Genomic DNA, 57,671 nt, shown 5'->3' on the forward strand with positions numbered 1-57,671 from the left:
TGCTGCAACCAGTGTGAAAGTAGGTTATCGTCAGGCTTGTTATTTGGTGAAACAGCCCCCGGCTGTTTCTCCTTGAGAAAAACCCGATCAGCAATGGTCGGGTTTTTTTTCGTCTGGTGGTTTTGTTTGGCGCTGTGGTGGTGCTGGTGGTGGCTGTCGGCTTACGCGCGTAGCGCTAAGCCGACCTACACCGACCTGCGGTCAGAGCGTCCATAGCGCCAACGCAAAAGTCATCGCCAACGTGCGAGGCGGGGGGGATGCGCCCCAGTGGGGCACATCCCGATCACGAAGTGACTGACCCCGGCTGTTCAGCCACTGCCTATGTCACAGGCGAAAAAAAAGCAGCGCTACGCGCTGCCTTCCTGTCTTTGCATCCCTTTTATTGACCGGCCACCACCGGCGTGGTGCCGCTCCTGGCGACCCACTCGATCAGCGCATCGACGGCGGCGCGGCCATTGCCATTGCCCACCAGGTCGCTATTGATCATGGCGACCACCACGCATAACTGGTTGTTGGCGTCAGGCACATAGCCGGCGATGGCCACCACATTCTTTAATGTGCCCGTCTTGATGCGCGCGCGCGCGGCGGCCGGGCTGTTCAGCAGGCGCTTGCGCATGGTGCCGTCCAGTGCGACGATGGGCAGGCTGGACTGGAACTCCGGCGCCCACGGACTTTGCTGCATCGCTTGCAGCACGCCTGCCAATTGTGCTGGCGCAATGCGCCCCGTGCGCGACAAGCCGGAACCGTTGTCAATCAGCATGCCCTGGGTGTCGATATGGTGCCGCTGGAACCATTCCTGGATGACCAGTCGCGCCCGATTGGCCGTATCTTCCGGCACCGCCATGGCAACGGGACGGCTGCCCAGCCAGCCATCGCTCTGCAAGCTGCCCAGGCTCAGGAACAAGGTGCGGGCCAGGGTGTTGTCGGAGGTCTTGTTGATATCGCGCAGCACTTCCGGCAAGGCACGCGCCACATGGTCGGCCAGCATGCGCGTGCCGACCGGCTCGGCCGTCGGCGGCAAGCCCGTAAACGGTGCTTCGCGCACCGTCCCTGTGATCGTGCCACCCAGGCGTTTCCAGGTGGCACGGAACAGCCGGTCTGCATAGTCGTTGCGGTCGAGCACGTTGATGCTGGTGGCCTTGCTGCAATTTTGTGGGAAGGTACCGTGCAGTATCACCTGCAGCTTGCCGCTCGCATCGCGCCGGTATTCCGGCGGGCGCCAGCCGTCTTCCCATTTGGCACAGCTGCCCTTAACCAGTTTCATGTCGCTGGTGATGCTGACGTTCTCCAGCGGCGGCTGCATCAGGATGCTCAATTGCCGGTCCGTCGAGTTCATGTTGATATCGAGCAAATTGGTGTTCAGCAACAAGGCATCGGGGATGACGTTGTAGCGGAACTCGGCCGACTCATCGAAGGGCGGCGTACCGATATCGGGCCGGGCTGGCTGGAACAACTGGCGGTCGAGGATCAGGTCGCCTTTGATTTTCACGATGCCCTGGTTACGCAGGGTTTGCAGCATGTGTGCCAGCACGTCCGCGTTGAAATCCGTGTCGGCGCCGCCGCGCAGGATCAGGTCGCCTTTCAGTACGCCATTGATGACGTCGGCGCTGGTGCGCAACTCCGTGCGGCCGCGAAAGATGGGACCCAGTTGCTCCAGGCCCACGGCCGTCGTCACCAGCTTCATGGTGGAAGCGGGCTGCATGCTGCGCTCGGCGCCGTGCGACAGCACGGTGGCGTTGCCACGCAAGACGATGGCGCCCATGGCGTCTTCGGGAATATTCGCGCTGCGCAGCAGCAGGCTGACGGATTCGGGCAATTGCGCGTGGGCAGTCGACAGGCCAAGACCCGCCAACAGCGCAGCCATCAGAACAGGACGTAACATGGTGCTCCTTAGTGGAAAAAGACGTAGGCGACAAAGACGGCCGTGACCACGCCAGCGAAATCGGCGATCAGGCCGGCCGTGATGGCATAGCGCGTCTTGCGGATGCCGACGGAACCGAAGTACAGGGCCACGATATAGAAAGTGGTGTCGGCCGAGCCCTGGAAGACGCAGGCCAGCCGGCCGACGAACGAGTCGACGCCGTAGGTGTTCATGGCGTCGATCATCATGGCTTTCGAGCCGGAGCCGCTGAGCGGCTTCATCATGGCCGTCGGCAAGGCCGGCACGAAGTCCGTATTGATGCCCAGGTTGGCAAAGAACCAGTTCATGCCGCTCATCAGGAAATTGAATACGCCCGCATTGCGGATCACGCTGATGGCCACAAGCATGCCGACCAGGTAGGGAATCACGGTAATCGAGGTCTGGATACCGCCTTTCGCCCCTTCGATGAAGGCGTCATACACGTTCACCTTCTTGCGCAGGGCGCCGATGATGAAGATGGCAATGACGCTGATCAACACCAGATTGCTGACCACCTTGGACACCAGCTCGATTTCCTGTTTCGTCAGATATTGCGTGAAATACCAGATCATGGCAACGATGGCGCTCGTCATGCCGCCCATCCAGCTCAGGACGACGCGGTTGAGCAGGTTGATGCGTTGCTTGATGGATACCGTGATGATGCCGACCACAGTGGCCACATAGGTGGCGATCATGCAGGGGATAAAGATGTCGGACGGGTCGGCTGCGCCGAGGATGGAGCGCTGCGCCATGATGGCCAACGGAATCAGGGTCAGGCCCGAGGTGTGCAGCACCAAAAACATGATTTGCGCATTCGTCGCCTCTTCCTTGTTCGGGTTCAAGGTTTGCAGGCTTTCCATGGCCTTCAAGCCGAACGGCGTGGCCGCATTGTCCAGGCCCAGCAGATTGGCCGAGAAATTCATCACCATGTGGCCCGTGGCCGGGTGGTCTTTCGGAATTTCCGGGAAAATGCGCGAAAAGAAGGGCGCGATGACTTTCGCCAGCCAGCCGACGATGCCCGCCTTTTCACCGATGTTCATGATGCCCAGCCACAAGGTCATCACGCCCGCCAGCGGCAGGGCGATATCCATCACGCCCATGCGCGCCGTTTCGAATGTGCCGTCGATGATGCGCTTGAAGATATCGGTATCGCCGAGAAACAGCCACTGCAGCACTGCGGCCAGGAAGCCAACGAGGAAAAAGCCGGACCAGATGTAATTAAGTGCCATATGCGATCAGTTCTGTGTATCGGGAGTGAAAAATGTCTGCAAACAAAGTATAGGGGCAGCCCGATACGAGTTGATGAAAGAATGCAGCAATCGCATGCCAAAAAGTTATAAGCTGGCAGCCTGTTTTCATTGGCGCCCCGTCGCTTGCCCGCGTAGTGTGGGGGATGCCTGTCGCTTATCGCTGTTCGTTACCCTTGTCTGCACTGGATCACTGATGATGTTTTTCCGCAAAACCGCCTGCGCCGCCGGCCTGGCCCTGTTGACGCTGTTCGCTGTACCGGCCCACGCCGCCACCGATGCCCGCGCGAACAAGACCTTGCACTTGTTTTTGAGCACCAGCGAGACGGGCCTGGACCCGGCCGTGGCGTCGGACCTGGCCAGCCTGAATTTGATGGAAAACATTTTTGACCCCTTGCTGCGCTACGACTACCTGGCGCGTCCCGTGCAGCTGCAGGGCAATACAGCGCGCGGCATGCCGACCGTGGAAGATGGCGGACGCACGTATATCTTTCACTTGCAGCCCGGCATTCTCTTCACCCCCGATCCCGCTTTCAAGGGCCAGCCGCGCGAAGTGACGGCGCAGGATTATGTGTACAGCCTGACGCGGTTGTATGACCCCAGCCTGAAGTCGCCGTGGCTGTTCTTGCTGGAAGACAAGCTGGTGGGCGATGCGGCCCTGAAAACCAAATTCAGCTACAACACGCCGATCGCCGGCTTGCAGGCGCTGGACAAATACACCTTGCGCATCCGCCTGAACGGCGTCGACCCGAATTTCCTGTTTTACCTGGCCATGCCGGCGACAGCTGTGGTGGCGCGCGAAGTGGCCGAAGCGTACCCGGCGGCAGGGCAGATCGGTAATCACCCCGTGGGCACGGGGCCGTTCCTCGTCAAGGAATGGAAGCGCAGCGACAAGATCGTGCTGCAGGCCAATCCGACTTTCCGTCCCACCGTGTTCCATACCGAGGCCAAGGCGCTGGCCGCCTTGCCGCTTGACGCGCGCGCCATCGCCAGCGCGCTGGAAGGCAAGCAATTACCGCTGGTCGAGCGCATCGAAGTGCGCATCGTCGAGGAGTATCAATCGCGCATGCTGGGTTTTCTGAAAGGCGAATTCGATTACCTGGAGCAAGTGCCGGAATCGATGACGGACATGGTGCTGGAAAACGGCACCCTGAAACCGGCGCTGGCCGCCAAGGGCTTGCAACTGACGCGCTTTCCCGTGCTGCAAACGTATTACATGTGGATGAATATGGACGACCCCGTGCTGGGCGGTACGAGCAAGGACAAGCTGGCCCTGCGGCGCGCCATCGCGCTCAGCTACAACAGCCGCGAAGACATCGCGTTATTAAAAAAAGGCCTGGCCTTGCCGGCGCAATCGCCGCTGCCGCCGAATGTGCTTGGTTACGACAAGCACTACCGCAGCCCTGTCGGCTACGACCCGGCGCTGGCGCGCGCCTTGCTGGACCGCTTCGGCTACAAGGTGGGCGTCGATGGTTTCCGCACCCAGCCCGACGGTACGCCCTTGTTGCTCACCATGCACACGGAGCCGAGCACGGTGGGACGCCTGCGCGACGAACTGTGGCGCCGCAACCTGAACGCCATCGGCCTGCGCGTGGCATTTAAAAGCGACAAGAAGACGGAGATCATCAAGGCGTCACGCCTGGGCAAGGTGCAGATGTTCGAGACCAACTGGATCGCCGACTTCCCCGATGGCGATAACTTTATGCAATTGTTGTATGGCGGCAACGTTGGCCGCGCCAACTATGCCCGCTTCAACTTGCCCGATTACAATAAACGCTATGAGGAGGCGCGCCTGCTATCCGATACGCCGCGCCGACGCAGTCTGTACTTCGACCTGTTTCAGCTGATCCACGCTTACACGCCGTGGGTGTTGCTGACGCATCCCATCTCTGCCGACCTGCAGCAACCGTGGCTAAAAAACTACAGGCGCCACCCCGTGGAATTCACGTCCTGGCGCTATCTGGACGTCGATCCCACCAAGGGCCGCCCCGCAGGCAAGTGACCACGTCGCAGAAAAGGGCATTCATTCCAAAAAGTTATGGTTAGGAAAGCATTTTTCATTGGCTGGCTGCGGATGCATCGCGCTACTCTGAAAATGAAAACAAATAAAGTCATGCGCAAATGTCATAAAAAAATGTACTGCGAGACAGACGTTGCGACATATCTAACAGCCTGACTTGAGAACTCAAGTTTCGATTGCCCAACAAGGAGAAGACCTGTGAAATTGAAGAAGCTAGCGCAGTTGGTGGCATTGATGGGGGTAGTGGGGCCGGTGATGGCACAGGAAGCGGCGGCGCCAGCGATGCAACGGGTCGAAGTGACGGGCAGCAGCATCAAGCGCGTGGCCAAGGAAGGCGCGCTGCCGGTGCAAGTCATCAGCTTTGAGCAGATGGAAAAGCAGGGCATCACGACGGCTGAGCAACTGGTGCGCACCCTGTCGGCGAATGGCACGGGTGCCGAGAACATGACTTCGGGCAATAACGTGTTTGGCGCCGATGCGGACCGCCTGGCTGGCGGCGCCTCGTTCGCCTCGCTGCGCGGGCTGGGACCGGGCGCGACCCTGGTGCTGCTGAACGGCCGCCGCGTCGCCACGCATGGCGCCAGTGGCCGCGCGGTCGACTTGAACTCCATTCCGCTCGGTGCAATCTCGCGCGTGGAAATCCTCAAGGATGGCGCGTCGGCCATCTACGGCACGGACGCCATCGGCGGCGTGATCAATTTCATTCTGAAAACCAATTACAGCGGCGTGGAAGCGTCCGTTTCCACCAACGACACGCAAGCGGGCGGCGGCGCCACGCGCCGCGCTTCCATCCTGGCCGGCACGGGCTCGCTGGAAGAGGACGGCTACAACCTCATGGCCAGCCTGACCGTCGACAAGGCGCAGCGCCTGAACGGCAGCGACCGCTCCTTCGTCAACGGCTACCAGCCGGGCCGGGGGCTGTCGCCGGACACCACGGGAACGCCGTTTGCCAACCAGATGGCGGGGGCCGGCACGGCATTGGGCACCGCGTTCCAGCTGCCTGGCGACCCGAATCAATACCTGCAAGCCAATCCCCTGAGCTTCCAGGGCAAGTGCGACAGCGTCGCAGGCATGTCGCAATACCAGACGGCACTGTGGAAAGACGTGACGTCGCCGTTGCGCACCAAGTATTCGTGCGCCTACGACTATGGCGCCGACTATGTGCTGCAATTCCCTGTTGAGCGGGCCAATTTCCTGTCGCGCGGCACCTTCAAGCTGGCGCCCGACCATCGCATGTTTGTCGAGGTGCTCGGTTCGCGCACCAAGGCCACGGCGATTTTGACGCCGATGCAGGTGCAGACGAGCATTGCCAACAAGGCCGTCTACCCCGTGGGCGGTGCGTATTACCAGGATTTGTCGGCCTACATCCCGTCGTTCGACAAGACCAAGCCGATTGCCTACAAATGGCGCGCGAATGACGTGGGCAACCGCACGCAGGAAAACACCACCGACAATGCGCGCGTACTGCTGGGTTTTGAAGGCAACTTCGGCAAGTGGGATTACAAAACCGGCGTTTCCTACGCACAGAGCACCACCAAGACCAAGCTGACCGATGGCTATTCCTACACGGACAAGTTGTACGCGGCCCTGGGGACAGGGATCATCAATCCGTGGGTGGGCGCGGGCCAGAGCCAGACGGAAGCGGCCAGGCAATTGATTGAGTCGACCAAGTTCCGTGGCGCCTTCCAGCATGGCAAGACGACACTGACGCAGATAGACGGTTCCGTTTCGGGCGAACTGTTCCAGCTGCCGGCTGGCGCTGTGGCGATGGCGGCCGGTTTTGATTTGCGCCGCGAGGGCTACAGTTTCGGACAGGATGTCGATGCCAACCTGATTCTGTTGGCACCAGGAAATGCCGCATTGAAGGATGTCAGCCGCAACGTCAAGGCCGTGTATGCCGAGTTGCTGGTGCCGATCATGAAAGACCTGGAAATGCAGCTGGCCGTGCGTCGTGATGATTACAGCCAGGTGGGTGCCACCACGAATCCGAAGATTGCCTTGCGTTACCAGCCTGCCGACTTCATCCTGTTCCGCGCCTCGGCCAGCAAGGGCTTCCTGGCACCGAGTTTCGACCAGCTTTATTCAGGTGTATTGACGCAGGAATTGCCGAATGGTGTGAAAGATCCGGAAGGCTGTATCAAGCATCCCGGCGTGAAGGAATATTGCAGCATCGATCGTCTCAGCTACACGACGGGCGGCAACCTGAATCTGAAGCCGGAGACGTCGAAGCAGGGCAGCGTCGGCATCGTCATCGAACCGGTGAAGGGTTATTCCGCCTCGTTCGATTACTGGGCCATCAATACCCAGGACCAGCTCCTGAAACGCACGCCGCAAGTCGTGCTGGCCAATTACCAGGCGCTGAACCAGTATATTTTCCGCAAATCTGATGGCGTCATCGATTACGTACAGGCGGGCTGGTTCAATGCGGGCGGCAGCCGCGTGCGCGGCCTGGACGTGAGCTTGCGCGGCGAAGGCAAGGTCAATGACGCGAAATGGACGGCGACCCTGGACGGCACGTATATGGACAGCTTCAAGTTTGCCGAATACAAGGGGCAAGAATACAAGGAGCTGGTGGGCAATTTCTATACGCGTGATTTGTATTTGCGTTGGAAACACAATGCCAGCTTCGGCGTCTCGCGCGGCGACTGGAGTGGCTTGCTGATCCAGAGTTTTGCTTCCGGCTACAAGGACCAGGTACCGAATGACGGCAAGGGCACGCCGCCGCCGGGCTTCAAGACCGATGTGTCCAGCTACACCACGTATAACTTGTCGGGCACGTACACGGGCTTCAAGAATACCACCTTGACCCTGGGCATCCAGAACCTGTTCGACCGCGATCCACCGTTCACCGCGCACAACGTGGATGAAGTGGTGGGTGCCGGCTGGGATCCGCGCGTGGCCGACCCGCGTGGCCGCGCCTTCACTTTCCAGCTGAAGTACAAGTTCCTGTAAGGCAGCGCTGCCGGCGGCGATCCTGTCGGCATGCTAACCTCGTGCGGCGGCGCCTGGCGTCGCCGTTTTTTATTTCAGGAAAGGGCCGCATGTCCAGTCAGACCAATCTCAGCCGGCGCCGCTTTGGCGGCTTGCTGGCCGCGACCTTAGGGGCGGCAGGCACACCGGCGTGGGCGGCGGCCGCACAAGGGAAGGGCAAACGCATGCAACAGCCACACGCATTGATCAAACCGGCGCGCTTGCGCGACGGCGACCTGGTCGCCATCATCGCACCGGGCGGTTTTACGGATGAGGACGCCATCGCCAAGGCCCAGCGCAATATCGAATCGCTGGGTTTGCGCGCCAGCATGGGCACCAACATCCGCGCCGTGCACGGTAACTATGCGGGCACGGTGCAGCAGCGTCTCGACGACCTGCACGCGGCGTTCCGCGACCCGGACGTCAAGGCGATCTGGGCCATCCGTGGCGGCTCCGGCTGCATTTCGCTGCTGGCGCTGCTCGACTATGCCTTGATCCGCGCCAACCCGAAAGTGCTGATCGGCTATTCCGACATCACGGCCCTGCACTTGGCCATCGCCAGTCAGACGGGCCTGGTGACCTTCCACGGTCCCGTGGCTTCGTCCACGTTTTCCGACTACACGGTGACGCAGCTGCGCAATGTGCTGATGACGCCGCAAGACAGTTACACGATCCCCATGGCACTGGAGAATCACCGCCGCGCGCAGACGCAGCCGAATTTCGCCATTCGCACCGTGCATGGCGGCCAGGCGACGGGACGCTTGACGGGCGGCAACCTGTGCATGGTCAGCGCGCTGGCCGGCACGCCGTATGCGGCTGATTTCCGCGAACACATCCTTTTCCTCGAAGAAATCAATGAAGTGCCGTATCGCATCGACAGGATGTTATGCCAGCTCGACCTGTCCGTGGGGTTCAACAAGGCTGCGGCCTTGATGCTGGGCATTTTCGAGCATTGCGAGGCGGCCGAGGGCGACACTGCGCTGAGCCTCGATGCAACCCTGGACCAGCATTTGCAGCCTTTACGCGTGCCGGCCGTCAGCGGCTATTCGTTTGGCCACATCCGCCACCAGTTCACGCTACCGATGGGCATTTTGGCGACCCTGGATGCGGACCGGCAAACCTTGACCTTGCTGGAGCCGGCCGTCTGCTAGCGCACGGTGCAGCAGGGCGATTGTCAGTATGCTAGTGTGATAAGGCGTGGCACGAGGCCGCGCCGACTTCTTCACCGCACCCGACATGATCAACCGCCACGCCAGTACCTATATCCTCAGCCATCCGCTGGCCTTCGTGCTGCAGGTGCTGAAGGGATTTCGCGCCAACCAGGGCTTGCTGCTGGCGGGTGCCGTCGCGTACTACTCGCTGCTGTCCATCGTGCCCCTGCTGATGCTGGTGGTGGTGGCCCTGTCGCACGTGATCGCGCAGGATGAATTGTTGCAAACCATAGGCCATTACCTGGAATGGCTGGTGCCGGGACAATCGAAGGCCATCGTGGGCGAGATCGCGCATTTTCTCGACAACCGGGGCGTGATCGGCTGGCTGCTGCTGCTGACCATGCTGTTTTTCAGCTCGCTGGCGTTTACCGTGCTGGAAAACGCCATGAGCGTGATTTTCATTCACCGCGTCGCCATCCGCCGCCGCCATTTCCTCATTTCCGCCGTGCTGCCGTATTGCTACATCCTGTGCCTGGGCGTGGGCATCCTGCTCATTACCCTGGTGGCGGGCGGCCTGCAGGTGATGGGCGAGGAAAGCGTGCGCTTCTTGCGCCACGACTGGGGGCTGGAAGGCGTGTCCGGCGTGCTGCTGTATCTGTTGGGGCTGGGCGGCGAAATCCTCGTGCTCAGCTCGATTTACCTGGTCATGCCCGTGGGGCGCTTGTCGATCACGCATGCGCTGATCGGCGGCGTGACGGCGGCCCTGTTGTGGGAAATCGCCCGCCACGTGCTGGTCTGGTATTTTTCCACCTTGTCGCAGGTCAACGTCGTGTATGGCTCGATGACGACGGCCATCGTCGTCATGTTCAGCCTGGAAATCGGCGCCACCCTGCTGCTGCTGGGCGCGCAAGTGATTTCCGAATATGAAAGAGTGGCCCGTGGCGGCGAAGAGGACAAGCCGCTGGCGCTAAGGACTTGATTTAAAAAAGGTTGTTGCGTTGCACAAAAGGCTGTGCTATACTCCGTTCAGTGATTGAGATTTGGCAGCAAATCATCTCACCATCCAGTTTCAGCGCGGCGACCGACAGGTGTAATGTCGATGGCGTGACAGAGCGAAGAGTGGATTTTGTAATTCCGGATACGATGGTCGATTTACACCTTGGAGTCACCATGCAGATAGCATGGGAGTCCGAAAATCAGGAGGCACTTTGCAGATAGCACTGGCGTCCATGACACGATTAAAGCATTGGTAATACATTGGAACGAAGCCCGCGCTAGCGGGCTTTTTTTTCGTCTGGTGGGCGCGTTTATAAACCTACTGCGCAGCCCGCTATCGAATCGGCGTTACTCGCCGTACCGAAGTACGGCTGCGTTACTCAATCCGATATCGGGCTTGCTCGCTACGGTTTCTAAAAGCGCCGAGACTTCGACTGCTTTTATAACGCTCTGGCGATGAGTATCTTCTGAATATCGCTGGTGCCCTCATAAATCTGGCACACGCGTACGTCGCGGTAGATGCGTTCGACGGGGAAGTCGGATACATAACCGTAGCCGCCGTGCACCTGGATGGCGTCCGAGCATACTTTTTCCGCCATTTCCGACGCAAACAGCTTGGCCATGGCCGCTTCCTTCAGGCAGGGCAGGCCCGCATCTTTCATCGACGCCGCGTGGCGGATCAGCTGGCGCGCCGCTTCGATTTGCGTGGCCATGTCGGCCAGGCGGAATTGCACGGCCTGGTGTTCATAAATGGGTTTGCCGAAACTTTCGCGTTCGCGCGCGTACTGCAGGGCCGCTTCATACGCGGCGCGCGCCATGCCCACGGCTTGTGAAGCGATGCCGATGCGTCCGCCTTCCAGGCCGGACAGGGCGATCTTGTAGCCTTGTCCTTCTTCGCCTATTAAATTTTCCGCCGGGATGCGGCAATTGTCGAACAGGATTTGCGCCGTGTCCGACGAATGCTGGCCCATCTTCTGTTCCAGTCCCGCCACGATGTAGCCAGGTGTGTTCGTCGGCACCCAGAAGGCGCTGATGCCGCGCTTGCCGGCCGCCTTGTCGGTGACGGCCATGACGATGGCGACGTCTGCATACTTGCCGCTGGTAATGAACTGTTTCGTGCCGTTGATGACGTAATCATTGCCGTCGCGCGTGGCCGTGGTGCGCAGGGCCGAGGCGTCGCTGCCCGTGTGCGGTTCCGTCAGGCAAAATGCCCCCAGCATGGCGCCTTGTGCCAGCGGTCGCAGCCATTGCTCCTTTTGCGCATCGTTGGCGTACATCATGGCGATGCTGCACACGGGGCAATTATTCACGGAAATGATGGTCGACGTGCCGCCATCACCGGCAGCGATTTCTTCCAGCACCAAGGCCAGCGACACGTAGTCGAGGCCAGCGCCACCGAGCGCTTCCGGCACGGCCACGCCAAAGGCGCCCAGCGCGGCCAGTTCCTGCAATTCTTCCTTGGGGAAATGATGTTCCTTGTCCCAGCGGGCCGCATTGGGCGCCAGGCGCTCGCGCGAAAAACTGCGCAACGCTTCCTGGATCATCGATTGTTCTTCATTGAGTATCATGGACGTCGTCTCGTATATTTTTATCGTGGATGCGGGAATTACCAGGCGATGGGCTTGCCATCGTAATTGCGGAACACGGCCTTGTCCGTGGCCGGCAGGCTGGCCAGCGTGGCGCGGATGCCGGCTGCGCTTTCTTCCGGGGAAATATCCGCGCCGGCGCCGCCCATGTCCGTGCGCACCCAGCCCGGGTGGAAGGCCACGCAGCTGACGCCTTGCGGGCCATGCACGAGGGCCGTGTCGATCAGCACGGAATTCAAGGCGGCCTTGCTGGCGCGGTACAGCGAACCGCTGGGGTTGCCCCGCTCGCTCAGGGAGCCCATGTGCGAGGACAGCACTGCCAGCTTGCCTTTTGCAGACGCCACCAGTGGCGCCAGCATCGGCAGCAGCCGCATGGCCGCCAGCACGTTCGTGTGCATGACGGCATCGAAATCTTCTTGCGTGGGGGAGCCATCATGACGGGGGCCATACACGCCCGCGTTGAGGATGGCCACGTCGAGCTTTTCATCGTCGAGCTTCCAGCCCAGGGCGGCACAGCCTTCCACATCCGTCACGTCGAGCTGATGCGCTTCCGCACCCAGTTGCCTGAGGGCATCGCAAGCGTCCGGCGTGCGCGCCGTGGCGATGACACGCCAGCCAGCGTGGCGGTATTGACGGACGATTGCGTGGCCGATGCCGCGCGAGGCGCCGATGATCAATGCGGTAGGCATGTTTTTCTCCCTGAGTAATCAATGAAAAGGCGCGCAGCAAACGTGTTCACGCCGCGCGCGCCTGTCGTCAACAGAGCAGCTTATACCAGTTCGATCGCCATCGCCGTCGCTTCGCCGCCGCCGATGCACAGGGCCGCCACGCCGCGCTTGCCGCCGGTTTTCTTCAAGGCGCCCAGCAGGGTGACGATGATGCGCGCGCCCGAGGCGCCGATCGGGTGGCCCAGCGCACACGCGCCGCCGTGGATGTTGATCTTGCTGTGTGGAATGTCGAGGTCGTGCATGGCGGCCATCGGCACGGCGGCGAATGCTTCATTGATCTCGAACAAGTCCACCTTGCTGCTGCTCCAGCCCGTTTTCGCGTACAGCTTCTTGATGGCGCCGATAGGAGCCGTGGTGAACTCGTTCGGCGCCTGCGCGTGCGTGGCGTGGCCGTGGATTGTTGCGATGACGGTGCAGCCGAGCTTTTTCGCCGTCGATTCGCGCATCAGCACCAGGGCGGCCGCGCCATCGTTGATCGACGAAGATGAGGCGGCCGTGATGGTGCCGTCCTTCTTGAACGCCGCTTTCAAGGTGGGGATTTTTTCCAGGCGGGCCTTTTGCGGGCCTTCATCGATGCTGACGATGGTGTCGCCGCCGCGGCCGGAAACGGTCACGGGCACGATTTCCCATTCGAAACTGCCATCCTTGGTGGCCGCTTGCGCGCGTTTCACCGATTCGATGGCAAACGCATCCTGCGCTTCGCGCGTGAAGCCGTACTGGCTGGCGCACTCTTCGGCAAACGTGCCCATTGAGCGGGCATTGCCCTTCTCATCGCGGCTGTAGGCGTCTTCCAGGCCATCCATCATCATGTGGTCATAGATCATGCCGTGGCCGATGCGGTAGCCGCCACGCGCCTTCGGCACCAGGTAGGGGGCGTTGGTCATCGATTCCATGCCGCCCGCCACCACCACGTCGGCGCTGCCGGCGAGCAAGGTGTCATGCGCGAACATGGTCGTCTGCATGGCCGAGCCGCACATTTTTGACAGGGTCACGGCGCCCGTGGAATCGGGTAAGCCAGCCTTGCGCAAGGCTTGGCGCGCGGGCGCCTGGCCCTGGCCGGCCATCAGGCAATTTCCGAAAAACACGTGTTCAACGGCATCCGGCGCCACGCCGGAGCGTTCGACGGCGGCGCGGATGGCCACGGCGCCCAGATCGCTGGCGGTGACGTTGGCAAAATCGCCCTGGAAGGCGCCCATGGGGGTGCGCGCGGCACCGACGATTACGACTGGATCATGCATGTTGGATCTCCGGTTGGGGGTGGGAAGGTACTTGCTTACAAAAACGCAGGTGCTGCGGATACGGGAAGACGTCCTCGATATGGCCGTCTTCGATGCGCTGCTTGCGCGCCTGCCAGTATTGCGCCGTCAGCAGGTCGGCATGGTGCTGCATGAAATACTTGCGGATGCGTGGATTGCCGAGCAGGAAGGTACCGAATTGTTCGGGAAACACATCGTGCTTGCCGATGGGATACCACGGTTCGGCCGACATTTCTTCCTCCTCCGTGCGCGCCTGGGGAATGACGCGGAACTGGCAATCGGTGATGTACTCGATTTCATCGTAATCGTAAAAAACGACACGCTGATGACGGGTCACGCCAAAATTTTTATACAGCATGTCGCCCGGAAAAATATTCGCCGCCACCAATTCCTTGATGGCGTTGCCGTACTCGATGATGGCGTGTTCCACCAGGTCGTCGCGGCCTTCCTTCTCGGCATTGCTCAGCCACATGTTCAGCGGCACCATGCGCCGCTCGATGTACAGATGGCGGATGATGATCTGCTCCTGGTCTTCTTCGATCAGCGAGGGGGCGAACTGCTTCAGCTCGGCCAGCAGTTCCGCGGCAAAACGGTCGCGCGGAAAGGCCACGTTGGAATACTCGAGCGTGTCGGCCATGCGGCCCACGCGGTCGTGGTGTTTCACCAGCAAATACTTTTGCTGGACTTGCGCGCGGGTGGTTTCCTTGGGAGGAGGAAAGAAATCCTTGATCACCTTGAAGACATACGGAAACGACGGCAGGGCAAACACCAGCATCACCAGGCCGCGGATGCCGGGCGCGCTTTCAAAGTGGTCCGACGAGTGTTTTAAATGCTGCAGGTAGTCGCGGTAAAACAGCGTCTTGCCCTGTTTTTGCAGGCCCAGTATCGTATAAATTTCGCTGCGCGGTTTGCGCGGCAGCAAGCTGCGTAGGAACTGCACATAGGCCGACGGCACTTCCATATCGACCAGAAAATAGGCACGCGTAAATGAAAACAGCACGGCGATCTGCTGCTGCTCGAACAGCACCGTGTCGAGCACCAGCTTGCCGTGGCGGTTGTGCAGGATCGGCACGACAAACGGATATTCGCGGTTGCCGTTGATGCCCTTGCCGACCAGGTAGGCGCCCTTGTTGCGGTAGAACAAACTGGTCAAGACCTGGAGCTGGTGGTTCGGCTCGATCCGGTCGCTGCCGAACAGCTGCTGCAGACGTGCTTCCACCTGGGCCACGTCACGCTCCAGGTCGGCAAATGTGCAGTCCAGCTGGAAGTTGCCCAGCATGCGCGTCAGGGTATGGCGCAAGCCATCCTTGCCCGGGTAGTACACGCGGTAGGTGGGCACCGGGTCTTGTGTCTCGATGTATTCCGTGGAAACGACGGGACGCACGAAAATATAGTCGTTATTGAAATAAGTGCGGTGCAGGATGTTGCAGCAGACGGAATTGAAGAAGGTTTCCGCCAGTTCCGGCTGCTTGTGTTCCGTCAGCATGCCGATGTAGTGCAGCTTGAGTTCGCGCCACACTTCGTCGCTCAACTCCGACTCTTCGTACTCATCTTCGAGCATTTGCACGCATTCCTGCACGCGCTTGTCATAAAAGTCGATGCGTTCGCGGGCTGCCGTCTGTGCCGCGCTCCAGGCGCCTTGCTCGAAATACCGCTTGGCGTGCTGGCTCGTTTCACGGAACAGACGGTAATGCTTGTCAAAGCCATCGCGGATGGTGCGCGCGATATCGAATGCAATCTGGGAAGAAAGCAATTTGGGGAAGGCAATTTGCGTCATAGTTGTGCTCGCATGAATGGCTCATCACCCAGTCGATAACCGCGCGCCCGTGCTTACTTGGTTTCCGCAAACAATTCGCGGCCGATCAGCATGCGGCGGATTTCGCTGGTCCCGGCGCCGATTTCGTACAGCTTGGCATCGCGCCACAGGCGGCCGGCCGGATACTCATTGATATAGCCGTTGCCGCCCAGGGCCTGGATCGCTTCGCCCGCCATCCAGGTCGCCTTCTCCGCACTATACAGAATGGCACCGGCCGCATCCTTGCGCAACTGGCGCACGGCTTCCGGCGTGGTGGCGCGGTCGCAAGCCTGGCCCACGGCATACACATAGGCCTTGCACGCCATCATGGTCGAATACATATCGGCCAGTTTGCCTTGCATCAATTGGAATTCGCCGATGGCCTGGCCGAATTGCTTGCGGTCATGTACGTAAGGCACGACCAGATCCATGCAGGCCTGCATGATGCCCAGCGGACCGCCGGACAGCACGGTGCGCTCGAAGTCGAGGCCCGACATCAGCACGTTGACGCCCTTGCCCAGGCCGCCCAGCACGTTTTCGGCCGGCACTTCGCAATCCTGGAATACCAGTTCGCCCGTGTGCGAGCCACGCATGCCCAGCTTGTCGAGCTTTTGCGCGATGGAAAAGCCCTTGAAATTCTTTTCGATCAGGAACGCCGTCATGCCGCGCGCGCCCGCTTCCAGGTCGTTTTTCGCGTACACCACCAGCACGTCCGCGTCGGGACCGTTGGTGATCCACATCTTGGTGCCGTTCAAGACCCAGCGGTCGCCCTTGAAGTCGGCGCGCAGCTTCATGCTGACGACGTCCGAGCCCGCGTTCGGCTCCGACATGGCCAGCGCACCGATATGCTCGCCCGTGATCAGTTTCGGCAGGTACTTCGCCTTTTGCTCGGCCGTGCCGTTGCGCTTGATCTGGTTCACGCACAGGTTCGAGTGGGCACCATAGGACAGGCCGACGGACGCCGAGGCGCGCGAGATTTCTTCCATGGCGATGATGTGCGCCAGATAGCCCATGCCGGCGCCGCCGTATTCTTCGCTGACGGTGATGCCGAGCAAGCCCATGTCGCCCATCTTGCGCCACAGATCCATGGGGAACTGGTCGGTGCGGTCGATTTCGGCCGCGCGCGGCGCGATTTCGGCGGCGGCAAATTGTTGGATCGCTTCGCGCAGCGAGGCGATGTCGTCGCCGTGGTCAAAGGTCAAGCCTGGGAGATGGAGCATGTCGTCCTCGTCGTTATAAGTGTGGCGGTCATGGGTGCCGGGTCAGTGAAGCTATGATACTCAGTTGTGACGTTTACGTAAACGTAAAGTGAAGCGCGGCCAGACGGCGCCCGGCAGCCGTGTCCTAGATGGCGTGCGCCTTGGCATCGTTCAAGTCCGCCAGCATGCGCGCGCACGCGTCCTCATGCGCGCTGATTTCCGCCAGCGCCATTTCGATATCGATGCGCTGCTGCTCCAGCGTCTGCCGGTGCTGCGCCAGCACACCCAGGAAACGGTCCATTTGCGCGCGCGTGTCCTTCGGCGACTCGTACATGTCGACCAGGCTCTTGATCTCCGACAACGCCAGGCCCAGGCGCTTGCCGCGCAGGGTCAGTTTGAGGCGGGTGCGGTCGCGTGGCGTGTAGACGCGGCTGCGTCCGCCTGCGCCTTCGCGCTTCGGACTGAGCAAGCCCTGGTCTTCATAGAAACGGATGGCGCGTGCCGTGATGTCGAATTCCCGCGCCAGTTCGGTAATGGTATAGGTCGTCATTGCTGCGGGCGGTGTCGGTTGCATGGGTGATCGGTCGATAGATGGGTGCTGCGGGGCAGGCGGGTGGCAAAGTGCCGTTTACGTCAACGTCAATACTATTGTAGCGTGCCCTGCTCGTGCTGCAACAAAGAAAAAAACGTGTGCGGAGAGGGAAATTTGGTGAATAAGACAACAGTTACTGAAAATAAATTGATTCTTCTTGCGCAAACGCGCTTAAGATCGAGAGTTGGTGGCCAAGATGACACCAAATAGAGCTTTCCTGGCATAACGGCGACATTCTTTTCGCTGCGATGGCAGTAAAATTTTTGGGGCAGTAGGCAGGATCAAAAAACAACGTTTCACTATGAGCACGTTGTGCCAGTTGTTTCCATATTGAAAACAAAATGGCCCTTCTGAAAACTTTGTCTACAAGAAATTGTATGACATGGGCATTGCGTGTATCGGTAGAGGAGGGCATTATCCGATACCGTACGTTGTAATGCCAAACCGAGGCTTTGAATCGTGCTGCAGTGCGAAAATCAAGGCCAGCCGCGAATTTGAACCGAAGCCACACAGAATCACAAGAGAAAATTTGGACCGCTTTTGCACCTGAAAAGCCTGGCCGGAGTGTTAATTGTTAATTTATACTCTTTTCAAATGTAACAATCTGTATGGTCATTCAAGAAACTGACTTTCATGTTACAACATGAAATAGTACACCTATGAATTCTTCTAACGAACGCGAAAGCTTCAGCCAACGACTTCAGTTGGCTCTCAAAAACGCCCATTACTCTCCAGACAGCCCGACCAGACTGGCCCGGGAATTCAACATCCGTTTCGACGGACGCCCGATTACCGTGCATGCAGCTAGGAAATGGTTAGTAGGTGAAGCAATTCCCACGCAAGAGAAATTGCGCATGATTGCCCAATGGTTGGGTGTTCCGGCGGAATGGTTGCGTTTTGGCGGCCCGGAAAGCGCCACGCCGAATGGCGAAGCGGGCAGCGCTTTATCGCGTTTTGAGTCTGCCGATGTGAAATTAATTGCCGATTTGCAAAGATTGGATGAACATCATCGTCAAATCGCGCGTGAATTTATTCGCATGCTGGTCAGAGTCAACTACCAAAAGTAAGCATTCAGGCCCTCCCCGGCCGGCGCCGTCGGCTTTTTGCTGACGGTGCTCTCCCTGTCCTTTTATTTGCGCAGCGTCATACTGGAGACATGATTTTGCCGCACAATAAGACTTCGCATGTTGCGCTGCAGCGGAATTATTTGACAATAATCCCGTACGCAGCGGCGCAGCGCGCCAATACCAGCGCATAATCACAGCAGAAGCAGCCAGTTCATCCACTACGGAGCCGAGCATTTGAGCCGTCTTATGAAAAGTAACTACAGCAATACCGCGCAGCTGAAGGACTTGATGACCGTGCCCCCCATGACTGCCGCGCAACATGCGGAAGTGATGCGCAAACGGATCGCCCACCGCAGGATGGTTGAAGAAGCCAGGGATTTGAAGCAGGCCAGTGCCCATCAGTTCGACAAGAGGTGAGTGGTGGATGTCTGAGCTAAGCTGCTGCGCGTCGCGCTTCTCAGCCACAAATCGCTGCCGTTCGCTACGCTTTTGTCAGGCATCGTGACGCCAACTACATCGTGACGTCAACTACTGGATAGGGTGTCGCCAGTGGACTTAAGACCATTCCACCGCGGCGCCAGGCTGTGCTCGATGCCGAGCAGGTCGATGACGCGCGCCACCGTATGGTCGACCATTTCCGCGATGCTCTGCGGGTGGTGATAAAAACTCGGTAATGGCGGGAAGATGATGCCGCCCATTTCGGTCACGGCCGTCATATTGCGCAGGTGCGCCAGGTTGAACGGCGTTTCGCGCACCATCAGAATCAGGCGCCGGCGCTCCTTGAGCACCACATCGGCGGCCCGCGTAATCAAGTTATCCGACAAGCCATGCGCCACGGCCGCCAGCGTCTTCATCGAGCACGGCGCGACGACCATGCCATCCGATTGAAACGAGCCGCTGGCGATCGACGCGCCGATATCGCGCAGCTTGTGCACCACGTGCGCCTGCGCTTCGATTTCCTTGCGCGCCACGCCCGTTTCCTGGTGCAGGGTCAGTACGGCCGCATCCGACAAGACCAGATGCGTTTCGACGCCAGGGATGGCGACCAGCAATTGCAGCAGCCGCAAGCCATACACGGCGCCTGTGGCGCCCGTGATGGCGATGACGATCCTGCGCGGCCGCGCAAGCTGGCTATCAGGCATCGATCAGGGTTTTCAGTTCGCCCGATTCAAACATTTCATTCATGATATCGGAACCACCGATGAATTCGCCTTTCACATACAACTGCGGAATGGTCGGCCAGTTCGAATAATCCTTGATGCCCTGGCGCACTTCCGGGTCATCCAGCACGTTGACGGTAGCGATGTTTTCCACGCCGCAGGCCTTCAGGATCTGGATGGCGCGGCCGGAAAAGCCGCACTGCGGGAATTGGGCGGTGCCTTTCATGAACAGCACGACCGGCGTGCTCGTCACGGTTTCTTTGATCCAGGTTTGTACGTCGCTCATAGCTGCCTCTGATGGGTAAATAAATAGATGCCGTCATTTTATAAGAAAACGACGGCACGGGTATGCGCTCAAGTCATAAATCGGGCAAGTCAGCCACGCCGGCAAGCCGGCATGGCGCTTAACCGCGCAGCTTGGCGAAGGCGGCGGCCATGCTGCCGGCCGGCTCGGGCGCGTTGCGCGATTGCGACTGGTGCTGCGCCATGCTGCGGCGGTCGTTGCGGTCGCCCTTTTGCTCGGGCTTGCTGCCCGCCTGCGGCGCGCTGTCCGTCAGGCGCATGGTCAGCGCGATGCGTTTGCGCTTTTCATCGACTTCCAGCACTTTCACGCGCACCACTTGTCCCGCTTTGACCACCGTGTGCGGGTCTTTCACAAACGTGCTCGACAGGGCCGAGATGTGCACCAGGCCATCCTGGTGCACGCCGATGTCGACGAAGGCGCCAAAGGCGGCCACGTTGGTGACCACGCCCTCGAGAATCATGTCTGGGCGCAAGTCGCGGATTTCTTCCACGCCTTCCTTGAAGGTGGCCGTGGTGAATTCGGGGCGCGGGTCGCGGCCCGGCTTTTCCAGTTCCTTCAAAATATCGGTAATGGTTGGCACGCCAAACGTTTCATCGGCATACTTTGCCGGGCTGAGGGTTTTCAGCAGCGCCGTTTCGCCGATGACGGCCTGGATATCCTTCTTGATGTCCGCCAAAATCTTTTCCACCAGCGGGTACGATTCCGGGTGGACGGCCGAAGCGTCCAGGGGATTCTCGCCGCCCATCACGCGCAAGAAGCCGGCCGCCTGTTCGAACGTTTTATCGCCCAGGCGCGGCACGGCTTTCAGGGCCGCGCGCGAGGTGAATGCGCCCTTCATGTCGCGGTAGCTGACGATGCTTTGCGCCACGCTGGCCGACAGGCCGGACACGCGCGCCAGCAGCGGCGCCGACGCCGTGTTCACGTCCACGCCGACGGCATTCACGCAATCTTCCACCACGGCGTCGAGCGAGCGTGCCAGCTGGCTTTGGCTGACGTCGTGCTGGTACTGGCCCACGCCGATCGATTTCGGGTCAATTTTCACCAGTTCTGCCAGCGGGTCTTGCAGGCGGCGCGCGATCGACACGGCGCCGCGCAGGGACACATCCATGTCCGGCAATTCCTTGGAGGCGAATTCGGAGGCTGAATACACCGACGCGCCCGCTTCCGAGACGACGATCTTCGTCATCTTCGCTTCCGGGTGCTGCTTGATCAGGTCCTGCGCCAGTTTATCGGTCTCGCGCGAAGCGGTGCCGTTGCCGATCGAGATCAGCGACACATTGTGCTTGGCGGCAAGGCGGCCCAGCGTGTGCAAGGAGCCATCCCAGTCATTTTTCGGCTGGTGCGGGTAGATCACGGCCGTGTCGACGACTTTACCGGTCGCATCGACCACGGCGACCTTGACGCCCGTGCGCAGGCCGGGATCGAGGCCCATGGTGGCGCGCTGGCCGGCCGGCGCGGCCAGCAGCAGCGCTTTCAAATTGGTGGCGAAGACGTTGATCGCATCGAGTTCCGAGCGTTCGCGCAGCGCGCCCATCAGTTCCGTTTCCAGGTGCATGAAGCTTTTCACGCGCCAGGTCCAGCGCGCGGTATCGGCCAGCCACTTGTCGGCCGGGCGGCCTTGTTGCTTGATGCCGAAGCGGACGGCGATGCGGCCTTCGCACGGGTTGTGCGGCGCATCCCATTTCGGTTTTTCCGCTTCCGTGTCCAGGCGCAGGGTGACGTCGAGGATGCCTTCGCGGCGGCCGCGCAGCAGCGCCAGCGCGCGGTGCGATGGCACAGTCGAAATGGTTTCCGAGTAGTCGAAATAATCGGCGAATTTTTCGCCTTCGTCCTGCTTGCCTTCCACTACTTTCGATTCGACGATGCCGTGTTCCTGCACGTATTCGCGCAAGGTTTGCAGCAAGGTTGCGTCTTCGGCGAAGCGTTCCATCAGAATCTGGCGCGCGCCGTCGAGGGCCGCCTTGGTGTCCGCCACGCCAGGATTATTCCCGTCGGCACTGGTAAACGCGTCGCGCAGGAACTTGCCCGCTTCCATTTCCGGCGTCAGTTCGGGATTGTCCAGCAAACAGTCGGCCAGCGGCATCAAGCCCGCTTCGATGGCGATCTGCGCCTTCGTGCGGCGCTTCTGCTTGTAGGGCAGATACAAATCTTCCAGGCGCGTCTTGTCTTCCGCGTGCATGACGGCGTCGAGCAGCTCGGGCGTCATCTTGTTCTGTTCCGTGATCGAGGCCACGATGGCGGCACGCCGCTCTTCCAGTTCACGCAGGTAGCGCAAGCGCTCTTCGAGCAGGCGCAGCTGGATATCGTCGAGGCCGCCGGTCGCTTCCTTGCGGTAACGGGCGATGAAGGGCACGGTGGCGCCTTCGTCGAGCAGTTCGATGGCGGCGGCAACCTGCACCGGTTTGGCGGCAAGTTCAAGGGCAAGGCGTTGTTCGATAGTGGGCAGCATGGTTGTTTCCAGAGCGATCAAGCTTGGAATGATACGCAATCGGCGCGATTGCGCAATCTTGACAGCGCAAATGGACTGTGCGTTGACAACAGCGTCAGCGGGCCGGCAGCAGCGGGCTGGCGGGCGGCGCCGGCGTTGGCCTCTGCGGCGTGACGGATTTGCCGAAGGCATTGCCCATGCGGTGTTCGAGGGCGGCGCGGTTGTACAGGCCCAGCTGGTTCGACGGACGCTGCACGGTCGCTTCCGCGCCGGACAGGCCAGGCGGCGGCCGGTTCACGGTGTTGCTGTTGGGTAATAATTTTTCACTCAAGCAAGACATCGATTGCGCGCGCTTGCCGTTCACTTCCACCTCCACGCAGCCCTTCTCCGGCGCGGCGGCTTTCACGACGACGGTGTGTTCGTCCGCCTGCGCGGCCAGGGTGGCACAGGCCAACAGCAATAGCGATAACAGGCGTGCCATGGCGGCTCCCGGAGCGGTGGAATAGGCGCTCAGCATAGCAAGGTCATGTGTCGCAGCGATGACACTGGCCTGCATGCAGACTGACGCATGTCATACAGTTGTCATTTTATGAAGCTACCATCCTGCCATTCTGCTTGAAATATTGCAGTCAAGACACTTCATGAGCAGGCTCTCGTTGATTTCCCTGGACAATGACACGAATCCACCGCCGCACCGCAACAGGTAACGTCCTGGCCCTGTCCGCCTGCTTGCTGATGACATTCATGACATTCGCGCGACCGGCTGCCAGTGCGTCCGGTAATGACGCCGGCACGCAGGCCACCGTGCGCTTCGACTTGCCCGCCCAGCCGCTCGATGCGGCGCTGGTGGCGTTTGGCGAAGTGACCGGGTATTCCGTCCTGGTCAGTAGCACCCTGGCTGCGGGCAGAGTGGCCGCGCCCGTGCGCGGCGACTACACGCCGGCCGAGGCGCTGCGGCGCTTGCTCGCCGGCACGCAGCTGGGTGCGCGCTTCAGCGGCAGCAATGCCTTCACCCTGCTGGCGCTGGCCGACGCCCCCGTGGCGCTAGCGCCCACGTCGGCCGAGGCGGCACCCGCCACGCCGCCGTTGCAAGGCTATGCGGCCATCCTGCAGCGCTCGCTCACGCGCGCCCTGTGCCGCTTGCATCCGGACGCCTTCGGCCGCTACCGCCTGGCCTTCCAGCTGTGGCTCGATGAACGGGGCAAGGTACGCGCCGTGCACGTACTGGAAGGGAGCGGCGTGGCGCAGCGCGACCGCGCCGTGCTGCAGCGCCTGCGCAGCCTGCTGATGGATGGCGCGCCGCCGGCGGGCTTGCCGCAGCCGCTGACGATCCTGTTGACGCCGCGGCCCGATCCGGACGCCGATTGCGCGCCGTATCTGCATCTGGCCGGGGTGCCCTGAGCATGTCGGAATTACTCAAAACCACCTTGCGCAAGCTGTTCCTGGAACGCTACGGACAGTTTCGCCGCCACCTGCAGCGCCGCCTGGGCTCGGAAGACCTGGCCAATGACGCGCTGCATGAAACGTATCTGCGGGTGGAACGGATGAACGCGCCCGAGGCGATCAGCTATCCGTCCGCGTATCTGATGCGCATCGCCATCAACATTGCGGAAGATCAACGCCGCGATAATGCGCGTCTGCTCAGCCTGCCCGATATCGACGATTTGTACGAGATGGCCGATGAATTGGCCGACCCGGCCCGCACCTTCAGCGCGCGCGCCGAACTGGAAGAATTGGAGCGGGCCTTGCAGGAGTTGCCGAAACGCCGGCGCGCTATCGTCATCGCCGCCCGCGTCGACCAGTTGCCGCACCGCGACATCGCCGAGCGCTTCGGCATTTCCGCCCGCACAGTAGAGAAAGAATTGCGCGCCGGCCTGGAACATTGTTGTGAGCGCATGGGACGCGATTTCATTCAGCGCTTCGGTCCCGGCGCAGGAAAAACGTCTAAACATCATGATTGAACAAGCGGAAGACGACATGAGTGTCATCCAGAAGGAAGCGCAGGCGTGGGTCGTGCGCCTGGCCTCGGGCCAGGTCAGCGAGCGCGATGCGCAAGTGTTTCGCCACTGGTGCGCGCGCAGCCGCAAGCATGCGACGGCGTTTGCCGAGGCGCGCGCCGTGTGGGGTGCGATGGCGCCGGCCGCGCGCGCCGTCAAGCGGGCGCAGCGGCCCGTGAACACGGCGCGGCGCGCCTGGCTGGGCGGTGCCGTGGCCGCCTCGCTGGGCTTGCTGGTGCTGCGCCCGCCCACGGACCTGTGGCCGGCCGTGGCGGGGCTCGTTGCCGACTACGCCACGGGCACGGGCGAGCAGCGCGCAGTGGCGCTCGACGGCGGCGTGCTGGTACAGATGAATACGCAGACGCGCCTCGATGCGTCGCCCGTGCAGGACGGCGCCGCGTCGCTGGTGCTGCTGGCGGGCGAGGCGGAATTTCAGGCCGGCTTGCGCGGCGCGGCGCGTGTGCGCGTGCAGGCGGGCGACGGCACCGTGTCGGCCGGCAGCGCGCGCTTCAATATCCGTTTATTTGGCCAGGAAGTGTGCGTGACGTGCCTGGCGGGCCGCCTGCGCGTGGCGCAGGCCGGCAACGATGCGGAGCTGGCGGCTGGCCAGCAGCTGCGCTACCGGCCCGAGCATTTCGGCATCGCGCGTGCGGTGGCCAGGGGCGACGTCAGCGCGTGGCGCCAGCGCTTGCTGGTGTTCAAGCAAAGCACCTTGGCCGAGGTGGTGGACGAAGTGAACCGCTACCGTCCCGGCAAGCTGATCCTCAATGGTGACGCCTTGAAACATACGCGCGTGCAAGCCAGCTTTTCGCTCGACCACCTCGACGACGTGATCGCCCTGATCCAGGATGCGTATGGCGCGCGCGTGACGCGGCTGCCGGGCGGCATCGTGCTGTTCGGCTGAGCTCCGCCAAGGCGGCGCGCCAAGGCGGGGCGCCAATTATGACATTTTCATGACCTTTTGCAGTCCCGGACCTTGTTCCCTGTCAATGCTGCTGGAAGCCGCGAATCAGTGCCTGCCGCCCGCCCCGTGCGTGCCGCGTGCCCTTTCGCGATATCGGTCAGCAACGGAACATGAAAAGGGAATGTCGCCATGCAGCGAAGCAAGTCGGTCACGAAACACGCATCCTCCTCCGCCATGGCGGGCAACCGGACTGGGCGCCCGGTGCGATTGAAACCGCTGGCGCTGGCCATCGCCATGCTGTTGCAGGCGGGGGGCGCCCAGGCGCAGCAGCCGTTCAGCGGCGCCTGGTTCGCCGGCAAGGGTGCGCAGCAGGGCACGGCTGCCGCCACGGGACGCTTGCCGAATGGCCAGCTGGCAACCTCGCTGAACAATCCTTTGCTGCAGCAGCAGAAGGCCGAAGGCAAGCTGCAGCAATCGCTGAACAACCTCTTGCTGGCCGCGCGCGGCATCGCCGCCGAGCAGGCGGTGCAGGCGGCCGCGCGCCAGGCGGCACTGGCCGCCGGCGGTGCACCCGATGGCCTGGTCAAGCGCGGCTTGCAGGTCGACAGCAACAGCCTGACGGCGGGCTGGCTCAACGCCCAGGCGCCCGTGCAGACCCAGGCCGACGGCAAGTCCGTCGTGAAGGTCGTGCAGACGGACGACAAGGCGATCTTGAACTGGGAAAGCTTTAACGTCGGCAAGAACACCTCCCTGCAGTTCGAGCAGAAATCGCACTGGTCCGTGTTGAACCGCGTGAACGATCCGCTGGCACGCCCCAGCCAGATCCAGGGCCAGATCAAGGCCGACGGCACGGTGATGATCGTCAACCGCAACGGCATCGTGTTTACGGGCAGCAGCCAGATCGATACGCGCAACCTGGCAGCGGCCGCCATGGGCATGAGCGACAGCCAGTTCAAGAGCGGCTTGTATGGCAAGGCACAGGGTGCGGGCGCCGTGCCGACCTTCGCAAATGATTTGCTGCTGGGCCAGAATACCTACACGCATGGCAAGGCCGAGGCCGATGTCGTCGTCGCCGCCGGCGCGCGCATCGACACGCGCAAGCCGCAGACGGTGACGGAAGGCGGCGGCTATGTGCTGCTGGCCGGCCGCAGCGTCGAGAATGCGGGCGCCATCACCACGCCGAATGGCCAGACGACTCTGGCCGCTGGCGACGCCATCGTCGTGCGCCCGGGCCAGGGCACGGACAAAAACCAGTTTTCTAGCACGCGCGGCAATGAAGTCGAGATGCTGCGCACGGCCGGCAGCAGCGCCGGTGCCGTCGTCAACAACGGCGTGATCCAGGCGGCGACTGGCGACATCACGCTCAGCGGCAATAGCGTGCGCCAGGATGGCGTGCTGTTGTCGAGCACGACCGTCAATGGCCGCGGCAGCATCCACCTGGCGGCGGCAGGCGAGAACGCCGGCGTCACCCTGGCGCGCGGCAGCGTCAGCGCTGTCGTTATTGATGACAACGGCGCCACGGCGCTGGACGTACAGCGCGATACCTTGCTGAAAGACACGGGCAAAGGCACGGACACGCCGCAGGACCGGCGCGACCAGTCGCTGGTGCGCATCGTTTCGGCCGGCAACGTGGAGTTCGAAGGCGATTCGCTGACCCTGGCCACGGGCGGCCAGGTGCTGGTCGACGCGGCCCGCCGCAGCCACGTGGCGCGCGACGCCGCCATCGACGTCTCCGGCGCCGTCGGCGTGAAGGTCGACATGAGCAGCAACAATGTGCTGATCAACGTGCAGGGCAACGAGCAGCGCGACGCGCCCGGCAGCCGCGACGCGAAATACCTGAACAACAGCGACGTGTGGGTCGACCGCCGCGACCTGGTGCTGGTGCCGGCCGGCACCAATGGCTACGCCACGGACCGCTGGTACACGGCCGGCGGCTTGCTGGAAGTAAGCGGCTACCTCAATACCAGCGGCCACGGCATCGGTGTATGGGCGGCCCAGGGCGGCACCGTCGGCTTTGGCGGCGGCGAAGTGGTGACGCAGGCCGGTTCGCGCATCAACATCGCCGGCGGCTCGCTGGACGTGCAGACGGGCATGGTCAAGCAGACGTGGCTGAAGGGTGCCGATGGCGCGATGGTCAAGCTCAGCACTGCCCCCGGCGACAATCTGTACACGGGCTTGTACCGCGGCTATGAAAGCACGCATGCGCGCTGGGGCGCGAACACGACGGAAACGCACGCGAATGCCTTGATCGGTCCCCGCGAACGCCTGGAAAACGGCTACACGGTGGGCCGCGATGCGGGCCGCCTGATCGTTTCCACGGGCGCGGCCGTGCTGGAAGGCGATATCGATACGTCCGTGTTCCAGGGCGAGCGCCAGCAGCGCAAGCGCGATGACGGCGTCGATAGCTACAAGCAGGCGCAGACGTCGGCGGCGCGCGCCGGTCAACTGATCGTCGGCAAAATCACGCCCGTCTTCGATACCAGGACGGGCCAGCTGCGCGACAGCCCGCAAGCCGTGCTGGAGAACGTGCAAATCGGCAAGGTGGCGCCCATCGCCGATGGCCAGCTGCTGAGCGATGCCTTGCCGGCCGCGCGCAGCAAAGCCTTGCAGCTCGATGCGGACTGGCTCAATGGCCTGGAACTGGGCGCCCTGAATATCTACGCCTACGACAAGCTCGACGTCAACGCGGATGTACGCGTGGCCGATGGCGGCGACATCGCCCTGCACGCCACCGATGTGGCCATCAAGGCGAACCTGAGCGCGCGCAGCGGCAACATCGCCGCCGGCAATATGGTGTCGCGCTATCTGGCGGACACGGGCGCCGTGTGGCTGGATGGACCCGTGTCGCCGGAAGGAAGTCCCACGGTCCCGGCCGGCGTGCGCGTGGCGCCCGGCGTGCGCCTCGATGCGCGCGGCGTGTGGAACAACCTGGAACTCGATCCGGGCGCTGGCGCCAGCCTGCCGTACGTGAATGGCGGCAAGGTCACACTTAAAAGTTCGGGCGGCATCGAACTGGCCGGCGGCAGCGTCATCGACGTTTCGTCCGGCGCCGCCCTGATGAGCAATGGCAGCCTGCAAGGCGGGCGCGGCGGCGACATCACCCTGGCGGTCGACTTGCCGCGCGAAAAAACGCCGACGGGCGCCTTGCTCAAGCTCGACGGCGAGTTGCGCGGCCACGGCGTGAAGGGCGGCGGGCGCCTGACGATCGACAGCGGCACGGCCGTCAGCATCGGCGGCAAGCTGCAGGGTGGCGACGTGCTGCCAGGGGGCAGCAGTGCCCCCGTCGGCCTGCGCCTGAACGATGATTTTTTGATCGCCAAGGGCGAGAAGATTCCCTTCGATTTCGCGCTCACACTCAGCCTGATCAAGCCGGGACAGACCTTGAGCCAAGTTGTGACGGCGGACGTGTCGTCGCAGAAACCGCTCGTCGTGGCGGCCAGCGTGGTGGTGCCGCCGGGCGCGAGCTTCTTCATCAACGGCACGACATATCTCCAGGGCGGTTCCATCGTTCCAGCCGGCAGCGTGGTAACGGCCATCAATGGCCTCACCACGGGTTTCGTGGTCTCGGCGGCGGCTTTTCCGAATGGCTTGCCCATCTTGCCGATAACGACGCAGTATGCGGCTGGCAGCATCGCCGCCGCCGACGTGCACGCGCCGCGTGGCGTGTTGCTGCCGACCGGCACCATGCTGGGGCGCGACGTTGCCGTGCAGCCCATGCTGGCGCTGGACGCCAATCTGTTCCAGAGCGGCTTTGCCGACTATGCCGTCACGGGCCGTGACGGCGTCGTGGTGGTCAAGGATGCGCATATCGACGTGAGGATGCCCGTGCTGCGCTTCAAGCCCGCCACCGGCCACACGGTGGCGGGCGGCGCCGATCCGGATGCCGCGCTGGAAGTGTGGACGCCGCAGCTGTACCAGGAGGACGCGCGCAAGGGCCAACTGACGCAGCGCGCCGGCGCCGACCTGACACTGACGGCCGGTAGCCCGTACGTGAAGGGCGCCCTGGCGGTGGCGCAAGGCGCCGTCGTCACGGTCGATCCGGGCCGCCAGATCAGCCTGACGAGCAATGGCCAGGTCAGCATCGATGGCCGCCTCGACGCCTGGGGCGGCAAGATCGCCGTGCTACCCGGCACCCTTGGCACGGGCAGCGATGCGGATGTGCCGAACGGCAAGGGACAAGCCACGTCGATCTGGATCGGCGAACACGCCGTGCTCGACGTGGCCGGCCGCGCCACCGTCGCTACCGACATGCGGGGCGGGCGCTATGGCCGCGCCGATAAGGGCGGCAGCATCGAAATCGGCGCCCGCTACAAGGCCGACGCCGCCAGCGTCGATGCGGCCGATGCCTTTGTCGTGGTGCGCCCGGGCGCACTGCTCGACGCCAGCGGCGCGCAAGCCACGCTGGACTTGCCGAAGCAGGGCGCCGTCAACGTGGCCGGCAGCGGCGGTTTGATTTCGCTCAGTTCCTACAACGGCATCTTTGCCGACGGTACCCTGCGTGCGGCGGCCGGTGGCGCCGGTGCGGCCGGCGGCACCCTGGCAATGGCGCTGGACACGCCCAATTACGGCCAGGTCGACCGCCAGACGCTGCAAGGCGCCACCGTCGACAATGTGGTGCGGGTGCCGCGCGAATTCGTGCTGGCGCAAGTGCAGGGCGACAGCGTCTTGCCGGCCGACCTGCGCGCGGGCCAGCAGGATGACGCCTTGCGCTACGGCCGTGCACGCCTGGGTGCCGACCGCGTGCAGGTAGGCGGCTTCGATAACCTGGCCATGCATGTGAACGGCATGCTCAGCGTGGCTGGCGATGTCAAGCTGGCGCTGGGCCAGAGCCTGCGCCTGAGCGCCAGTTCGCTGGGGTTGGCGCAGCAGCCGCTGCCGGATACTGACGGCCAGGACAAAGCGAGCAGCCTTGCCAGCCAGGTTCATCTGGCGGCGCCGTATGTGCGCCTGGGTACGGCCATGCGCGGACAGAAAGACAATTACATCGTACCCAATGCCGTGAATGGCTCGAAAAACTCTGGCAAGGGGCACGGCATGCTGGGCGTGCCGCTGGTGGCCGACGGCTCCCTGCTGCAGATCGATGCGGGCATGCTCGATCTCGCGGGCGAGGTTAACGTGGGCACGCGCGGCGAGATCGTGCAGAGCAGCGGCAAGCCGCTGGCCGTCGAGCGCGATGCTTTCGAACAGCTAACCCTGAATAGCCGCGGCGACTTGCGCATGTCGAACAACGCCGCCCTGTATCAGCCGGGCAATGCCACCCTGGCCGCCGCGCAGATTTATCCTGCCACGGGCGACAGCGGCATGGTCACGGTAGGCCAGAGCAGCCGGGTCGACGAGTTCGGCAATGTCCGCATCACGCTCGATCCCTTGCGTACCTTGAATATCGAGCGCAGCGGCGACGGCGCCACGCCGAACCAGCCGTTTTCCGTGTTTGGCAGCCTGAGCCTGGTTGCGCCCACCATCAACCAACACGGCGTGCTGCGCGCGCCGCTGGGCAAGATCACCTTGGGCGCCGAAGGCCATGAAGCCTACACGGGCCATGTCAATCTGCTGCCAGGCAGCCTGACGTCGGTCAGCGCGAAAGGCTTGACGATGCCGTATGGCGGCACGCTCGATGGCCTCAGTTACCTGTACGACGGCAACGACGTCGTGTTCAAGGGCGTGGGCAACGGCCCCGAGATCGCCTTGACGGGCGCCGCCATCGACGTGCAAGCCGGCGCCGTGCTCGACCTGTCGGGCGGCGGCACCTTGACGGGCGCGGCCTTCCTTGCCGGGCGTGGCGGCTCCACCGATGCGCGTCTCAATCCGCTGGTGCAGATGAAGCCGAATGGCGGCTTCACCCTGCCGGGCCTGAATACCAACCCCGTGTACGCCATCCTTCCCGGCGTGCAGCCGGACGTGGCGCCACTGATGGCCGACCAAGGCGCGGGCAAGCCCGCCGTGGGGCGTCAGATCACCATAGCTGCGGGCGTGCCCGGCCTGGCGGCCGGCACCTATACCCTGCTGCCATCGAACTTTGCCTTGTTGCCGGGCGCCTTCCGCGTGGAATTGAATGGCCTGGCCGGTGCCGTCGAGGCGGGCGGCACGGTGGCCATGCGCAATGGTTCGTATGCCACGGCGGCGCAGACGGGCATCGCCGGCACGGCGATCCGCGACGCCGTGCCCGGCCAGGCCATCCTGACGCCGGCCGACGTGCTGCGCAGCTATTCGCAATACAATGAAACGGGCTATGCCGCCTTTGCCGTGGCGCAGGCCACGCGCGACGGCGTGCCGCGCGCCATGCTGGAACGCGACGCCAAGGCCGTGCGGGTGCAACTGATCGCCCCGTCACTGCACAGCGTCGAGGAGAACCATACGCCATTGATGATGGATGGCAGCGCCCTGTACGCGCCGGCCGAGGGTGGCTTTGGCGGTTCCCTGCTGCTGGGCACGGGGCGCCATGCGTCGACCCGCTACGAGGTGCTGGCCGACGGCACGGCGCCGCTGGCGGACTTCGATGGCGTCTCCGTGCACGCTTCGCAGATCAACGCCTTTGGCGCCCAGCGCGTGGGCATCGGCGGCTTGCCGCGCGTCAGCTACAACGATTTCCTTACGGGCAGCAACCAGCGCGCCAATATCGCCGCCATCAACGAATCGGCGGGCGGCATTGTGCTGCGCGACGGTGCCGTGCTGAAGGCGGCCGAGGTGTTCCTGGTGACCACGAAAACCAACGACGGCATCTTCCTAGAGCAAGGATCGGGCATCAATACGCTGGGCCGCGGCAAGGCGGCCTGGGATTCGCGCGATGGCTATGTGTACCAGCCGATGGGCAGCGTGCTGGCCGTCTCGAACGGCTGGCTGGACATGCTGCCGGCCGTGCGCACGCCGTCCGATTCGGATGGTCCCGGCATCATCGACATCGGCGCGTGCGCGAAGACGATAGTCGCCTGCGGTGGCACGACCTCGCTGTATTCGGAAGGCACCATCGCCGCCGTGACGGAGCGCGCCTTCACCCTGCGCGACAACGTGCGCTACGGCACGCGCAACCTGGTACTGGCGATGGGGGCTATCAATATCGGCAGCGAAGCTGCGCTGGCGGACGCCAGTGCCCGCGGCGCCCTGCCGGACGGCCTGGCGCTGAACCAGGGCGTGCTCGACCGCCTGCTGCGCGGCGACACCAGTACGGGTGCACCGGCGCTGGAAAGCCTGGGCTTGACGGCGCGCAACTCCTTCAACTTCTATGATGCGGCGCAACTGTCGACCATCGATGCGGCCACGGGCAAGTCGTCGCTGTCGCGTCTGGTGCTCAATACGCCCGCCATCTACGGTTATGGCAGCACGGACGCGCTGGCGCGCATCCACACGGACACCCTCGTGTGGCAGGGTGCGACGAATGCGCCCGGCGCCGTCGTCGCGGCTGGCCCCGGCACGGGCAGCGGCCGCCTGCAGGTCGATGCCAAGCGCATCGAGTTCGGTTTCACGCCGGACAGCCGTCCCGACACCATCCACACCCTGGACCGTTTGATACTGGGCTTCGGCCAGGTGGCACTGAATGCCAGCGAGCAAGTCACCGCCAACAACAAGGGCAGCCTGTCCGTCTACCAGTCGCAAAGCGCGTGGGATACGGCCATCAACGGCTACCGCTACAGCGGTGGCGATGTGCTGATCAATACGCCGCTGCTGACGGGCGCGGCAAGTTCCGTCAACCGCATCACGGCGGGTGGCGAGCTGAAGGTGAGCGCGCCGGCAGGCGCTGCCGTCGCCACGCCGACGAATGCGGCGCTGGCCGGCGCCCTGGGCGCCGAAGTGGCGCTGAGCGGCAACAGCGTCAGCGTGGATACGTCGGTGGTCTTGCCGAGCGGAAAATTGACCCTGTCGGCCGAGCGCGATGTGCTGCTGGGCGACAAGGCTAAGCTGGACCTGGCGGGCCGCAAGATCGATTTCTATGACACCAGCAAGTACAGCTGGGGTGGCGACGTGATACTCGACAGCCGTGTAGGCGATGTGCGCCAGGCGGCCGCCTCCGTGATCGACCTGTCGGCCGTGAACAACCGTGCCGGCAAGCTGGCCGTGATCGCCACGGGCGACGCGGCGGGCAAGGCCGACTTGCGCGGCACCTTGCTGGGCGGCGCCAGCGGCAGCTATGACGCGGGCGGCACCCAGGTAGCCTACGCGGCCGGCGGCGTGGACATCCGCGCCCAGAAGGTCGGCGACTTCGCCGGCCTGAACCAGCGCCTGAACACGGGCAAGGTGTTCGGCAGCCGCAGCTTCCAGCTCAAGCAGGGCGATCTGGCCATCGGCGACGAGCTCAAGGCGCGCGAAGTGAGCGTCTCCGTCGACGGCGGCAGCTTGACGGTGAACGGCCGCATCGATGCCAGCGGTGAACAGGTGGGCAGCATCCGCCTGGCCGGCCGCGACGGCGTCACCATCAAATCCGGCGCCGTGCTCGACGCGCATGGCCCGCTGCTGCGCACGGACAGCTACGGGCAAGTGATCGAGGCGCCGAACCGCGCCGTGATCGAACTCGCTGCGCCTGGCGGACGCCTGACCCTGGAAAGCGGTGCGCGTTTCGACCTGCGCAGCGGAGACAAGGGCGGCAACTACGGCAGCATCGACCTGAACGCGCGCCGCCTGGGCGGCGCCACGGGCGACGATATCGACATCGATGCGGCTGGCGCGCTGAACATCGCCGGCGCGCGCACCATCAACGTCAATGCCTTCTGGCAATATAAGGATGCGCCCGCCGGTACGGGCAAGGATGCGGATGGCCGCAACTACCAGAGCATCACCCAGGCCTATCTGGATGAAAAGCACGCCGACAGCCAGGCCTTCATGGCCCACGCGCTGGCCAACGGCAACTTGATGAACAGCAAGCTGCGCGGTTTGCGCGGCGATGCCAACGCCTTCCATCTGCGCCCCGGCGTCGAGATCGTCAGCGCCACGCCGGGCGGCGACCTGCATATCGATGGCGACATCGACCTGTCCGGCCACCGCTACGACGGCATCAATCCGCTGGCGCGCCTGAGCGGCGTGTACGGCTCGGGCGAAGCGGGCGCGCTGGTAGTGCGCGCCGGTGGCAAGCTCAGCGTCTTTGGCAGTATCACGGATGGCTTCGATACCCGCACCCTGCCGGTCACGCCAGACGACAAGGGCTGGCAACTGGTGAAGGGCCGCCTGCCGTGGGGCGGCGAGGTCGTCGTGCCGCAAGCGGGCCTGGTGACACTGGCCGAAGATACGTATTTCGTCTCGGGCACGAGCGTCAATTTCGCCGTGCCGATGAAGCCGATGCAGTTGCGCGGCGGCACCTTGCTGGCGGCGCCCGCCACCTTGACGGCGGAGTTGACCTTGCCTGCCGGTAGTGTGCTGGGCGGCGCAGTGCGCAACGCCGACGGCAGCGTGCTGTATGCGGCTGGCACGGTCTTGCCGAAGGCCCTGACCTTGTCCAGCGGCATGCAGCTCGATCCCGGCCTGCGCCTGCCTGGCGCGGCCAAGGTGGCGGCCATGGTGTGGCCGGCGAATGTCGCCTTGCCCTTCCCGGAAGGCAAGCCCATGGATACGGGCGATAGTGTCAATCTCGTCAACGGCGTGGTGCTGGCCTCGGCGCTGGCGCTGGACAAGGGCAGCGTGCTGCCGGCCGGTACGCTGGTCAAGCTGCCTGGCGACGCGACCATAGTGGCGCTGCGCCCTGCCGACGGGGCGGGCCGCCAGGGCCGCAACCTGGCGCTGGCGCCCATGCTGGCCCAGGGTTCGCAAGCGTGGTCGCTGCGCCTGGTGGGCGGCGCCGATACGGCCGCCGCCGATACGCGCGCGCTGCGGCCGCATGCGAAGGATGCCCACCTGATGCTGGCCGATACGCATTACGGCATGGGCGCTACCCGCGAGTTAATTCCAGGCACCGGCTTACCCGGACAATACATATGGGGCGACGATGCCGCCCAGATTGGGCAGGAACCGGGCACGCCGATCGATATGAGCCAATTTCCCAATGAACAAGACCTTCTTGGCTACAACGACTGGGGTATTGGCGTACTCGTAGTCAAGATCGCCGATGGCACGCCGCCCGAATACAGGGACGTGATTGCGCCGGCGCGCCAGTCCCTGTTCAGCGTGCTGCGCACGGGCACGGGCGACCTCGATTTGCTGGCTGCCGGCGATTTCGACATGCGTTCGCTGTATGGCGTCTACACGGCGGGCACGCAGTCGGCCTCGCCGCTGGTCGATGGCAAGGATCTGTTCAATCTGCCGCGCGGCCTGAGCGCCAAGGGCAAGTTGCTCGGCGCGCTCGATGACAAGCTGACGCGCTTCGTCGATGGCGGCAGCGAGAGCCTGTACCGCGCCTGGTATCCCGAGCACGGCGGCAACCTGCTGTTGCGCGCCCAGGGCGACGTCAAGGGCGACACCGTGGGCACCGCCCTGCAGCGCCGCGAGGATGCCATCGGCACCCTGAACGCGCAGCAGGACACCAGCGACATCGGCACCTGGCTGTGGCGCCAGGGCAGCGGCAGCACGGGCGCGGGCGTGCCGACGGCATGGTGGATCAACTTCGGCACCTATGTCGCGCGCCCCGAAGGCTATGACCTGTTTGCCGGCTTGCCAGTCGTGTCGGGCTTTACGGGCATCGGTACCCTCGGTGGTGGCAATGTGCTGCTGCAGGCGGGCGGCGACGCCGGCATGCTGACCTCGCGCGCCGATCCGGGCGGCATCTACACGCCGCGTAGCCAGGGCCTGAACGTGGCTGTGGGCAGCACGGGCAGGGTGACGCCGGATGGCAAGCTGCTGCTGACCGGCGGCGGCGACCTCGACATCCGCATCGGCGGCGGCCTCAACCCTGTCGCCGCGGTGCGCAGCTTCGATGCCAACAGCGACTTCCCGAATGCCGATACGCGCTTCGAGCGCCAGTATCCCACGCTCAACAGCACCTTCACCAATCTGCGTGGCGCGCTGCGCATGGAAGCGGGCGCCGTGGGCGGCGTCGAGTTGCGTTTCGACCGCGCCGATCCGAAGGAATCGCGGCCGTATGAAACCTACACGGCGGGCACGGCCATTGCCAGCGGCGGGCCTATCCTGGTGCCGGGCGACAGCGGCGTGCGCATCGATGCGCGTGGCGACCTGGTGCTGGGCGGCACGGCCGATGCGGGCCGCGTGAAGCAGCTGGCAAACGGTTCGCCGTTCAACTACCAGGGCGTCGAGCGCAAGGGCGAGGGCTGGAGCTGGTTCTCGCTGTGGACGCCGGCCACGGCCATCGACCTGTTCAGCGCCGGCGGCAATCTGACGCCGACGTCCGCCTGGATCCAATCGGTGACGGGCGACAACCACGCGCCGACGGACGGACGGTATGTCATGCCATCCGTGCTGCGCGCCGTGGCCGCCAGCGGCAGCTTGTACTACGGCAATGCCAGCCTGGGCAGGCTGGGCGAGGTCGGCAAGGTTGATATGCCGCAAAACGGCGTGATCCTGGCGCCGTCGCCGGTGGCGCCGCAATTTGTCAGGACGGGCACGGGCCAGCTGGAAATGCTGGCCGCCGATTCCATCCATGCGGCCGGCTATCCGATCACGCCGTCGGGCGCCGATCCGCGCCTCTTGCCGAACCCGTTCAATCCCGGCTTCGTCGGCGCCCTGGACAAGGTCTGGTACGGTTTGCTGCCGCTGCATAACGTCAGTGCGAATGCGCTGGCGCCCGGTGCATTGAAATGGTTTGGTGCGACGCCGAATGGCGCCGGCGACGCCACGCAGCAGCTGTATCCGTTATTCAGCATGACAGCGCCAACGGTGTCGGACTACGTGCCGCTGGGCCAGGTGCCCGCGCATTTCTATGCCAACAGCGGCGACATCGTTGGCCTGCGCACGGGCGGCATCGTGTACCGGGGGACACTGAAAGGTGAAACGGGTCCGCTGGGCGTGTGGTACGAGGGCGGCGGCGCCGTGGCCGTGCGCGCCGGACGCGACATCGTCAATTCCGGCACGCCGCTCGGCAGTGTCGAGAACGTGCCGGAAGGCGCGGCGGGATGGACCAGCCAGGGCTTTGCCGGCCGGCCCGACTATCCGGACAAGCCGGTCGTCTCCGGCGTCTCGTCGGCGCGCGGCAACCTGTTCGTGCATCGCAATGCCGCCGACGTCTCCGTCGTCAGCGCCGGGCGCGATATCCGCTACAGCACCTTCTATGTGGCGGGACCGGGCCAGTTGAACGTGAGCGCCGGGCGTGACCTGTACATGGCCGACAAGGCGGAATTGCGCAGCCTCGGCGCCATCGTCAGCGCCGGCCCCGGCGAACGCGGCAATGGCGCCGGCATCAGTGTGGCTGCCGGCGTGGGCCGCAATGGTCCCGACTATGCGGCCTTTGCGGCGCGCTACCTGGACCCGGCCAAGCTGGCCGATCCGGGTCGGCCGCTGGCCGACCAGGCCGGCAGCGCCGTGTACGTCTACGGCGGCAAGCTGACCCTGGCCGACTGGCTGCGTGGCCAGTTTGGCTACAAAGGCGACGAGGCGGGCGCATCCGCCTTCCTCGGCACGAAGCAGGCTGAACTGGAGAAGGCCGGCCAGCAGACGGGCGGCGTGCGGCGCGACCTGGCGCGCGAATATGCGTTGGTGAGCCAGTTGCACCTGGTGAACTGGCTGACGACGCGCTTTGGCGGCGACAGCGGCCTGGGCATCCGCTACGACCCGGCCACCGATGCGCGCAGCTTCTTTGCCGCCTTGCCGAAGGAGCAGCAGCAGGTCTACCTGAGCAATGTCTACTTTGCCGAACTGAAGGCGGCTGGGCGCGAGTATAACGACCCGGACGGCATGCGCCGCGGCAGCTACCTGCGCGGCCGGGAAGCCATCGCCACGCTGTTCCCATCGCAGGACAAGGCGGGCAAGAAGATCGCCTACCAGGGCGACCTGACAATGTTCAGCAGCGCGCTGTACACGGTCGATGACTACGGTGGCATTTACACCAAGCGGCCGCTGGCGGGCGTGCGCTACCTGAGCCCGCAGGAGTGGCTTGAGGCGGGGCGTCCAAATTACAACGTGCCGCACGTGATCGTCAACGATGCCGGCATCCACACGGATTTCGGTGGCGATATCGGCATCACGGTGCCGGGTGGCCGCGCGCTGATCGGCGTCGATGGCGGCTATGCGCCGGGCGAAGGTTCGGGCGTGCTGACGCAGGGCGCCGGTGAAATCCAGATCTACGCCAGGGACAGCATCCTGCTGGGCCAGAGCCGCATCTTCACCACCTTCGGCGGCAACATCCTGGCCTGGTCGGCCACGGGTGACATCAATGCGGGCCGTGGCACCAAGTCCACCGTCGTCTACACGCCGCAGCGCCGCACCTACGACAGCATCGGCCTGGTCAGCCTCTCGCCGAGCACGCCGAGCACGGGCGCCGGTATCGCCACCCTGAACCCGATCCCGGAGGTGCCGCCTGGCGACATCGACCTGATCGCCCCGCTGGGCAGCATCGACGCGGGCGAGGCGGGCATCCGCGTTTCGGGCAACGTCAACCTGGCCGCGCTGCAGGTGGTGAATGCGGAAAACATCCAGGTGCAGGGCAAGTCGACGGGCATGCCGGTCATTGCCGCGGTGAACGTGGGTGCGCTCAGCAATGCCAGCGCGGCCGCCTCGCAAGCCGTGACGGCGGCGCAGGACGTGCTGCAGCGCGAACGGGCCGCCACGCGCCAGGCGCTGCCGTCGCTGTTCACCGTGAAGGTGCTGGGCTTTGGCAACGAGCAGGCGGACGAGGGCGGCAGCGGCAAGGGCAAGGGCGGTGAGCCGCAGGCGTCGAACTACCAGCCGGCCGGCGTGGTGCAGGTGCTGGGCGCGGGACCGTTGACGGCGCCGCAGCTGCAGGCGCTCACGCCGAACGAGCGTCGCGGCTTGCAGCCGTGACCGCTGTACGAGCTTGACGGGAGGCCATTCCGGTCGGGGCGCCAGCGTCGTGGCCGGAGTTTTATGAACATTTGATGACAAACGTCAGTTCGTGCGTGCGGCGTTCGTCTAGGTACTGTCTTGCCGAGCATAGCGTTCGGCGCCGCGATACCGGGTAGGGCAACCGTTTGATTTTGAGGTGAATGGAATATGCGTGAGATGAAGAAACGAGGTAACGGCGCGCCGCAGGCGCCCGCGACCGCCTTGACGATGCTGTGCCTGGCCATGCTGGCGCTGCCCGGCATGGCGCGCGCCCAGGACGCCGTCCCGGCGGCCGCCCCCGTGGCCGCGCCGGAACGGCAAGTGACGATCGAGGAATACCTGGTGCGCGGCAATACCGTGCTCGATGCGCGTGCCATCGAAGAGGCGGTCACGCCCTTCCTGGGACCGGGCCGCAGCCTGAAGGATGTGGAAGGGGCGCGCGACGCCTTGGTCGCCGCCTACCAGGCGCGCGGCTACCAGTCCGTCTACGTGGACTTGCCGGAGCAGCAGGTGGAGCAGGGCGTGGTGGTGCTGCAGGTGAGCGAAACCAAGGTGGGACGCTTGCGCGTGGTCGGTGCGCAATACAACTCGCCGCTCGACGTGCGCCAGCAAGTGCCGGCACTGACGGAGGGCAAGGTGCCCGACTTTACCCAGGCGCAAGTGGAACTGACGGCACTGAACCGCGGCCCCAAGCGCCAGGTGATGCCGCTGGTCAAGCAGGGCAGCCTGCCCGGCACCATGGACGTGGACTTGAAAGTGGAAGACAGCAGCCCGTGGCGCGCCAGCGTGGGCTTGAACAACGATTACAGCGCCGATACCAAAAAATTGCGCACCAGTATGTCGGTCGGTCACGACAACCTGTGGCAGATGGGGCATAGCGCCACCATCAGCTTTTTCGGCACGCCGGGCGACCTGAACCAGACCAAGGTGTGGTCCGCCTCGTACGTGGCACCGATCGGCACGCAGGGCTGGAGCGTGGAAGCGACCGGCTACCAGTCGAACAGCAACGTGGCCAGCACGGGCGGTACCAGCGTGCTGGGCAAGGGCCACGCGCTGGGCATGAAAGTCAACTATACGGTGCCCAACAGCGGCATCTGGTGGCACAGCTTTTCTGCCGGCATCGATTTCAAGGATAACCAGGAAGCGCTGAAACTGAATGGTGCCGGCTCCAGCGTTCCCTTGAAATACGTGCCGCTCAGCGTGTCGTATAACGGCTTTGCGCAGACGGAGACGGCGACGTATGGCCTGGGCCTGTCGCTGGTGGCCGGCACGCGCGCCTCGTTCGGCTACGGCAGCGACAGCGCCGCCTATGACAACAAGCGCTACAAGGCTACACCCAGCTTCCTCGTCCTGAAGGGCGACGCCAATGCCACCTACACCCTGGGCAGCGGCGCGCAGCTGTACGGCAAGCTGGCGGGCCAGCTGGCCGACGCGGCGCTGGTGTCGGGCGAGCAGATGGCCGCTGGCGGCGCCAATTCCGTGCGCGGCTATCTGTCGGCCGAAGCGACGGGCGACTACGGCGTGTCCGGCAGCGTCGAATGGCGCACGCCGCAGCTGACGTATTTCAGCCGCCTGGAAAACTGGCGCTTGTTTGCGTTTGCCGATGGCGCGCGCCTGCGCTTGCGCGACCCGCTGCCGGAACAGAAAGACCTGTTCGGCCTGGCCTCCGTGGGCGTGGGCAGCAGCTTCCAGTTCCTGCGCTACCTGAATGGCCGCATCGACTTTTCGTATCCGCTGCGCGATGGCCCGCGCACGCACAAACACGTGCGCCGCATCAATTTCAACCTGTCGGCCAGCTACTGACGGGCCAGCTCACCAGCACTGTACTTTTTTAGACTTTTCTTCGGAGAATCACTGTCATGCAACGTTTTCGACGTCTCTTATTCTTGCTCACGATCCTGGGCACGCTCGTTCCCGGCCTGGCGCATGCCTGGTGGCAGCCCGACTGGGCTTACCGTAAACCCGTCACCGTCGATGCCGGCCCGAAGGCCGGTGCCGTCGGCGGCGATCCCGGCCGCATTCCCGTGCTGCTGCGCTTGCATTCGGGTAATTTCAACTTTGAAGGCGTCAGCGACAACGGCGCCGATCTGCGCTTCGTGGCAGGCGACGACAAGACGGTGCTGAACCACCAGATCGAACAGTTCAACCCGCTGCTGGGCATCGCCCTGATCTGGGTCGACGTGCCGGCCCTGAGCGCCGGAACACCGCAAAAATTGTGGATGTACTACGGCAATCCGAAGGCGCCCGCGTCCGGCAATGGCCAGCGCACCTTCGACCCCGACTACAGCCTGGTGTACCACTTCGCCGAACCGGGCGTGCCCTCGCGCGACAGCACCGCCTACGGCAACCATGCCCAGACGGCCGTGCCGGCGCTGGACGGTTCCGTCATCGGTGCCGGTGCCCGCCTGGGCAGCGCGCCCCTGATGCTGCCCGCCTCGCCTTCGCTGGCGCTGGCCGCCGGTGCGCCATTTACCTTCTCGGCCTGGGTACGCCCGGACAGCCTGGGCGCGCAGCAAGTGCTGTATGCGCGCCGCGACGGCGCCAATGAATTGCTGATCGGTATCGACCAAGGTGTGCCGTTCGTGCAGGTGAATGGCCAGCGCAGCAAGCCCGGCCAGCCGATCCAGGCGGCGCAATGGTCGCACCTGGCGGTGAAAGCCGACAAGAACAACGTGGCCCTGTATGTGGGCGGCCGTCCGGCCGTCTCGCTGGCCACCGCGCTGCCGGCATTCAGCACGGCGGCCTCGGTAGGCGCCGATGCGCCGCCGGTCGCCACCGGCACCGCCACCCTGGCCAACTTCACGGGCGCCATCGACGAGCTGCGTCTGTCGCGCACGGCCCGTCCCGATGCGCTGCTGCTGGCCGACGCCGTCTCGCAAGGTTCCGAATCGCGCCTGGCCGTGTTTGGCGCCGATGAACAGCAGGCCGGCAAAAGCCATTTCGGCTTCATCATCGCCGCCATGCCGCTCGACGCCTGGATCGTCGTCGGCTTGCTGGGCCTGATGATGGTCTTGTCATGGATCATCATGATCGGCAAGGGCCGCAGCTATGGCGCCATCGCGCGCGCGAATGCGCAATTCATGCAGTCGTTCCACGAAGCGGCCGGCGCGCCGCTCGACCACCTGGCGCGCAACGGCAAGCTGAGCAACGCCGTGAAGACGGATTCCTCGCTGTGGCGTTTGTATGACGTGGCCATCGACGAAATGCGCCGCCGCCACGACCGTGGCTACGATCTGAACGCCGTCTCGAACGCCACCATCGGCGCCATCCGCGCCGCCATGGATGGCGTGATGGTGCGCGAAAGCGAGCGCATGTCGAAACGCATGATCTGGCTCTCGACCACCATCGAAGGCGCGCCGTATGTCGGCCTGTTCGGCACCGTGATCGGCATCATGCTGGTGTTCGTCGTGGCGGCCATGGCCGGCGCCGTGGACATCAACTCGGTGGCGCCGGGCATGGCCGCAGCATTGCTGTGTACGGCTGCCGGCCTGGGCGTGGCGATTCCCGCGCTGTTCGGCTACAACTGGCTGTCCTCGCGTTCGGACGCCATCGTCGCCGATATGGCTGTCTTCGTCGATGAATTTGCCACGCGCCTGGCTGAAGAGCAGGGCGACGGACGCCAGATGCGTCCCGTGCTGCAACAGGCGTGAGGGGCGCATAACCATGGCCACCTCCGCCAAGTTTACCCCCCGCAAGCGTAGCGGCGGCATCAACATCACGCCCTTCGTCGACGTGCTGCTGGTGGTGCTGGTGATTTTCATTTTGACCAGCAACGCCAGCATTCCCGGCATCAAGGTCGACCTGCCCAAGGCCAGTTCGGCCATGGCGCTGGAAAAACCGAAGACCAAGGCCATCACCATCGACAACGCGGGCCAGGTTTTCCTCGATGCCTATCCCGTCACCCTGCCGGAGCTGGAAGAGCGCTTGCGCACGGAAAAGGCCTTGACGCCCGACTTTCCCGTGATCGTGCGCGGCGATGCTGCCGTGCAGTACGCGAAAGTGGTCGAAGTGCTCGACTTGCTGCGCCGCATCGACCTGAACCAGGTGGGCCTGGTGACCGGCAAGCCGGCATGAGGAGCGCAAGGTGAAGCGTGACGACATGATGAAGACGGCCGCCTCGGAAGCGTCGGGCGCGGCGCAGTGGTGGCGCCGCTGGGGTGGCGTGGCCGGCGGCGCGCTGCTGGCCGGTGCGCTGGCCGCGCTGGTCTGGTATTTGCTGTCCGACACGGCGGCCACCAAGCGTGAAGTGGCGGCGCCGCCGATGCTGATGCTGCCCCCGCCACCACCGCCGCCGCCGGAACCGGAAAAACTGCCGGAACCGACGCCCGACAAGGTGGTGCCGGAAGTGTCGGAGCCGGAACCGACGCCGGCTGACAAGCCCATGGATGACGCGCCGGAAAGCCCGTCGCCGGACAAGGGCGACCCCGTCACCATCGACGGCGCGGCGCAGGCCGGCAGCGACGCCTTCGGCATCCAGGCCGGGCGCGGTGGCGGCATGAGCGGCAGCGGCGGTGGCGGCGGCCTCGGTGCGGGATCGTATGGCCGCTATGTGGCCAATGCCTTGCAGATGGCGTTCGCCCGCGACCCGCGCACACGCCAGCTGGCTTTTAGCGATATCCGCGTCGACCTGTGGCTCGATGCGGAAGGCAGGACGTCGAAGGTCCACCTTGTGCAAGGCACGGGCAATGCGCAGACGGATGAGCAGGTGCTGGCCATGGTGCGCGACTTCCGCGCCGATGAGCGGCCACCGGCGTCATTGCGTTTTCCCGCAAGAGTATCGATCAAGGGCCGCCGGCCGTAGCGCCCACATTCATATTAATTTTTTTCGAAAGAAACAATGAATTCCTTATTTTCTCCCTCACAGCGCCTGCGCCGCCTTCCGCTGGCGCTGGCCGCCTTCGCCCTGAGTGTGGCGGCAGGCGCGGTACAGGCACAAGCACCGGCCGACAGCACCATGGTCAAGCTGATCCGCGGCTTGATCCAGAGCGGCGCCCTGAACAAGGATGCCGGCGAGGCGCTGCTGGCGCAGGCGCAGAGCGAAGCGCTGGCCGCGGCGCAAGCCCGTCCGGCCGCCGCGCCGGCCGCCCTGGCGCAGGTACAGCCAGGCGACGTGCGCGTGCCGTATCTTTCGCACACCGTGCGCGAGCAGATCCGCGACGAGATCAAGGGACAAGTGCTGGCCGAAGCGAAGGCGGGCGGCTGGGCGGCGCCGAATGAAACGCCGGCCTGGACCAAGCGCATCCGCGTCGAAGGCGATGTGCGCGCGCGCTACGAATCGCGCTATTACGACATGGCCAACAGCAATATCGAGATCGACTGGCGCTCGCTCAACAGCGGCAGCGGCTATGACGTCAATTCGAACACCAATCTGGCTCTGCCGGCGCTGCTGAACACGCGCGAAGACCGCAAGCACTTGCTGCGCGCGCGTGCCCGCCTGGGCATCCTGGCCGATATTTCCGACAGCACGCAAGCGGGCATCCGCCTGGCCAGCGGCAACGACGACAGCCCGGTATCGACCACGCAAACCTTGGGCGGTGGCCTGGGCAAGAAAAACATCTGGCTGGACCAGGCCTGGTTGTCGTATCAGCCCGCTTCCTGGCTGAAACTGACGGCGGGCCGCTTCGATAACCCGTTCGTGTCCGGCGATGAACTGTTTTCCAGCGAACTCAATTTCGACGGCATCGCCGCCAAGCTGCAGCAGCCTGTCGGCGAGAGCAAGGACGTCACCGTGTTCGGTACGCTGGGCCTGATTCCGCTCGAGTATTCGTCCGACAATGCGCCTAGCCGCAGCCAGGCAAAAATGTCCAGCGAAAACAAATGGCTGCTGGGCGCGCAGGTGGGCGCCTCGTGGAAGATCAATAGCGAGCATCAATTGCGCGGCGCCCTGGCCTACTACAACTTCCGCAACATCAGCGGAGAATATTCGCAGCCGTGCGCCCTGTACGCAGGCGCCGATGGCTGCAGCACGGACTGGTCGCGTCCATCGAGCATGCAAAAGGGCAATAGCTTGATGCTGCTGCGCAATATCGCCTTGAACCCGCTCGATCCGGCGAATACGCCGCAGCCGCAATTCGTGGGGCTGGCGTCGAAATTCCGCCTGGCCAATCTGAATGCGCGCTGGGATAGCAAGGTGGCCGGCGGCACGGACTTGCGCATCGAAGGCGATTATGTGCGCAACATGGCCTACGACAAGAGTGCCATGTGGGCGCGCGCCAAGGGCGGCATCATGAACAACTTCGGCGGCACGGGCGGCGTCTCGCAAGCCGATTTCAGGAGCGGCGGCAATGCCTACATGCTGCAGGCGACCCTGGGCAAGGCCAGCCCGGCGGCGCGCGGCGACTGGAACGTGTTGCTTGGCTACAAGCGCATCGAACCGGACGCCTTGCCTGACGCCTACAACGATTCCACCTTCCACCTGGGGGGCACGAATGCGCGCGGCTATTACCTGGGCGGCGCGTATGCGCTCGACAAGAATACCTGGTTGAACGGCCGCTGGACGTCGAGCCGCGAAGTGTTCGGTTCGGCGCTGTCGATCGACACCCTGCAAATCGAACTGAACGCGCGTTTTTAAGGAGCCATGATGTTGATATCCAACAAAATGCGCCTGCCTTTATTGCTGTTGAGCTTGCTGGCCGCCAGCACCGCTCAGGCGCAGGGACAGAAGGGGCAAAGCATGGAAGAGCGTTTGCGGGCCGAGTTGCGCAATGTCACGGCGCAATTGCAGCAGACGCGTGGCGAGCTGGAAGTGCTCAAAGCCAAGGGCGCGCCTGCCGCCAAGGCGACGCCCGCTGCTGCCGCCGCACCCGCCAGCGATGGCTTGAAAAAGGAGCTGGCCCGCAGCCAGTCGCAGCTGGCGCAGGAGCGCGCGCAGCGGGAAAAACTGGGCGAGCAGCAACAGCGCAGCGCCGCCGCCGCGCAAGAGGCGGCCGCCAACCTGGCGCAATTGCGCCAGGCCAGCGAGCAGCTGGCCGCCACGGGCAAGCAGATCGAAGCGGAGCGTGCGCGTCTCGACGGCGAAGTGGCGTCGCAGCGCGGCGCCCTGGCGCGCTGCGAGAGCAAGAATGCCCAGCTGTATGCGGCCGGGCAGGAAATCCTGCAAGCGTATGAAGGCCTGGACGTGCTGGGCGTCATGCAAGCGCGCCAGCCGTTCGCCGCGCAAAGCAGAGTGAAACTCGAGCAAATCGCCCAGCAGTATGGCGACCAGCTGTACCAGGGGCGCTTCGATGCGCGTCAGACAGAAACGCCTGCCGCGCCCGCGCCGGCCCCCCAATAATCTTTTTGAAATGAATGGAATGACGATGGAACACACCAACACCAACTTGCTGACCACCCTGAATGCGGAACAAACGGCCGAGGCCATCAAGGCGGCCGGCTGCGCCGTGACGAGCATCGAACACGACGGCGTCGTGCGCCTGCACAGTGCCAGCCATGGCATCGGCTTTCAAGTGCTGTGGGGCAATGAAACGGCGCCCGGCCAGTACGCGGACCTGACCCTGAGCTGCCCGCTGCGCGTGCAGGGCGGCGATTTGCCAGTCGGCTTGTTGGCCGAATGGCACCGCAGCAAGCGTTTTGCCCGCGTGGCCCAGCATGGCGATTTCGTCGTGCTGGAAATGGATGTGCTGGTCGCCGGTGGCGTCAGCCGCGAATACCTGAATATCAATCTGCAACTGTGGACGCAGATGATGGGCCAGTTCTTCTTGTTCTTGCGCAACTTTACGCCAGCCGATACGAGCACGGCACCGGTAGTCGAGGCCGCCAGCGTGGCAGAAGAAGAAACTGTGCCGGCCTGATAAGAGCCGTCCACGGGCGGCGAAGATGGCCGGTGACGGGCCTTTTTTGCCGCTTGCGGGTCCCAAGTGTCGTATTAAATACTTATTTTTTAGGCATCGCGCATTAAAACTGTTCAAAGAGCGTGTGTGAATCAAGCCAGCAACGCCTGTATGGCGGATAATATTGCCTGTTGCCGATTTGGATACGACCTTTACACAAAAATGCGCCCCATGGATTTTACCCGCGACGAAACCAGTGAAACCCCAGTTGCCCCGGCCAGCGCGCCGGGAGCGCCTTTGCCGTATGCCGTCGCCACATGGCTGCAGCGGGTGGAGGCTGCCGCCCATCCGAAGGCCGTGCTGAGCATTGCCGAACCGGACCCCAAACTCAACCAGCATCGATTGATCTACGTGCTGGCGCCCACCAGCGGTGGCCGCCACGTGGCCCTGTGCCTGTACAAGGCGCGGCTGCGGCCGAATGGCGACGTGGCGGCCGCTACTCCCATCAGCGAGATCTTTTCGCTGCTGTCGGCGCCGCCCACGTTTTTGACGCCAGCCGACGAAGACCTCGTGCGTTTCTTCGTGGCCATGCGCAGCGGGCAGAATTCGCAGACAGGCAGCGCCACGGAACCGAAGGGCAAGGTGGGCGCGGCCCTGCTGAAAATGCTGGCCGAGCAAGATAAACTGTTGTGGGCCAATTCCTGGGCCGATGTCGGCAATGGCCTCGTGTACCCGTTGAAAGAAGGTCCCGTGCGTCCCGCGCGCCTGTTCTGGCGCGACGAAGGCAAGACCATGCGCCTGGGCTGGCAAGTGGACCCGCCGGAAGGTGCGAAGCACCATGGCGCCGACCAGATCGACTACATGCTGCCCACCGATCCGCCGTGGTACATCGACAATCTGTCGTGCGGCGTGCTGGAACTGAACCAGGGCGGCTCCGACATTTCCCTCGCCGATCTACAAGCGCTGGTGGCACAGGCGCCGCCGTTGAATGCGAACGACAAGGTGCGCGTGTCGCAACTGCTGCTGGCGCAAGGCTTGCAGCATTTGATGCCGCTGCCGCAACCGTTGCCGCAGCGCTTGCGCAAGGACGTGCCGGCGCAACCGGTCTTGCTGCTCGACAGCGCCCTGCTGGCCGATGGCAGCGCGCAGCGCTGGAGCGATTTCGCCGTGCTGTCCTACGACTACGATGGCGAGCGCGTCGCGTTCGACCCGTCGCAGCGCGTGGTGCGGCAAGTGGGCGAGGTGACGGAAATTATCCAGAGAAATACGCTCGATGAAGCGCGCGCCCTGGCCACCCTGGCCGAGCTGCAATTCAAGAAACCGGGCTCCGCCCCCTTGAGCGGCTTGAAGGGGGCCTTGCAACTGCCTTCCCAGGCGGAATGGCTGCGTTTTGCCGAGTCCGGCATCGACGCCTTGCGGAAGCAGGGCTGGATCGTGGAAAAGACGGCCAAGTACCGTTACGACGTGAGCGAAGCCGGTGACTGGTACGCGGAAATCGACGACCAGGACCCGGACAGCGGCAACGCCTGGTTCGAGCTGGAACTGGGCATCGTCGTCAACCAGGAAAGAGTGCCGCTGCTGCCCGTGCTGGTGCAGTTGATCCGCAACGCGCCCAACGATTTCAACCCGAAAGTCATCGAAGCGCATGCCGATGATGACCAGATGCTGGCGACCTTGCCGGACGGCACGCGCGTCGCGCTGCCGTGGGGCCGTGTGCGCCCCATCCTCAACACCTTGGGGGAACTGTACTTCAGCGACAAGATCAAACATGCGGTGCGCATGTCGACCCTGGACGCGGCGCGCTTGGAAGAACTGGCGCGGGGCCTGGAATTGCGCTGGACGGGCGGCGAGCAATTGCGCGCCATGGGCCGCAAGCTGAGCCAGTTTGGTTCCGTGCAAAAAGTGGCGGCGCCAGCCGGGCTGCAGGCCACTCTGCGCGACTACCAGGCCGATGGCCTGGCGTGGATGCAATTCCTGCGCGACCATGACCTGGCCGGTATTTTGGCCGATGACATGGGCCTCGGCAAGACCGTGCAAACCCTGGCGCATATCCTGGTGGAAAAGGAAGCGGGCCGTTTGACGCATCCGGCCCTCGTGATTGCACCGACGAGCCTGATGGGCAACTGGCAGGACGAGGCGGCCAAGTTCGCGCCCAGCCTGAAAGTGTTGCTGCTGCAAGGCAAGGACCGCGCCCAGCAATTCGACCAGATCGATCAATGCGACCTGGTGCTGACCACCTATGCGCTGTTGCCGCGCGACGAGGAAACCCTGCGCGAGCATGATTTCCACCTGGTCATCCTGGACGAATCGCACTACATCAAGAATACGCGCAGCAAGGCGGCGCAAAGCGCGGGCCTGCTGCGCGCGCGCCACCGCCTGTGCCTGTCCGGCACGCCGCTGGAAAATCACCTGGGCGAACTGTGGTCGCAATTCCACTTCCTGCTGCCGGGCTTGCTGGGCGACGAGAAGACCTTCAATACCCAGTTCCGCCATCCGATCGAGCGCCAGGACGACCCGCTGCGCCGCATGCTGCTGAACCGCCGCATCAAGCCGTTCCTGCTGCGCCGCACGAAGGACAATGTGGCCAAGGAACTGCCGCCGAAGACGGAAATGGTGCGCAAGGTGGAATTGACGGGCCCGCAGCGCGACCTGTATGAAACCGTGCGTCTGGCGATGGATCAAAAGGTGCGCGAAGAAATCGACAAGAAAGGCGTGGCGCGCAGCCAGATCGTCATCCTCGAAGCGCTGCTGAAACTGCGCCAGGTCTGTTGCGACCCGCGTCTGGTGAAATCCTTGCCGGCGAAGAAGCAGTCGGCCGGTTCGGCCAAGCTGCTCGACCTGATGCAGATGGTGGAAGACTTGCTCGACGAAGGGCGCAAGATTCTCGTCTTCTCGCAATTTACCAGCATGCTGGAATTGATCGAGGAAGAGCTCGAATCGCGCGACATTCCGTATGCCCTGTTGACGGGCGAGACGAAGGACCGCGGCGCGCAAGTGGCGGCCTTCCAGCAGGGCGCCGTGCCCATCTTCCTGATCAGTTTGAAAGCGGGCGGCGTGGGCCTGAACCTGACGGCGGCCGACACGGTCATCCACTACGATCCGTGGTGGAATCCGGCGGCGGAAAACCAGGCCACCGACCGCGCCTGGCGCATCGGCCAGGACAAGCCTGTGTTCGTGTATAAATTGATCGCGAAGGGCACGCTGGAAGAAAAAATCCAGTTGCTGCAGCAAAAGAAATCGGAGCTGGCGCAATCGATCCTGGCCGAAGGCGAAGCGCAGAAGATGGCGCTCACGCAAGAAGACTTGCAGCAGATTTTCGCTCCACTGGAAGATTAAGGGGGCCGCTGGCCCTATACTTGGCGCTTCTTTCTCGCCAGGTATAAAGCATGCTGCCCTTTCTGCCGTTTATTGTATTGCTGCTTGCCGGCGCCATCCTGATGGCGCTGCGTTTCGTCCAGTTGCGCCGCGCCCTGTTGCGCGCGCGGGCGGGCGAAGCGCAGTTCCGCCTGCTGGCCGAACACGGCCGCGACGCGGCCTTCCTGCTCGACGCCACTACCCTCGAATTACTCTACATCAGCCCCACCGCGCAGCGCCTGACGGGCCATGACTTGCCCGCCTTGCGCGAGCACGCGGCGCGCCTGGCGCAAGACGTGCCGGCCCGCTTGCAGCGCTGGCGCGCTGGCGACACCAGCCGTTTGTCCCTGCTGCGCGAAGTGGAACTGCCGCATGCCGACGGGCATCTGCTGGCGCTGGAAATCAGCTCGACCATCGTGCCCGCCGCACCGGGGCGGGGCGAAACCGTCGTGGGCACGCTGCGCGATGTCAGCGCCGCCCAGGCGCAGGAAGCGGAGCGGGAAAAGGAGCAGAAGCGCTTCGCCTCGATGCTGTCGCATGAATTCCGCACGCCGCTGGCGACCATCGACGGCGCCATCCAGCGCCTGGTCTCGACGTCGAAAGACGCCGACGAGGCCACGCGCAAGCGCTACGTGAAAATCCAGACGGCCGTCGACCGCCTGCTGGGCATGATCGACGATTATCTGTCGCCCGAGCGCATGGCGGCGCTTGGCCGCGAGCGGGCCGCCGACGGCATCGCGCCGCTGGCCTTGCTGCAGCAGGCGGCCGCCACCGTGCCGGCCAGCCACACCGTGCAGTTGGAACTGGATGAAGACTTGCCGGCCAGGCTGCGCTGTGACGTGCCCGGCATGGCCCTGTGCCTGAAAATCCTGCTGGACAATGCCGTCAAGTTCAGCCCGCCGGGGAGCAGCATCACCGTGTCGGCCAGGCTGGTGCCTGAGGGAGGCGTGGCCCTGTGCGTGCGCGATGCGGGGCCCGGCTTGCGGGAAGAAGAACTGGCGCAGCTGTTCGATAAAGGCAGCCGTGGAAGCCATGCCACGCATCCCGGTGCGGGCCTGGGCCTGTACATGGCGCGCGCCGTGGTGGACGTGCATGGGGGGAGTTTGCAGGGGCATAATCTGCCCGAAGGTGGGGCGCTTTTCCGCATTTGGCTGCCGCTTCCTGTCTAGACAAGGAAAAGCCTTGCTTCCGCTGAAGGCAACCGTGATAATTCCTTGACGTAAACCTATTGTGCCGTCCATCATGGTGCAGAAGTGAATGGCATGGTTTGCCCACGGTAGCTCACTAACGGAAGAATGGCGTTGCAATGACGAAAATACTGATCGTCGAAGACAATCTGGACTACGCCGAAGACATGGCGGAGTTTCTCGTTGAGCTCGAACACGAAGTTCATATCACCAGCTCCGCTGGCGGGATGTGGACGGCGTTGAGCCATGGCAATGTCGGCGTGGTCGTGCTGGACCTGGGCTTGCCTGACGAGGACGGCTTCAACGTCATCCCCCGCATGCGCCAGCTGTATCCGCAAATCGGCGTGCTGGTGCTGACGGGGCGTGTCGCTTTCGACAGCCGCATCCTGGGCTTGCGCCTGGGCGCCGACCACTATCTGACCAAGCCGATCAAGTTTCCCGAACTGGCCGCCCACATCGAGGCGCTCGACCGCCGCGTGGGTCCGCAAGATCCCGTGCCGGAACCAGGCAAGTGGACCTTGAAAGTAAGCGCACGCCAACTTGAGCTGATGGGCGCCGTCATCGCCCTGACGGAAAAGGAATTCAACTTCCTGCACTTGTTGACCATCAACACCCGTCCCGTGCCGCGCGACGTCATCGTGGCCGGCATGGGCGGCGAAGATCCCGATGCGGGCCGCCGGGTCGACATGCTCGTGTACCGCCTGCGCAAGAAAGCCAAGACGGGCCTGGGCCAGGATTTGCCGCTGCGCAGCGCGTATGGCGAGGGTTACAGTCTGTCGGCCAGTTTTAACCTGTCCTGATACAGCTGCCAGCCACCCGCAACAGGGTGGCTGCATAAAAAGGGACAGAGTCAATCGTTTTTCCCGGTATTTTCAATAAAACAGGGTCAGAGTCGCACCTTGCGCTCCAGAGTGTGTAAAATCAAGGCCTTAGCCTATATTTACCGACTCTGCCATGGCCCGTTTGCCCCGCCTTATCATTCCAGCACTGCCCCATTACGTGATCCAGCGCGGCAGCAACCGCCAGCCCGTGTTCCAGGATGCGCTGGACTACGCGCAATTCCTTTCCTGGCTGAAAACGGGCGCGAAAATGTTCAAGGTGGCCATCCACGCCTATGTTTTATTGCCTGATCAGCTACATTTGTTGGCCACGCCCAGCGATGCCACGGGGCTGGGGCAGCTGATGCAGTGGCTGGGACGCTATTACGTGCCGTACTTCAATCAAAAATACGGCCGCGAAGGCGCCTTGTGGCAGGGACGCTACAAAACCTCCGTCATCGATGCCGACAATTTCTTCCTGACTTGCTGCCGCTACCTGGAATGCGTGCCCGTGCAAACGGGCCTGGCGGCCCAGGCATTGGACCATGCATGGTCCAGTTATGCCCACCATGCCGGTGTGCGTCCCGATCCCCTCATCACCGACCACGCGCTGTACTGGGGACTGGGCAACACGCCGTTCGACCGCGAGGCCGCGTATCTGCGCCTGGTCGAGCAAGGCCTGGGCAGCAGCCAGGTGAAAGTGGTGGAAGAGGCTGTATTGAAGGGCTGGCCGCTGGGTTCCGACGCTTTCAAGCAGGCGCTGGAGCAGAAAATGCAGCGGCAAGTACTGCCTGCCAAGCGGGGCCGTCCCCGCAAAATCGTGGCCGCAACGGATGCCAATTGAAACATATTCGCATTTAAAACAAAAAATGGTTTCTTTCTGACGTTTTATTGAAATTGGTTTGACTATGTCCCTATTAAATTTTTAGAGCGACGGAATCAAATTTAATTCGACTCCGACCCTAATTATTGTAGTTGAGTTTTTTGTTGCGTTGCACTACTCTAGGTTTTCGATACTCATATGCAGCGGAGAAGCCCATGAAAGCGCAAGGCCTGTACGACCCAGCCAATGAACACGATGCCTGCGGCGTCGGTTTCGTCGCCCATATCAAGGGCAACAAGACCCATTCGATCGTCGAACAGGGTTTGCTGATACTGAAAAACCTCGATCACCGGGGCGCCGTGGGCGCCGATGCGCTGATGGGCGATGGCGCCGGCATCCTGATCCAGATTCCCGACCAGTACTACCGCGAAGAAATGGCCAAGCAGGGCGTGGAATTGCCGCCGCCTGGCGAATACGGCGTGGGCATGGTCTTCCTGCCGAAGGAACACGCGTCGCGCATCGCGTGCGAACAGGAAATCGAACGCGCCGTGCGCATCGAGGGACAAGTCGTGCTGGGCTGGCGTAACGTGCCCATCGATACGGACATGCCGATGTCGCCTACCGTGCGCGCCAAGGAACCGGTGATCCGCCAGATTTTCATCGGCCGCGGCCCGGACATCATGGTCACCGACGCGCTCGAGCGCAAACTGTATGTGATCCGCAAATCGTCGGGCCACGCCATCCAGGCCTTGAAACTGCTGCACGGCAAGGAATTCTTCGTGCCGTCGATGTCGGCGCGCACCATTGTCTATAAGGGCTTGCTGCTGGCCGACCAGGTGGGCGTGTATTACAAGGACTTGCAGGATGCGCGCTGCATCTCGGCCCTGGCCCTCGTCCACCAGCGTTTCTCGACGAATACCTTCCCCGAATGGCCGCTGGCCCACCCCTACCGTCTGATCGCCCATAACGGCGAGATCAACACGGTGAAAGGCAACTTCAACTGGATGCGCGCGCGCGAAGGCGTGATGAAGTCGGCCGTGCTGGGCGACGACCTGCAGAAACTCTTTCCGCTGATCTATGAAGGCCAGTCCGACACGGCGTGCTTCGATAATGCGCTGGAACTGCTGTTGATGGCCGGCTATCCGATCGCCCAGGCGATGATGATGATGATTCCGGAAGCGTGGGAAAACCACACGACGATGGATGACAACCGCCGTGCCTTCTATGAATACCACGCGGCCATGATGGAACCGTGGGACGGCCCTGCCGCCATGGCGTTTACGGATGGCCGCCACATCGGCGGCACCCTGGACCGCAATGGTTTGCGTCCGGCGCGCTATATCGTCACGGACGACGACCTGGTGGTGATGGCGTCGGAATCGGGCGTGCTGCCGATCCCGGAATCGAAAATCATCCAGAAATGGCGCTTGCAGCCTGGCAAAATGTTCCTGATCGACCTGGAAGCGGGCCGCATCATCGACGACCAGGAACTGAAAAACACCTACGCCAACGCCAAGCCATATAAAGCGTGGATCAACTCGGTGCGCATCAAGCTCGACGAGATCAAGATGGCCGAAGGCCAGGCGAAACAGGACCGTGCGCAGGGCGAAAAAGAGCAGCCATCGTTGCTGGACCGCCAGCAGGCGTTCGGCTACACACAGGAAGACTTGAAATTCCTCATGGCGCCGATGGCCGTGGCCGGCGAAGAGGCGACGGGCTCGATGGGCAATGACTCGCCGCTGGCCGTCATGTCGAACAAATTGAAGCCTTTGTATAACTACTTCAAGCAATTGTTCGCGCAAGTGACGAATCCGCCGATCGACCCGATCCGCGAAGCGATGGTGATGTCGCTGGTGTCCTTCATCGGCCCGAAACCGAACTTGCTCGATACGAACAACGTCAACCCGCCGATGCGCCTGGAAGTGGCGCAGCCCGTGCTGGGCTTTGACGACATGGCGCGTCTGCGCAACATCAGCGCCCACACGGGCGGCAAGTTCAAGTCGTATGAACTCGATATCTGCTACCCGCTGGCCTGGGGCAAGGAAGGCGTGGAAGCGTGCCTGGCCTCGCTGTGTGCGGAAGCCGTCGACGCCGTCAAGTCCGGCCACAACATCCTGATCGTCTCGGACCGCGCCATTTGCGCCGACCAGGTGGCGATCCCAGCGCTGCTGGCTACCTCGACCGTGCACCAGCACCTGGTGAGCAAGGGCTTGCGTGCCTCCACCGGCCTCGTCGTGGAAACGGGCTCGGCCCGCGAAACGCACCACTTCGCCCTGCTGGCCGGCTATGGCGCGGAAGCCGTCCACCCGTATCTGGCCATGGAAACCCTGGCCGAGATGGCGCACGGCTTGCCCGGCGATTTGTCGGCCGAGAAAGCCATCTACAACTACACCAAGGCGGTGGGCAAAGGCTTGATGAAGGTCATGTCGAAGATGGGCATTTCGACGTACATGTCGTACTGTGGCGCGCAAATCTTCGAAGCCATCGGCTTGAACAAGTCGCTGGTGGACAAATACTTCAAGGGCACGGCCTCGAACGTGGAAGGCATCGGCGTGTTTGAAGTGGCGGAAGAAGCGCTGCGCCTGCACGCGCTGGCTTTCGGCAACGATCCCGTGCTGATGGATAAGCTCGACGCGGGCGGCGAATACGCATTCCGCGTGCGTGGCGAAGACCACATGTGGACGCCGGATGCGATTGCGAAGTTGCAGCATTCCACGCGCAGCAACAATTTCTCCAGCTATAAAGAGTACGCGCAAATCATCAACGACCAGAGCCGTCGCCACCTGACCCTGCGCGGCCTGTTCGAATTCAAGCTCGATCCGACCAAGGCCATCCCGCTCGATGAAGTGGAGCCGGCCAAGGAAATCGTCAAGCGCTTCGCTACGGGCGCGATGTCGCTCGGCTCCATCAGCACAGAAGCGCACGCGACCCTGGCGGTGGCCATGAACCGCATCGGCGGCAAGTCGAACACGGGCGAGGGCGGCGAAGATCCGAACCGCTACGTGCAGGAATTGAAGGGCATCCCGATCCGCCAGGGCGACACCATGGCATCCATCGTGGGCGCCGAGCAGATCGTCGTCGATATTCCGCTGCAGGAAGGCGATTCCATGCGCTCGCGCATCAAGCAGGTGGCATCGGGACGTTTCGGCGTCACGGCCGCCTACCTGAACTCGGCCGACCAGATCCAGATCAAGATGGCGCAGGGCGCGAAACCGGGCGAAGGCGGCCAGTTGCCGGGCCATAAAGTGTCCGAATACATCGCCAGCCTGCGCTTTTCCGTGCCGGGCGTGGGCCTGATTTCGCCGCCGCCGCACCACGATATCTATTCGATCGAAGATCTGGCGCAGCTGATCCATGACTTGAAGAATGCCAATCCGCGCGCCTCGATTTCCGTGAAACTGGTGTCGGAAGTGGGTATCGGCACGGTCGCCGCCGGTGTCACCAAGGCCAAAGCCGACCACGTGGTGGTCGCCGGCCACGACGGCGGCACGGGTGCCTCGCCATTGTCGTCCGTGAAGCATGCGGGTACGCCATGGGAGTTGGGTCTCGCAGAAACGCAACAAACGCTGGTCTTGAATGGCTTGCGCAGCCGCATCCGCGTACAGGCCGATGGCCAGATGAAGACGGGCCGCGACGTGGTCATCGCCGCCCTGCTGGGCGCTGACGAGATCGGCTTCGCCACGGCGCCGCTGGTGGTCGAAGGCTGCATCATGATGCGCAAATGCCATTTGAACACGTGCCCGGTGGGCGTGGCCACGCAAGACCCCGTGCTGCGCGCCAAGTTTTCCGGCAAGCCCGAGTATGTCGTCAATTACTTCTTCTTCGTTGCCGAAGAAGCCCGTCAATTGATGGCGCAGCTGGGTATCCGCACGTATGACGAACTGATCGGCCGCGTCGATTTGCTGGATAAATCGAAGGCGATTTCGCACTGGAAGGCGCAGGGCCTGGACTTCTCGGCCATCTTCTACAAGCCGGAAACACCAAGCGGCCAAGCCTGCCGCCACGTGGAATTCCAGGACCATGCGCTGGAGAAAGCACTGGACCACAAGCTGATCGCGCAAGCGCGCGCGGCGCTGGAGAAGGGCGAACGCGTCTCCTTCATCTCGCCCGTGCGCAACGTCAACCGCACGGTGGGCACCATGCTGTCCGGCGAAGTGGCGAAGAAATATGGCCACGCCGGCTTGCCGGACGACACCATCCACATCCAGCTGCAAGGCACGGCGGGCCAGTCGGCCTGCGCCTTCCTGGCGCACGGCATCACGATCGACCTGGTGGGCGAGGGCAACGATTACGTGGGTAAAGGCTTATCCGGCGGACGCATCATCGTGCGGCCGAATACGGAATTCCGTGGCTGGGCCGTGGACAACATCATCATCGGCAACACGGTGCTGTACGGCGCGATTGCCGGCGAAGCCTTCTTCAATGGCGTGGCCGGTGAACGCTTTGCCGTGCGCAACTCGGGCGCCACCACGGTCGTCGAGGGCCTGGGCGACCATGGCTGCGAATACATGACGGGCGGCACCGTCGTGGTGCTGGGCAACACGGGACGCA

34 protein-coding genes (1 of these 34 running past the window's edge) are annotated in these 57,671 nt (G+C 63.3%); 22 read left to right on the forward strand and 12 right to left on the reverse strand.

Annotated elements, in window-relative coordinates; all coding sequences use genetic code 11:
* Window positions 1-379: 379 nt before the first annotated feature.
* Both dacB and ACP7EG_RS23315 read right to left on the reverse strand, forming a co-directional pair.
* Window positions 380-1,882, reverse strand: a complete 1,503-nt coding sequence (dacB, locus tag ACP7EG_RS23310; RefSeq protein WP_426089492.1) for a D-alanyl-D-alanine carboxypeptidase/D-alanyl-D-alanine endopeptidase — start codon at window positions 1,880-1,882, stop codon at window positions 380-382.
* A gap of 8 nt (window positions 1,883-1,890) precedes the next feature.
* On the reverse strand, window positions 1,891-3,129 hold the full coding sequence (locus tag ACP7EG_RS23315; RefSeq protein ID WP_096232693.1) for a nucleoside recognition domain-containing protein: 1,239 nt from the start codon (window positions 3,127-3,129) through the stop codon (window positions 1,891-1,893).
* A gap of 217 nt (window positions 3,130-3,346) precedes the next feature.
* On the opposite strand from ACP7EG_RS23315, the gene ACP7EG_RS23320 reads away from it, so the two are divergent.
* The 4 genes from ACP7EG_RS23320 (at window position 3,347) to ACP7EG_RS23335 (ending at window position 10,267) form a co-directional block, all read left to right on the forward strand.
* Window positions 3,347-5,149: an ABC transporter substrate-binding protein gene (locus tag ACP7EG_RS23320; RefSeq protein WP_426089628.1), complete on the forward strand. Its 1,803-nt coding sequence runs from the start codon at window positions 3,347-3,349 to the stop codon at window positions 5,147-5,149.
* A gap of 216 nt (window positions 5,150-5,365) precedes the next feature.
* The gene (locus tag ACP7EG_RS23325; RefSeq protein ID WP_426089493.1) at window positions 5,366-8,119 is read left to right on the forward strand and encodes a TonB-dependent receptor; all 2,754 of its coding nucleotides are present in this window, start codon (window positions 5,366-5,368) and stop codon (window positions 8,117-8,119) included.
* An 89-nt stretch (window positions 8,120-8,208) separates the two neighbouring features.
* Window positions 8,209-9,288: a S66 peptidase family protein gene (locus ACP7EG_RS23330; RefSeq protein ID WP_426089494.1), complete on the forward strand. Its 1,080-nt coding sequence runs from the start codon at window positions 8,209-8,211 to the stop codon at window positions 9,286-9,288.
* Window positions 9,289-9,373: 85 nt separating this feature from the next.
* Window positions 9,374-10,267: a YihY/virulence factor BrkB family protein gene (locus tag ACP7EG_RS23335; protein WP_116742783.1), complete on the forward strand. Its 894-nt coding sequence runs from the start codon at window positions 9,374-9,376 to the stop codon at window positions 10,265-10,267.
* Window positions 10,268-10,724: 457 nt separating this feature from the next.
* On the opposite strand, the gene ACP7EG_RS23340 is transcribed toward ACP7EG_RS23335, so the two are convergent.
* From ACP7EG_RS23340 to ACP7EG_RS23365, 6 genes are all read right to left on the reverse strand, one after another.
* Entirely contained in the window at window positions 10,725-11,852 is a 1,128-nt protein-coding gene (locus ACP7EG_RS23340; protein ID WP_426089495.1) for an acyl-CoA dehydrogenase family protein, read from the reverse strand.
* Between the two features lie 38 nt (window positions 11,853-11,890).
* Window positions 11,891-12,559 (reverse strand): SDR family oxidoreductase, encoded by a 669-nt coding sequence (locus ACP7EG_RS23345; protein ID WP_426089496.1) that lies wholly within the window; start codon window positions 12,557-12,559, stop codon window positions 11,891-11,893.
* 80 nt (window positions 12,560-12,639) lie between these two features.
* Window positions 12,640-13,836, reverse strand: a complete 1,197-nt coding sequence (locus ACP7EG_RS23350; protein WP_426089497.1) for an acetyl-CoA C-acyltransferase — start codon at window positions 13,834-13,836, stop codon at window positions 12,640-12,642.
* Window positions 13,829-15,631, reverse strand: coding sequence for a bifunctional isocitrate dehydrogenase kinase/phosphatase (gene aceK, locus ACP7EG_RS23355; protein WP_426089498.1), 1,803 nt, complete (start codon window positions 15,629-15,631; stop codon window positions 13,829-13,831). Before aceK ends, ACP7EG_RS23350 begins: the two co-directional genes overlap by 8 nt.
* 53 nt (window positions 15,632-15,684) lie before the next feature.
* Window positions 15,685-16,869 carry an isovaleryl-CoA dehydrogenase gene (locus ACP7EG_RS23360; protein ID WP_131689793.1) on the reverse strand — a complete coding sequence of 395 codons (1,185 nt, stop codon included), beginning with the start codon at window positions 16,867-16,869 and terminating at the stop codon, window positions 15,685-15,687.
* Between the two features lie 124 nt (window positions 16,870-16,993).
* A complete protein-coding gene (locus ACP7EG_RS23365; RefSeq protein WP_426089629.1) occupies window positions 16,994-17,398 on the reverse strand; it encodes a MerR family transcriptional regulator in 405 nt (134 codons plus the stop codon).
* A gap of 701 nt (window positions 17,399-18,099) precedes the next feature.
* On the opposite strand from ACP7EG_RS23365, the gene ACP7EG_RS23370 reads away from it, so the two are divergent.
* Complete coding sequence (locus ACP7EG_RS23370) at window positions 18,100-18,507, forward strand: hypothetical protein (protein ID WP_034753756.1); 408 nt, start codon at window positions 18,100-18,102, stop codon at window positions 18,505-18,507.
* Window positions 18,508-18,753: 246 nt separating this feature from the next.
* A complete protein-coding gene (locus ACP7EG_RS23375; protein ID WP_426089499.1) occupies window positions 18,754-18,924 on the forward strand; it encodes a hypothetical protein in 171 nt (56 codons plus the stop codon).
* 107 nt (window positions 18,925-19,031) lie between these two features.
* Here ACP7EG_RS23375 and ACP7EG_RS23380 read toward each other — a convergent pair whose 3' ends face one another.
* The 4 genes from ACP7EG_RS23380 to ACP7EG_RS23395 form a co-directional block, all read right to left on the reverse strand.
* Complete coding sequence (locus ACP7EG_RS23380) at window positions 19,032-19,649, reverse strand: UbiX family flavin prenyltransferase (RefSeq protein ID WP_426089500.1); 618 nt, start codon at window positions 19,647-19,649, stop codon at window positions 19,032-19,034.
* Window positions 19,642-19,953, reverse strand: a complete 312-nt coding sequence (gene grxD / locus ACP7EG_RS23385; RefSeq protein WP_071074969.1) for a Grx4 family monothiol glutaredoxin — start codon at window positions 19,951-19,953, stop codon at window positions 19,642-19,644. Before grxD ends, ACP7EG_RS23380 begins: the two co-directional genes overlap by 8 nt.
* Before the next feature lie 118 nt (window positions 19,954-20,071).
* Window positions 20,072-22,420 (reverse strand): Tex family protein, encoded by a 2,349-nt coding sequence (locus ACP7EG_RS23390; RefSeq protein ID WP_426089501.1) that lies wholly within the window; start codon window positions 22,418-22,420, stop codon window positions 20,072-20,074.
* A gap of 94 nt (window positions 22,421-22,514) precedes the next feature.
* The gene (locus ACP7EG_RS23395; RefSeq protein ID WP_426089502.1) at window positions 22,515-22,880 is read right to left on the reverse strand and encodes a hypothetical protein; all 366 of its coding nucleotides are present in this window, start codon (window positions 22,878-22,880) and stop codon (window positions 22,515-22,517) included.
* A gap of 263 nt (window positions 22,881-23,143) precedes the next feature.
* Between ACP7EG_RS23395 and ACP7EG_RS23400 the strand changes: the two genes are divergently transcribed.
* The 16 genes from ACP7EG_RS23400 to ACP7EG_RS23475 all read left to right on the forward strand — a co-directional run.
* Window positions 23,144-23,800 carry a secretin and TonB N-terminal domain-containing protein gene (locus ACP7EG_RS23400; RefSeq protein WP_426089503.1) on the forward strand — a complete coding sequence of 219 codons (657 nt, stop codon included), beginning with the start codon at window positions 23,144-23,146 and terminating at the stop codon, window positions 23,798-23,800.
* A gap of 2 nt (window positions 23,801-23,802) precedes the next feature.
* The gene (locus ACP7EG_RS23405) at window positions 23,803-24,360 is read left to right on the forward strand and encodes an RNA polymerase sigma factor (RefSeq protein ID WP_071074977.1); all 558 of its coding nucleotides are present in this window, start codon (window positions 23,803-23,805) and stop codon (window positions 24,358-24,360) included.
* Window positions 24,353-25,300, forward strand: coding sequence for a FecR family protein (locus ACP7EG_RS23410; RefSeq protein WP_426089504.1), 948 nt, complete (start codon window positions 24,353-24,355; stop codon window positions 25,298-25,300). Before ACP7EG_RS23405 ends, ACP7EG_RS23410 begins: the two co-directional genes overlap by 8 nt.
* Window positions 25,301-25,489: 189 nt before the next feature.
* Window positions 25,490-39,148, forward strand: a complete 13,659-nt coding sequence (locus tag ACP7EG_RS23415; RefSeq protein ID WP_426089505.1) for a filamentous haemagglutinin family protein — start codon at window positions 25,490-25,492, stop codon at window positions 39,146-39,148.
* A 198-nt stretch (window positions 39,149-39,346) separates the two neighbouring features.
* Entirely contained in the window at window positions 39,347-40,972 is a 1,626-nt protein-coding gene (locus ACP7EG_RS23420; RefSeq protein ID WP_426089506.1) for a ShlB/FhaC/HecB family hemolysin secretion/activation protein, read from the forward strand.
* 56 nt (window positions 40,973-41,028) lie between these two features.
* Entirely contained in the window at window positions 41,029-42,819 is a 1,791-nt protein-coding gene (locus tag ACP7EG_RS23425; RefSeq protein WP_426089507.1) for a DUF2341 domain-containing protein, read from the forward strand.
* A gap of 13 nt (window positions 42,820-42,832) precedes the next feature.
* On the forward strand, window positions 42,833-43,243 hold the full coding sequence (locus ACP7EG_RS23430; RefSeq protein WP_034753784.1) for an ExbD/TolR family protein: 411 nt from the start codon (window positions 42,833-42,835) through the stop codon (window positions 43,241-43,243).
* Window positions 43,244-43,253: 10 nt separating this feature from the next.
* The gene (locus ACP7EG_RS23435) at window positions 43,254-43,970 is read left to right on the forward strand and encodes an energy transducer TonB family protein (RefSeq protein ID WP_426089508.1); all 717 of its coding nucleotides are present in this window, start codon (window positions 43,254-43,256) and stop codon (window positions 43,968-43,970) included.
* A 36-nt stretch (window positions 43,971-44,006) separates the two neighbouring features.
* Window positions 44,007-45,740, forward strand: a complete 1,734-nt coding sequence (locus tag ACP7EG_RS23440) for a putative porin (protein WP_426089509.1) — start codon at window positions 44,007-44,009, stop codon at window positions 45,738-45,740.
* Between the two features lie 6 nt (window positions 45,741-45,746).
* Window positions 45,747-46,442, forward strand: coding sequence for a hypothetical protein (locus tag ACP7EG_RS23445; RefSeq protein ID WP_426089510.1), 696 nt, complete (start codon window positions 45,747-45,749; stop codon window positions 46,440-46,442).
* A gap of 25 nt (window positions 46,443-46,467) precedes the next feature.
* Window positions 46,468-46,959, forward strand: coding sequence for a YbjN domain-containing protein (locus ACP7EG_RS23450; RefSeq protein ID WP_426089511.1), 492 nt, complete (start codon window positions 46,468-46,470; stop codon window positions 46,957-46,959).
* A 210-nt stretch (window positions 46,960-47,169) separates the two neighbouring features.
* Complete coding sequence (locus ACP7EG_RS23455) at window positions 47,170-50,274, forward strand: DEAD/DEAH box helicase (protein ID WP_426089512.1); 3,105 nt, start codon at window positions 47,170-47,172, stop codon at window positions 50,272-50,274.
* Window positions 50,275-50,324: 50 nt separating this feature from the next.
* A complete protein-coding gene (locus ACP7EG_RS23460) occupies window positions 50,325-51,461 on the forward strand; it encodes an ATP-binding protein (protein ID WP_426089513.1) in 1,137 nt (378 codons plus the stop codon).
* A gap of 137 nt (window positions 51,462-51,598) precedes the next feature.
* Window positions 51,599-52,279 (forward strand): response regulator transcription factor, encoded by a 681-nt coding sequence (locus ACP7EG_RS23465; protein ID WP_034753797.1) that lies wholly within the window; start codon window positions 51,599-51,601, stop codon window positions 52,277-52,279.
* Between the two features lie 154 nt (window positions 52,280-52,433).
* Entirely contained in the window at window positions 52,434-53,141 is a 708-nt protein-coding gene (locus tag ACP7EG_RS23470) for a transposase (protein ID WP_426089514.1), read from the forward strand.
* Window positions 53,142-53,335: 194 nt separating this feature from the next.
* A protein-coding gene (locus tag ACP7EG_RS23475; protein ID WP_426089515.1) for a glutamate synthase-related protein crosses the window boundary here: on the forward strand, window positions 53,336-57,671 show its 5' portion. It continues 365 nt past the right edge of the window; only the first 4,336 of its 4,701 coding nucleotides appear in the window; it begins with the start codon at window positions 53,336-53,338; its stop codon lies beyond the right edge, outside the window.

Source organism: Janthinobacterium sp. PSPC1-1 (assembly GCF_049897625.1).
Taxonomy (GTDB): Bacteria; Pseudomonadota; Gammaproteobacteria; order Burkholderiales; family Burkholderiaceae_D; genus Janthinobacterium; species Janthinobacterium tructae.

Coding starts and splice junctions, on each gene's coding strand:
- ACP7EG_RS23410 (WP_426089504.1), top strand. CDS start 24,353: ATGATTGAACAAGCGGAAGACGACATGAGTGTCATCCAGAAGGAAGCG.
- ACP7EG_RS23335 (WP_116742783.1), top strand. CDS start 9,374: ATGATCAACCGCCACGCCAGTACCTATATCCTCAGCCATCCGCTGGCC.
- ACP7EG_RS23430 (WP_034753784.1), top strand. CDS start 42,833: ATGGCCACCTCCGCCAAGTTTACCCCCCGCAAGCGTAGCGGCGGCATC.
- ACP7EG_RS23460 (WP_426089513.1), top strand. CDS start 50,325: ATGCTGCCCTTTCTGCCGTTTATTGTATTGCTGCTTGCCGGCGCCATC.
- ACP7EG_RS23320 (WP_426089628.1), top strand. CDS start 3,347: ATGTTTTTCCGCAAAACCGCCTGCGCCGCCGGCCTGGCCCTGTTGACG.
- ACP7EG_RS23455 (WP_426089512.1), top strand. CDS start 47,170: ATGGATTTTACCCGCGACGAAACCAGTGAAACCCCAGTTGCCCCGGCC.
- ACP7EG_RS23465 (WP_034753797.1), top strand. CDS start 51,599: ATGACGAAAATACTGATCGTCGAAGACAATCTGGACTACGCCGAAGAC.
- ACP7EG_RS23420 (WP_426089506.1), top strand. CDS start 39,347: ATGAAGAAACGAGGTAACGGCGCGCCGCAGGCGCCCGCGACCGCCTTG.
- ACP7EG_RS23390 (WP_426089501.1), bottom strand. CDS start 22,420: ATGCTGCCCACTATCGAACAACGCCTTGCCCTTGAACTTGCCGCCAAA.
- ACP7EG_RS23425 (WP_426089507.1), top strand. CDS start 41,029: ATGCAACGTTTTCGACGTCTCTTATTCTTGCTCACGATCCTGGGCACG.
- ACP7EG_RS23330 (WP_426089494.1), top strand. CDS start 8,209: ATGTCCAGTCAGACCAATCTCAGCCGGCGCCGCTTTGGCGGCTTGCTG.
- aceK (WP_426089498.1), bottom strand. CDS start 15,631: ATGACGCAAATTGCCTTCCCCAAATTGCTTTCTTCCCAGATTGCATTC.
- ACP7EG_RS23375 (WP_426089499.1), top strand. CDS start 18,754: ATGAAAAGTAACTACAGCAATACCGCGCAGCTGAAGGACTTGATGACC.
- ACP7EG_RS23470 (WP_426089514.1), top strand. CDS start 52,434: ATGGCCCGTTTGCCCCGCCTTATCATTCCAGCACTGCCCCATTACGTG.
- ACP7EG_RS23405 (WP_071074977.1), top strand. CDS start 23,803: ATGTCGGAATTACTCAAAACCACCTTGCGCAAGCTGTTCCTGGAACGC.
- ACP7EG_RS23380 (WP_426089500.1), bottom strand. CDS start 19,649: ATGCCTGATAGCCAGCTTGCGCGGCCGCGCAGGATCGTCATCGCCATC.
- ACP7EG_RS23395 (WP_426089502.1), bottom strand. CDS start 22,880: ATGGCACGCCTGTTATCGCTATTGCTGTTGGCCTGTGCCACCCTGGCC.
- ACP7EG_RS23360 (WP_131689793.1), bottom strand. CDS start 16,869: ATGCTCCATCTCCCAGGCTTGACCTTTGACCACGGCGACGACATCGCC.
- ACP7EG_RS23445 (WP_426089510.1), top strand. CDS start 45,747: ATGATGTTGATATCCAACAAAATGCGCCTGCCTTTATTGCTGTTGAGC.
- ACP7EG_RS23400 (WP_426089503.1), top strand. CDS start 23,144: ATGACATTCGCGCGACCGGCTGCCAGTGCGTCCGGTAATGACGCCGGC.
- ACP7EG_RS23415 (WP_426089505.1), top strand. CDS start 25,490: ATGCAGCGAAGCAAGTCGGTCACGAAACACGCATCCTCCTCCGCCATG.
- ACP7EG_RS23345 (WP_426089496.1), bottom strand. CDS start 12,559: ATGCCTACCGCATTGATCATCGGCGCCTCGCGCGGCATCGGCCACGCA.
- dacB (WP_426089492.1), bottom strand. CDS start 1,882: ATGTTACGTCCTGTTCTGATGGCTGCGCTGTTGGCGGGTCTTGGCCTG.
- ACP7EG_RS23370 (WP_034753756.1), top strand. CDS start 18,100: ATGAATTCTTCTAACGAACGCGAAAGCTTCAGCCAACGACTTCAGTTG.
- ACP7EG_RS23340 (WP_426089495.1), bottom strand. CDS start 11,852: ATGATACTCAATGAAGAACAATCGATGATCCAGGAAGCGTTGCGCAGT.
- grxD (WP_071074969.1), bottom strand. CDS start 19,953: ATGAGCGACGTACAAACCTGGATCAAAGAAACCGTGACGAGCACGCCG.
- ACP7EG_RS23350 (WP_426089497.1), bottom strand. CDS start 13,836: ATGCATGATCCAGTCGTAATCGTCGGTGCCGCGCGCACCCCCATGGGC.
- ACP7EG_RS23450 (WP_426089511.1), top strand. CDS start 46,468: ATGGAACACACCAACACCAACTTGCTGACCACCCTGAATGCGGAACAA.
- ACP7EG_RS23440 (WP_426089509.1), top strand. CDS start 44,007: ATGAATTCCTTATTTTCTCCCTCACAGCGCCTGCGCCGCCTTCCGCTG.
- ACP7EG_RS23365 (WP_426089629.1), bottom strand. CDS start 17,398: ATGACGACCTATACCATTACCGAACTGGCGCGGGAATTCGACATCACG.
- ACP7EG_RS23315 (WP_096232693.1), bottom strand. CDS start 3,129: ATGGCACTTAATTACATCTGGTCCGGCTTTTTCCTCGTTGGCTTCCTG.